The following is a 57671-nucleotide window of genomic DNA, read 5'->3' as shown; positions in this document are numbered from 1 at the left end:
GCTCCTACGAGATCATGTCCCGCTACCGGCGTGGCTACCACTCGCTGCACGTGGTGCCGGGCTACGGCCACCTCGATGTCTTCATGGGCAAGCACGCGCCCAGGGACGTCTTCCCCCTCATCCAGGCCGAGCTGAACCGGCCTGTCCGGGAGCACTCATGATGCTGGACGAACATCGGGAAATCCAGGACTCCGCCCCCGAGCTCTTCTTCCGCGAGACCATGTCGGGAGGGCTGTCACTGGGAGCCACGAACCCCCGCCAGGGCGCCGCCCGGGGCCGGCGCACGCCCTTCACCTTCCACGCCACCATCCTCGTGGACGACGTGGAGGCCTTCATCGAGAAACCGGAGCACTCGGCCCGGCTCCTGGCCCATGCCTCCTATTCGCCCTTGGGCCAGGAACTGCTCGTGAAGCGGGGGCGCTTCAACCTGTTCCGGCCCGGAGACGCACCGGGGATCCGGTTGATGACCTATGGCCTGCCCTTCGTGAGCGGAGAGCGCGCGTATTACCTGTCGGGCACCAAGACCGTCCATGACGACCATGGCTGGGACCTGTGGCGCGACACCACCCGGCTCTCCTGCCAGCTCCACGAGGGCGAGGACGAGCGCGGCCGGATCGTGGGCGCGGGAGTGCTCTCGCTGGGGCTCCGGGACGTGCTCGCGCTCGTGGCCTCCATGGGTTCCCGCCTCCCGGAGCCCATGGGCCTCCAGGCCCGGCTGCGCTTTGGCGAGTTCTTCCTCGGCTCCCTCTGGCGGCTCTACGCCCCCAAGGTGCTGGCCCTCTGGAACGAAGGCGCCCCTTCCACCCCTCCACCCCCGCGAATGGAATCCCCATGAATCCAAGACAACAACGACGAGAACATTTCGATGTCATCATCGTGGGGTCTGGCTTTGGCGGCTCGGTGATGGCCTGGCGCCTGGCCGAGGCGGGCCTGCGCGTCTGCGTCCTGGAGCGGGGCAAGGCCTATCCCCCCGGCTCGTTCCCGCGCAGCCCCTATGGCATGCGCCGCAACTTCTGGGACCCCCACCAGGGGCTCCATGGGCTCTTCAACATCTGGTCCTTCCCCGGGCTCGCGGGCGTGGTGTCGAGCGGACTCGGCGGGGGCTCGCTCATCTACGCCAACGTGCTGCTGCGCAAGGACGAGAAGACCTTCGTGCGCGAGTCTCCCCGCCACGGGGGCTACGAGTACTGGCCCGTCAACCGCGAGGAGCTGGAGTCGCACTACGACGCCGTGGAGAAGATGCTCGGCGCCCAGCGCTACCCGTTCGATCAGGAGCCCTACCGCCACACCGCCAAGACGATCGCGATGAAGCTCGCCGCCGAGCGCATGGGGCTGAAGGCCGACTGGGAGCTGCCCCCGCTCGCGGTGACGTTCGGCAACCCCGGACAGCCCTCCATCCCGGGCGAGCCCATCCACGAGCCGCATGGGAACCTGCACGGACGCACGCGCCTGACGTGCCGGCTGTGCGGCGAGTGCGACATCGGCTGCAACTACGGCAGCAAGAACACGCTCGACTACACGTACCTGTCGGCCGCCAGGCGGGCCGGGGCGGAGCTGCGCACGCGCTGCGAGGTGCGCTCCTTCTGGCATGAGCGCGACGGCTATGGCGTCGAGTACCTGGACCATTCCCAGGCCCAGGAGGGCGAGCCTCCCCAGGAGCCCCTGTCCAACCAGCCGGGCAGGGTCATCACGGCGGACAAGCTCGTGCTGTCGGCGGGCACCTTCGGCACCACGTATCTGCTGCTCAAGAGCCAGGCGTCGCTGCCGGGGCTCAGCACCCGGCTCGGCACGCAGTTCAGCGGCAATGGCGACCTGGTGTCCTTCGTCTCCAAGTGCGTCCAGCGGGGCAACCGTGGCTACGAGCCCCGCCTGCTCGATGGGGGCCATGGCCCGGTCATCACCAGCAGCCTGTACATTCGCGACGCGGCCCAGGGGGGCACCGGCCGTGGCTTCTACATCCAGGACGCCGGCTACCCGGAGTTCGTCAACTGGCTCCACGAGGGACTCAACCAGGTCGCCCTCACACGCCGCCTCGCCCGGCTGGGGATCCGGCTCGCCCAGGGCTGGCTGGGGTTGAACAAGGACACCGACGTGAGCGCGGAGATCGGCGATGCGATCGGCGACTGCGTGGGCTCCTCCAGCTCGCTGCCGCTGCTCGCCATGGGCCGGGATATGCCCACCGGGCACATGTCCCTCAACGAGGCGGGCATGCTGACGGTCGACTGGAAGATGCGCGACTCGTCTGACTACTTCCAGCGCGTGCGGCGCACCATGGCCCGGGTGGCCCGCGTGCTCGGGGGGAAGTTCATCCAGTACCCGCTCGGCATGCTCAGCCGCATCATCGTCGCGCATCCGCTCGGGGGCTGCCCCATGGGCCGCTCCGTGGCCGACGGCGTGGTGGACTCCCATGGCGAGGTCTTCAACCACCCCGGCCTCTACGTGGCGGATGGCTCGGTGCTGCCGGGCCCCACGGGCGTCAACCCGAGCCTCACCATCGCGGCGCTCGCCGATCGTTTCGCCGAGCACCTCATCGAGCACTCGCGCCACCCCACCCGCTCCCGCGTCTCCGGGCGCGAGCAGCCGGTGGCCCTCCACTGAAGGGAGGCGGCGCCCCGCGCGGGGGCCGCGGCTCATTCGTGTGCGTGCCGCGCCGCCTCCTCGGGGGAGGGTTGCTCGGAGCGCGATGGGTGCTCGGCGTCCTCGGGCCGCGCCTCGTGTGGCTCCAGGAGCCGCAGGGCGCGCTGCTCGAACAGCCCGGCGCCCTGTTCCCGCGCGATGTGCACGGCCCGCTGGAAGAACTCACGTGCCCGCTCCTCATCGCCCAGCTCCCGCCACGCCTGGGCGCCGACACGGTACACCTCCGACTCGTAGAAGCGCTCGCCCGTCGACTCCGCCCATCGCAGGGCCTCGTTCACCGCGCGCAGGGCTTCCTGGGGCCGCCTGCGCCGCAGGTGCACCTGCGCCAGCATGCCCACGAAGTAGGTCATTGACGCGTGCATACCCACGAGGCGCCACCGGCTCAACCCCTGGCGCATCTGCACCAGGCCCGCCTCGGGGAGGCCCAGTTCGGAGAGCGCCCAGGCACGCAGCATGCCGACCCACACCCATTCCGTCAGCAGGCGCACCTGGTGCGCGAGCTCGAGATGAGCCTCGGCCCGCGAGAGTGTCCCGCGCGCATCGCCGCGAACCTGACAGGCCATCGCGGCGTAGAGGAGCACGTAGGCGCGCGTCTGGGGATGACCGATGCGCTCGGAGAGCGTGAGTGCCTCCTGGCCCCAGCGCAGGGCCTTCTCGTGCTGGCCGCTCACCGAGTGGATGACGGCGCCGTGGGCGAGTGCCACCGCCGTGGGATCCACCCACTGCTGCACGGCCAGCCGCATGTGCTCTTCCAGGGAGGAATCCGAGCACGCCACGGCGCGCTCCACGTTGTCGAGCGACTCGTGCACCCGCCCCCAGGCGAAGAAGATGGTGGCCATCATGCGGTAGCCCTGGGCGAGCAGATCCTGGTGCCGCTGGCGGGAGCCCACCTCCACGAGCTGTTTGCCCAGGGCGTGGGCTTCGGGGAACTCGGCGCGGCTGTAGGAATAGGAGAACGGCCCCCAGTAGGACACCTCCAGGGCTGGCAGCGCGTCGCCCACGAGGGGAAACAGTTCGCGCACCCGGGCGTAGGTGCGCTTCACCTCGGGGGCTCTCAAGCCGCGCACCTGGGTCAGTGGAATGCCCAGGAAGGAGAGCAGCTGCAATTCCTGCTGGGTGCGTTGGGGGGTATCGGGTTGGGTGCCGAGCAGCGTGAGCGCCTGGTTCAGGTGGTTCACGGCCTCCTGGTTCGCCGAACGCATGAGGGCGCGCATCCCGGCGGTCCGCCAATGCACGATAGCGCGCGTGGGGACTCCGGCCTCGGTGTAGTGGTGGGCGAGCAGCTCCGGCTGGGTCTGCACCACCTTGGGGAACTGCTCTTCCAGTGCCTGGGCGATCCTCCGGTGGTGGTGACGCCGGGGGCCCCGGGGAAGGGACTGGTAGGCGGCCTCCTGGAAGAGGGCATGGCGGAACTGGTAGGCAATGCCCTCCTCCACGTCTTCACTCCGCTGGAGCAGGCCCGCGGCCACCAGGGCCTCCAGATCCTCGCGCAACGAGGACGGCTCACGCCGGGTCAGCGACGCCATCAACTTCCGGGTGAAGCCGCGGCCCACCACGGCACACAGTTGCACCAGCGTCTTGAGCCGCACCGGCAGCGCATCCAGCCGCGCCAGCAGCAACCCGTGCAGGGTGAGGGGCAGGGCGGGCACGCTGCCGCCGGCGGCCACCTGACGAGACAGCTCCTCCACGAAGAGAGGCACCCCCTCCGTCTTCTCCACCAACAGGCGGAGCATCTCCTCCGGCAGCTCCGTATTGGCCGCCTCGCGCGCCAAGCGGGCCGTGAGCGGCGCCGACAATCGCTCCAGCGTCACGTGGTGATAGGACGGCCCCTCGCTCCGGCCGTCCGCCTCCCGGGTGCTCGCGACGAAGAGCATCCGCGCGTGCCCCACCCGGCTCAGCACCGTGTTGAGCAGTTCCCGGGTGGAGGGATCCGCCCAGTGCAGGTCCTCCACCACGCCGAGCACGGGCCGCGCGTGGGTCAGGTGGAGCAGCAGTTCCGTGAGCGCCTCGCGGGTGCGCTCCTTTCGCTGCTCCGGCGACAGGGGAAAGCGCGGGGCGGCCCCCTCCGAGGGGAGCGAGAGGAAGGCGGCGAGGAGCTCGCGCTGCTCCTCGTCCAGGCCCCACTGCGTCAGGCGCGCGTCCAGCACGCGGCGGTTGTCCTGGGGCGAGCCCTCCGGCGCCAGCCTGAGCATCCCCTGCATCATCTCGATGATGGGGTGGAAGGCGCTCTGGGAGAACTGGCTCCAGCATTGGCAGCGCAGGAGGGTGCACGAGGATGGCGGTATTCGCTGGCGCAGTTCCAGGAGGAGCCGGGACTTGCCGAGACCCGCCTCACCCGAGAGCAACACGAAGGAGCCTCGGCCTTCCTGGGCCTCCTTCCAGAAGCCGAGCAGCCGCCGCAGCTCCTCCTCGCGGCCCACCATGGGGGTGAGCGCCCCGGCGGCCAGCGTGCGATCGAAGCGGAACACCGTCTCGCGCGCGCGCACCGCCCGCCAGAGAGGCATCGGGCGCGCCTTCGACAACCCCTCGAAGGAGTGTTCCCCCAGGGGGACGGCGTCGAACGCCTGTCGCACCAGGGTATGCGTGGTCTGGCTGAGGACGACGGTGCCGGGACGAGCCTGCCGGGCGAGCCACGCGGCGATGCGCGGCGCCTCGCCCTGGATGGTGGGCGCGCGGCCATGAAGCTGAGGAAGACTGTCATCCAACACCACCGTCTCCGTATGCAGGCCCACCTGGAGGACGAACCCGTTCGCGGAGAGTTCGAGCGCCGTCGCCACGGCGTGCTCGGCATCCTCCTCGTGAGCCACCGGGTAGCCGAAGCAGGCCAGCACTTCATCCCCCATGCAGCTGGTGATGGAGCCCCCATGTGCCTGGGTGATCTCCGAGCAGCGCTTGTGGAAGTTGGCCTCCAGCTCGCTCAGGTCCTCGGGATCGGACGTCTCGGAAACACCCTGCGCGCCCACCAGGAGGCAGGACATCAGCGTCACCGCCCGGCGCTGGGGCACCACCCCCCGGGGTTCCTCGCGCCAGGGACCCAGGCCCTCCTGTAGTTGGCGCAGCCGATCCAGGAGCTGCTGGGCGGAGGGCAGGCGCGCCTCGGGCGCCTTCGCCAGGAGCGAGGCCACCAGGGCCTCCAGCTCCTCGGGCACATCCGGACAGCAGGTGCGCACCGAGGGCACCGGCTCGGTCGAGGTGACGCGCTCGCGCAGCTCATCCAACGAGGCGCACGGATAGGGCGGATCCCCACACAACAGCTCGTACAGCAGGACGCCCGCGGACCAGAGATCGCTGCGCGCGTCCTGCGCGCCGCCCCGCCACTGCTCGGGGGACATATAGGCGGGCGTCCCGGCGATGGGCAGGAAGGCCGAGGCGGAATCGCCGGCCAGACGAGACCAGGCGAGCCCGAAGTCGAACAGCTTCACGCGTCCCTGGGGACTGATGAAGACATTGCTCGGCTTGAGGTCGCGGTGGAGGATGTGGCGCTCGTGCGCGTGCGCCAGACCGGCCGCCACCCCCTCCATCACCTCCAGGGCACGCCGCACGCCTGGCCGCCGCTCCCGCCGCAACAGGGATGTGAGCGATTCGCCCTCCAAGCACTCCATGATGAGGAAGGGAATCCGGGGCTCCCACGAAGCGCCCACCCATTCGGCCACATCGAAGACCCGGATGATGTTCTCGTGATCCAACCGCGCGATGGCCCGCGACTCCTGCCGCAACAGCTCCAGGGAACCAGCGGCCCCGGCATCCTCCCGGGGCCGGAAGAACTTGAGGGCCACCACGCGCTGCAGCTCCGCGTCGCGCGCGCGGAACACCTGACCCATGCCCCCCTGCCCCAGCTCTCCGAGGATCTCGAAGCGCCGCCCATCCGAGCCACCCAGCCGTTCCCCGACAGCCGGCTTGCGGAACAAGGCGGGCCCCTCGGCCACGGCCCGCAGGAGGGAATCATCGAAATCGGAATCCTCCAGTCCGGCGCCCTGACTTCGTGGCGCCTGGTTCGAGGCTGGATTGTCGGTGCTGTCCGGGGTCCCATCAGCCATGCCCTACCCCCAATCGGGTGTGCCCCCTCCTGTCGGCACGGAGTGCCGATGAGGAAAAGGTAGGGGTCCACCGGCCCACGGGCCAGCATGCCCGGGCGAAGGCAGGTCCACGGGAACCCAGGCGAGTCGGCATGGGACTGATAGGGTCGGCGACCCCATGAACGTCGAACACCTGCTGGTCCTCGCGGAGCCCTCGTCCTCCGCCGTGTCCTCTCTGCGGCGGCTGGCGCCGGGCCTGCGCCTCACCATCGGCCTCTCCGAGGAGCAGCTGGCCCCGGCCATCGAGCAGGCCCAGGTGTTGCTGCTGGGCGCGCAGAAGAAGGAAGTGCTGCGCGCGCTGCTGCCACGGGCCCGCTCCCTGCGGTGGATCCACGCGCTCTCCGCCGGGGTGGAGAACCTCCTCTTCGAGGAGCTCATCCAGAGTCCCCTCCCCCTCACCAACTCCAAGGGCGTCTACAGCGGTTCGCTCGGCGAGTTCGCCCTGGCCGCGATGTTGTTCTTCGCCAAGGATCTGCGCCGCCTGGTGCGCCAGCAGCACGAGGCGCGCTGGGAACAGTTCTCACCCGTGGAGCTGCGCGGAAAGACCCTGGGCATCCTCGGGTATGGGGACATCGGCCGCGCGGTGGCGGAACGGGCCAGGCCCTTCGGTATGCGCATCCTGGCCTGTCGGCGCCAGCCGTCGCGCAGCGCGGGGGACACGCTCGTGGACGAGCTGTTTCCCCTCGAGCGCAGGCACGAGATGATCGCCGCCTCGGACTACCTGCTGCTCGCCCTGCCCCACACGTCCGGAACGAATCGGCTGATGGGTGAGTCGGAGCTCGGCGCCATGAAGCCGGGTGCCGTGCTCATCAACATCGGCCGCGGCGGCACCGTGGACGAACAGGCGCTGGTGAAGGCCCTGGAAGAAGGACGCCTGCGCGGAGCCGCGCTGGATGTCTTCGAGACCGAGCCGCTGCCACCGGGACATGCCTTCTGGCGGCTCGACAACGTGCTGCTCTCACCGCACTGCGCCGATCAAACGCCCACCTGGCGCGAGGACGCCGTGGCGCTCTTCCTGAAGAACCTCGAGCGCTTCGAGAAGGGAGAGCCGCTGCTGAACATCGTCGACAAGGTGGCGGGCTACTGACGGGCGACACCTCGTCCGCCGCTCACTCCGCCAGCTGCTTCTCGGCGACGACCGTGTTCGTCCCGAGCGCCACCTGCACCTTGTCCAGCAGGCGCTTCAGCTCGCTCATCTCCTCGGGCGACAGGTGCTTCGCCACCTCCTCGTCCACGCGCTGCACCTCGTCCTCCAACACCTCCACCTCCGGCCAGCACGCGTTGGTCACCTGGAGCCGCACACAGCGGCGATCCGAGCCCGCCTCGCGCGTCACCAGCCCGTCCTCCTGGAGTCGATCCACCAGCCGGCTCGCGGCGGGAGCGTCGATGAGCAGTTGCTCCGCCAGCTGCGCCTGGGTGTGCACACCCCGCAGGGCGATGACCTTCAGGGCCACCAGTTGGTGCAACGACCGACGCGTCCGCGAACCCAATCGGCGGACCAACAGCCGGTGCGTACCCCGGCGCACAGAAGCAAGTTGCTCGCAGAGACTCATTTGACGTAGACAATGCTTGTGGTGGACAATAGTTGTCAACCGCCGCAACGCGCCGGTTCTTCCGGGAGTCACACCCGGGCCGCACGCACCGCGTCCACATCTTTCCGGGTGTCCTCCCCTGTATGACCTCCCGTCTCGCCCTTCTCGTCCTCGCGCTCACCGCGGCCCCGCCCCTGGCGGCGGCGCAGGAGCCGACGGCCGCGCCCCCGCCGTTCCAACCCCAGGTGAATGACCCGATGCTGGCTCCGGTGGAGCCCGCCGACCGGAGGGTGTCGACGTGGCAGGAGGCCCTGGCGCTGGTGCGCGAGCGCTCCACGGACCTGAGGACCGCCGAGGCCAACGTGCAGCGCGCCGAGGGCCGCTGGCGTCAGTCGCTGTCGCTGCTCCTGCCCAATGCGCGCCTGAGCGCGGGCGTCTCGACGGACCTGCTCCACCCGGGCGTCGCCGTGGGCCTCACCGGCGCGCCCGTCATCCCCCAGGGGGGTCAGCCCATCCCCACGGTGCCGCTGGCGAGCGCCACGGCGTCTCTCACCCAGTCCCTGGTGGACGTGAGCGCCTGGCGCGGGCTGCACTCCGCCGAGGCCGCCGAGAAGAGCGCCCGGGAGAGCCTGAAGGACGTGCAGCGGCGCCTCACCCTGGGGCTCGCCCGCGCGCTCGTGGCCACGGTGGCCGCCGAGCGCTCGGCCGAGCTCAATCGGGTCGGCCTGCTGAGGGCCCTCGAGCGGGCGGCGCTCACCGAGCGCTCCTTCCAGCTCGGCGTGGGCACGCAGCTCGACGTGGTGCGCGTGCAGCAGGACGTGGAGATCGCCCGGCAGGCCCTCATCTCCGGAGACGAGCAACTGCGCCGCACCCGCGAGGCGCTCGGCCTCGCGCTCGGCCTGCCCCAGGAGGTGGGTGTGGAGCCCACCTTCCAGCTCCAGGGACTGATCGAGCAGGCGGTCAGTGAGTGCGTCGCCCTGGAGAGCGCGGACAAGCGCTCGGACGTGGAGGCGGCGCGCGCCCAGCTGCACTCGGCCCGGGACAGCAGGCAGCAGGCAACCGCGGGCTACCTCCCCACCCTGGCGCTCAACAGCAACCTCAACGGCTACACGACATCCGACCCGGCACCGGCGACGCTGACCACCTGGAGCCTCGTCGCCGTGCTGTCCGTGCCCATCTGGGAGGGCGGCCTGCGGGGTGGGCTCGTGCGCGAGCGTCGGAGCGTGGAGCAGCAGTCGGCCGAGACGCTGGAGAACACGCGGCGCACCGTGGAGGTGGAGGTGGCGCGGGCCAAGCGCAACGTGGGTGTCTCGGAGTCGTTGGTGAAGACCTCGGCCGCGTCGCGGGAGCTGGCCGCGAAGACGGATCAACTCACCCGCCGCGCCTACGAGGTGGGCCGCGGGAGCAGTTTGGAATTGGTGCAGAGCGGAGCGGCGTTGCGGCAGGCGGAGCTGTCGCTGGCTCTGCGTGAGTTCGAGCTCGTCCAGGCGCGCCTGGACGCATTCTTGACGGAGGCCCGGTGCGACTGGTGAAGAAGGGACGCCCCCTGAAGGCGATGATGATGGGAGTCTGGGGAGCCGCGATGTTGGCGGGGACCGTGGGATGTGGTGGCAAGCCACCCGCCAAGCCGCCTCCGCCGCCGCGCGAGGTGGAGGTGGTGAGGCTGGCACCGGGCGAGGTGCGTGACACCGGGGAGTACCTGGGCACGCTCCTGTCGCGGCAGAGCGTCAACGTGCTGTCGCAGGTGCCCGGCTACGTGCGCAAGATCCACGTGCGTCCCGGCCAGAAGGTGGAGCAGGGAGACGCGCTGCTGGACGTGGACTCGCGCGAGGCGACGGCCGCGCTCGACAGCGCCCGGGCCCAGCGCGCCTCCACGGAGGTGAACCTCGAGCAGGCCCGCCGCACGCGCGCCCGCATCGAGTCGCTCTACAAGGAGGGCCTCGCCAGCGCCCAGGAGCTGGAGCAGGCGCGGGCGCAGGTGGACGCGCTGGAGGCCAGCACGCGCGCCGCGGCGGCCCAGGAGGCGCAGCGCGCGGTGCAGCTGCAGTACAACACCGTGCGCGCGCCCTTCGCCGGCACGGTGGGCGACGTGCTCGTGCGCCTGGGTGACTTCGTGGGCACCACCACCCCGCTCACCAGCGTGGCCCAGGCGGACGTGCTGGAGGTGAGCGTGGCGATCCCCTCCGAGCGCGCGCGCTCGCTGCGGCCCGAGACGCCGCTCGAGGTGCTCGACTCCAACGGGCAGGTGCTCATCTCCAGCCCCCTCTTCTTCGTGGCGCCCCAGGCGGACCCGCGCACGCAGCTGGTGGAGGTGAAGGCCGCCTTCCGCAACACCGTGGGCCTGCGCCCGAGCGAGCTGGTGCGCGCGCGTGTCATCTACTCCACGCGCAGCGCGCTGCAGCTGCCCGCGCTCGCCGTGCTGCGCCAGAGCGGCCAGCCCTTCGCGCTCGTGGTGTCGGAGAAGGAGGGGCAGACGGTGGTCAACCGCCGGCCCATCCAGCTCGGCGCGCTCGGCGCCATGGCCTATGTCGTGGAGGAAGGCCTCAAGCCGGGAGATCGTGTGGCCGTCAGCTCGCTGCAGGCGCTGCGCGACGGCTCCCCGGTGAAGGTCAAGGAGCCGGCGCCCGCGGCGCCGCCCGCCCAGGCCGAGAAGCAAGCCAACGGCGGCGGTGGTGCCGCTGGGGGCAGCCGCTAGTCACACCCGTGGAAGCCGGGCGCGCCCCCCAGGGACGCCGCGCCCGGCTTGCGCCGAGAGAATGAGGGCCTCACCGCCGTGTTCGTCGACTTCTTCATCCGCAGACCCGTCTTCGCCGCCGTCTGTTCCATCCTGCTGACGCTGGCGGGGGCGGTCGCCATTCCCACCCTGCCCATCTCCCAGTACCCGGACCTGGCACCGCCCCAGGTGACCGTCACGAGCACCTACGTGGGCGCGAGCGCCGAGGTGGTGGAGAGCGCCGTCACCATTCCGCTCGAGCAGGAGATCAACGGCGTGGAGGGCATGCGCTACATGTCCTCCACGAGCAGCAATGACGGCACCAGCGTCATCACCGTCACCTTCGAGCCCACGCGCAACATCGAGGTGGCGGCCGTCGACGTGCAGAACCGCGTGAGCCGCGCCTCCGCGCGTCTGCCCTCGCTGGTGAACCAGACGGGCATCGTCGTGAACAAGGCCTCCAGCCAGATGCTCCTGACGGTGGGCCTGTCCAGCCCCGACAACCGCTACGACGCGAAGTTCATGAGCAACTACGCGGACGTGAACCTCAAGGACGCCATCAAGCGGGTGCGGGGCGTGGGCGAGGTGCGTATCTTCGGCGAGCGCAAGTTCTCCATGCGCCTGTGGTTGGATCCCACCAAGCTCGCCAGCCGCGGCCTCACGCCGCAGGACGTGACGCGCGCCCTCCAGGAGCAGAACCTCCAGGTGGCCGCGGGCCAGGTGGGCCAGCCCCCCTCCACCACCGAGCAGCCCTATCAGATGGCCGTGCGCGCCCATGGCCGGCTCGTGGAGCCCGAGGAGTTCGGTGAGGTCGTCGTCCAGCGCAGCGCGGACGGCAAGCTCGTGCGGGTGAAGGATCTCGGCCGCGTGGAGATGGGCGCGGAGAACTACGGCACGCTGTTGCGCTTCAACAGCAAGCCGGGCGTGGGCCTGGCCATCTTCCAGTTGCCCACCGCCAACGCGCTCGACGTGCGCGACGGCGTGTACCGGGAGCTGGAGCGGCTGAGCAAGCAGTTCCCCCCGGGGCTCGAGTTCAAGACGGGCACGGACACCACGCTCGCGGTGCGCGCCTCCATCAACGAGGTGATCCACACGCTCATCGAGGCCATCGGGCTCGTCATCCTCGTCATCTTCCTGTTCCTGCACGGCTGGCGCAGCGTGCTCATCACCGCCATCACCCTGCCGGTGTCGCTGGTGGGCACCTTCGCCTTCGTCTACCTGATGGGCTTCTCCATCAACACGCTCACCCTGTTCGGCCTGACGCTGGCCACGGGTCTCGTGGTGGACGACGCCATCGTGGTGATCGAGAACATCGAGCGGCTCATGGCCGAGCGGGGCCTGTCGCCCTTCGAGGCGGCGCGCGAGGGCATGAAGGAAGTGGCGGGCGCGGTGGTGGCCATCTCCATCGTGCTGGTGGCGGTGTTCGTCCCGGTGGCCTTGTTCCCGGGCACCACGGGCGCCATCTACCGTCAGTTCGCGCTCACCATCGCCGCGTCCGTGGCGCTGTCCACCTTCTGCGCCCTCACCCTGACGCCCGCCCTGAGCGCGCGCCTGCTGCGCCACCACCACGGAGAGAAGTGGATCTTCTTCCGCATGGTGGACAAGGCGCTCGACTGGACGCGTGACACGTACAGCCGCGGCCTGCACGCCGTGCTGCGCTACCCCCTGCTCATCCTCGTCGCCTTCCTCCTGTGCATCGCGGCCACGGGGCTGCTCTTCCGCTCGGCGCCCACCGGCTTCATCCCGGACGAGGACCAGGGCTATCTCATCGTCTCCATCCAGGGCCCCGAGGGCATGTCGCTCGCCCAGACGGAGAAGGTGCTCATGGACGTGGAGAAGGTGCTCAAGGATCAGCCCGAGGTGATCACCATGTTCGCCATCGGTGGCTTCTCCATGCAGGGCAACGGCTCCAACTACGCCACCGTCTTCACCCTGCTCAAGCCGTGGGAGGATCGGCTGGGCAAGGAGCAGTCCGTGGCGGCCATCGTCGAGCGGCTGCGCGGGCCGTTCAGCCGCATCGGCGGGGCGCGTGTGCTGCCCTTCCAGCCTCCGGCCATCCGCGGCGTGGGCAGCGTGGGCGGCTTCCAGTACATCGTCCAGGACAACGCGGGCACGCGCACGCTGGACGATATCGCGGCGGCCACGCAGGAGCTCGTGATGAGTGGCAACGAGGAAGGCCGGCTGCGCGGCGTCTTCAGCTCCTTCAACGCCGACACGCCGCTGCTCGACGTGGAGGTGGACCGGCAGAAGGCCAAGGCGCTCGGCGTGCCCGTGGAGCAGATCTTCAGCACGATGCAGATCTACATGGGCAGCCAGTACGTCAACGACTTCAACTACGCCAACCGCACCTACCGCGTGTACATGCAGGCCGAGCAGCAGTTCCGCGACACGCCCGAGGACATCGGCTCGTTCTACGTGCGCAGTGACAGCGGCGCGATGATTCCCCTGGAGTCGCTGGTGAAGGTGGAGCCCACGGTGTCCGCGCAGGTCATCCGGCACTACAACCTGTTCCGCTCGGCGGAGATCAACGGCCAGGGCGCGCCGGGCGTCTCCTCTGGCCAGGCGCTCGAGGCGATGGAGGGGCTGGCCCTGGAGCGGCTGCCGCAGGGCATGAGCGCGGAGTGGACGGGCATCAGCCTCGAGCAGAAGGAGAGTGGAGGCCAGACGGCCATCATCTTCGGCCTGGGCATCCTGTTCGTGTTCCTGGTGCTCGCGGCGCAGTACGAGAGCTTCACCCTGCCCTTCGTCATCATCCTGTCGGTGCCACTGGCGATCATGGGCGCCATCGGGTTGCAGCTGTCGCGGGGCTACGCCAACGACGTGTTCTGCCAGGTGGGACTGGTGATGCTGGTGGGTCTGGCGAGCAAGAACGCCATCCTCATCGTGGAGTTCGCCGAGCAGCTGCGTGCGAGTGGCAAGAGCGCGGCGGAGGCGGTGGTAGAGGCGGCGGCGGTGCGCTTGCGGCCCATCCTGATGACGTCCATCGCGTTCCTGTTGGGCGTGGTGCCGCTGATGACGGCCACGGGCGCGGGCGCCGCCTCGCGCAACTCGCTGGGCACGGCGGTGTTCGGCGGAATGCTGGTGTCCACGGTGGTCAACTTCCTCTTCATCCCCGGCCTGTATGTGTTGATGCAGCGGCTGCGGGGGGAGACGAAGCCCGAGTCCCAGCCGCACCACGGGGAGCCCGCCCTCCCTGCGCCGTCGCCCTGAAGCACGGCCGACGGTTGGAGTTTCCCCGCCGCGTCCTCTCCTCATGGAGGGGACGCGGTTTGTTTTTGGAGGCCAGCACGGGCCCTTCGTGATGATGTTCGGGAATGCGCGCTGACTCGCCCAGAACCCGGTGGGTGGGCCTACCACTCGCCCTGGCCCTACTGTCCACCGGCTGCATACCGCTAACGTCACCACCCGGCCGGGGGATGAACCTGCGCTACACGCCGCGCGAGGCCGCCGCGTCCTCATTGGCCGAGGGGCCGGGCGTCGAGGTTCCGCACGCCCTCGCCGCAACAACTGAGTCCGACGCACCGGAGCGGCTGCACCGACGCCGCGCCTCCCGGGATGAGGTAACGGCGATGGGCCCCAACAGCGCGGAGCGGGACGCACGGCAGGAAACCCTCGCGGCCCAGCTGGCCTTTCGCCATGCCCTTCTCGACGTGTCGGGCTCCACCCACCGCATCTCCGGCGAATTCTCCAAACTCAAGGCCCATGAACGAAACATTGGTGGCGGAAATGGCGTCTTCGTCCGCTATGTCAATTACGGTGCCGAGCAGCTGCGGTGGATTGACGCCCAGCTCGCCGCCGCCACGAGGCTCGCCAACGCCGCCTCGCAGGTGGATGACCCGAACATGCAGCTCGCCCTGTTGCGCCTCGCTGGCCCACGGCTCGAGGCCGCCATGATGGGCTCGCTCCTGCTCGCCGTCTGGCTCGACTTCATCCACCTCAGCAACACCGCGCTCACCCAACACCTCTACAGCGTGGAGAGGATGTTCGCGGACATGTGGCGTTGGCAGGAGATGCTCGAGCCCGCCATGACGGCGCTCTCATCCCAGGAGCCCGGGCAAGTGGAGGCCGCGGCGCAAGATGTCCCCGCGCTGGTAGGCCATCTCACGGGCGAGTTCACCGCGACCCTCGAGACCATGCGCGAGGGGGCAGAGAACGTCGCGAAAATGATGGTGCTCAAGGAGGCCATCGAAGCGCTCACCCTGCTCTCGGCGTTGAAGTTCTCGCTGCCGTCGGTGCCTCCGTCCGCTCCCGCGCTGCTCGACATGGGCCTTTCGGTGGGCGGCAACGGCGTGATGATGAGCACGCGCCTGGTCGTGTCCGCCGAGTGGGTGGAGATGATGCGCCAGTTAGTGCGCGCGGGCGTCATTTCACTTCCCGCCGTCAGCGCGGCCGTGCGGATACAAGCCGGCCAGGTGATGCTGGCGCAGTCTCACGGCGAGCTGCCCAAGGGCGTGCGCGACGCACTCGGCGATGGGCCCGAAGTGCAAGGCATGCGAGTGACGGACAGAGCGGGAGCCGGCATGGCCGAGCCACCGGAGCACCACGTCCTGCCGCGAGAGCAGCGCGAATGGTTCGAGAAGCGCGGCTTCACCGGTGAAATGAGCATCGACCAGTTCTGCGTCAAGCTGGAGCAGGCAAGCCATCAGGCAATACACGGCGGTGGCAACTGGCGCCTGGGTCGCATGTGGCCCGGTGAATGGAATCGGATGATCATGAGCGAGTTGCGCGACGCCGAGATGTTGGCCGGACGGATGTTGACGCGAAGCGAGATCCTGGAAAGAGTCGCGTTTCACATGAAGCGCTACGATCTTCCGATGAACTTCACCCCCTGGAGGGGCCGATGACCAACGGACGATCCTGGCAGGGCAACTGGAAGGTCCGCTTGTATAAGCGAATCCGCGAGCGGGGTTACGACTCCCTCACCGCCTTCGCCGACGCCCGTCCCAGCGCATCGTTGGTGGCACTGGCCCAGGAACTCGGCGAGGATGACATCAATGCCGTGCAGGTGTTCAGCGGACTGGTGGCCGAGGCGGAACGGAGCCATCGGCTCACGCGGTTGGCGCGCGGACAGTTGGTGCGCGAGCTGTCCGAAGGTCTCCCCAACGGCTGGCCGGCCGTACTGGATGACGCCAACCGTTTCGCAGTCGCCAAGGCGCTCAGTTCGTGGATTGCCTACACCCCGGATACGCACCAGGACAGAGCAAGGCAGATCAGCGCAGCGCTCCTCGCCACGCCACCGCCCCCCGGCTGGCGCCCGCTCGGACCCGACGACGAGCTACTGTGCACGCTCCTGCCCGACGAGGAAGTCTAGCCTCGAGCTCGTATGTGTTGATGCAGCGGCTGCGGGGGGAGACGAAGCCCGAGCCCCAGCCGCACCACGGGGAGCCCGCCCTCCCCGCTCCGTCGCCCTGAAGCACGGCCGACGGTTGGAGTTTCCCCGCCGCGTCCTCTCCTCACGGAGGGGGCGCGGTTTGTTTTTGGAGGCCAGCACGGGCCCTTGGTGGCGACTTCTCCATGAATCTCCCTCATCTTCGAGCGGCCAACATGGAACGGAGCACGCCTGCCATGCCCCGGCTTCTGACGCGAGAAACCCAGGAGCGATTCCTTCGCTGGGGACAGGAACGTGGAAACCTCTTTCGCGCTCTAGGCGACGCTCCCATCGTGGAGAAAGTCCGGGCCTACAAGCAGCTCGAGAAGCGGATCATCGCCGAAGCACAGACTGCCTCCGAGACATTGGAGATGCGGAGGCGAATCACCGAGGACTTGCTCATGATCACCTGCTCGGGACCATGGAGAGGGTTCTCGCCGTACCTCCGGCGGATGGAGAAACTCGGTTATTCCTCGATGGACTGCCGCCTGCTGGTCTGCGGTTGGTCGGCGCGGGCCAGCAAGGACTCCTTGGCGGGAAAACGCAAGACCGCGGAACTTCTCGCCAGCATCGAGCGGCGAACACGTTCTCGGAAAATACCCCCCGAGCTACGGGAGCAGATCGAGGGTGTTCTCGCGCGAGCCCGGCAACTGGCGGGGCTTGATGACCCTCAGGTGGCTCACCCCCCAAGAGCGACAACTCCCCGGCGGAGACGCGCTCCGTGACCCTCGGTGGTTGGCCCGTGCATCCTCCGAGCCCCCCGGGTCTTGTCAGGCAGGCGGAGTCCGAAACGTCCGGGGCGCGCGTTCAGAATGCCACCAGGAGGAGCGCGCCATGTGCCGATACGGGATGTACGGACCCTACAAGCAGCACTACGCCTGCTTCTCATGCCACAAGAGCTTCAAGTGGCCTCGGGACGCGCATCGGCCCCCACCCTCGGGTACACCTGACGAGGTGACGTGCCCCCAGTGTGGCGAGCCCATGGCGTGCATGGGGAGGGACTTCCAGGCGCCGAAGCAGGGCGACACGCGCCAATGGCGCAAGGTGGAAGTGCTCTTCCAACACGGCTACGCGTACCACGCATGCGGATGCGATGGGCCCGGCTACCGGCCGAAAACCTTGAGCGAAGTACCCGCGTTTCTCGCCCGTCGACCGCCGCGCTCCGAGGGCGAGGCCCTGCTGCGACGCACCCTGGCGCGTGAGGCAGCCCCCCTGCGGTGGAAGCGGGAGCGGAGCCTCTCGGAGAACCACCGCGAGGGGTCCGATCACTGGCCGCGCCGCTCCGTGCTCCAGAAGGTACGTGCCCGGTAGGCATGGTTGACGCGGTAAACATCAACGGCCCAGGGAGTCCATGAAGATGGCACGACACCGATGGCGAAAACGCGAGATTCATCCGGCACGCCTGGCGATGCTCGAACGAGCCCTCCGGGGCGGTGACCCCAAACTGAATCCACAGCAGGCCGCAAAAGCGCTCGCACGGACCCGCGAAGGACTGCGGCTGCTGGCCCAGGTGGGCTCCTCGCCGGGTGCGCCCGAACCACGCCAGGCCGCGCTGTATGAGTTCTCGTTCACGAACCTCGCTTCGTGGCACCTCGTGCTCCTGCGCCGCGTGTTCGCCAACCCGCACGAGGCTCCCGACATCCGGGCCCAGGCCGCCGAGGCGCTGGGCTGCCATTACGCCGGATACAGGTACCGCTGGCAGCGCCGCTACCGACGCCTCGTGGAGGCGCTGGAGCGCGGACTCGAGGACCCGGCGCCCGAGGTGCGCTTCTGGAGCATCTACGCATTGACCTGCATGGAGGAAGCCCAGGTGCTGCCCAGGCTTCGGCTCATCGCGGCCACCGACACCGCCAGATGCCCGGGCATGTGGACGCTGCGGCAGGAGGCGCTGTGGGCCATCGGCAAATTCGAGGGTCAGGACCTCGACCCCACGACGCTGTGAACCCCACTCGTGACCGTGAGTGCTCCAGTACTCACTGACCCTTGAAGACGTGCTCCCGGTGGAATTTCAGGTAGCTGGCGTGAGGCCACCACTCCTGCCGCTGGGGTAGTCGCAAGGGACGATGGGGTTGGATCAACCCGCCCACGCCCTCGGGGAGTCCGCCACGAGCCACCAGGAGCCGGTGGTCGTCACTGAAGGAGATGAGCCCGCGATCGAAGAGCCAGTGCACGGTGCCGGTCAGGGCGAGGCCGTTGCGCACCGAGTCCGGTCCGTGCCGGGCCACCGGCTGGATGTGCGCGGCCTGCACCTCGGGGCGTCCCCCGCCGTTGATGAGCCGCAGCCCCGACACGGCGCAGGTGTTGTCATAGGCCTCGCGCACGTGGCGGCGGAAGGCCTCGTCCCGGAAGGGCCGCGACACCACCTGGGTGAGGATCGGCCGCTCCGCGTAGGTGATGGCGGGCTCCGCGACCCCCGGGGCAAGCCGCTCCCAGGGTTCGAGTTCCCGCGTGAAGCCCGCGCGCAGGATGGCCTCGAACTCGGCCTCGTCGAGGTTGCGGACCGCGCGGCCGAAGGCGCCCTTGTTGGTGCTGCCGTCCGGCTTGCGCAAGGCGCCCTCGTAGTACAGGTCTCCTTCCCGGAAGGGCACCGGGCGATCGAACTCGAGATAGTCCTCGACGTAGGCGTAGTAGTGGTCGGCTCTGGCCTCGTCCCGCTCCACGCGCTGGAGCCGGGCCACGGCGAAGTAGGCCTGACGACCCGTGGTGCTCCGGGGCCCCTGGGTGCGGCGAGGCTCGTAGTAGAGGATCAGGTCGCCGACGGCGGCCTCGGCCTGGCGCAGGTACATCTTCGGAAAGTGGTAACGGACCTCGGGCTGGTCGTCGTACGCGGAACTCTCCGAGGTCGTGAAGATCGCCTTCGCCATGAGCCTTTCACCGGGGCACGTCCGCGCACCAGGTTAGCGCCACGACCTGGCGGGATGCACACCGGGAGGCCTTGGGAACGGACCTGGTGGGTCTCCCCCGCTCTCGGGACGAATCCGCCCCTGCTCGGATTCCCTTGCCCCTTGGCTAATGGTCATTATATTCAATCTAATTGATAGCTAACTAATTCAATCAATCTTGAGGATGCCATGGCGAAAGGTCGTCTGCCCCCGGGTCCGCCCGAGGGAGCTGATCTGGAGCGGTTGCTGCTCGCGGGAGGTGAAATCGGCGATCGCCTGCGGCTCGTCTCGCTCCTCACGCGGAGGATCGAGCAGCGCCTGGGCGAGCACCTGGGCGTCAACCTGACGGATCTCTCCGCCATGGAGCATCTGATCTCCAACGGGCCGTTGACCCCCAGCGACCTGGCCTCGCGCCTGGAGGTGACGACCGCGGCCAGCACGCACATCGTCGATCGACTGGAGCGGGCCGGACACGTCTCGCGCGAACGGGACGCCACGGACCGCCGCAAGGTGCTCGTCGTCCCGGTCGAGGCGTCCGTCGCCCGGGTCATCCAGCAATTGACGCCGATGCTCGAGAGCCTGGACGCGGTCGTGGCCGGGCTGAGCGAGGCCGACCGCGCCGTGGTCGAGCGGTTCCTCGGCCAGATCATCGACGTCTATGTCACCGCGCTCGAGCGCCCCGCCGGCACCTGAGCGCCCGCCGTACGCATTCCCCACCCGCGGCACGAAAAGGAACCCACCCCATGGCCGAACGAACCGTCCTCATCTGCGGAGCCAGCATCGCCGGTCCGGCGCTCGCGTTCTGGTTGAAACGCCACGGTCTGCGCCCGGTCATCGTCGAGCGGGCCCCGGAACTGCGCACCGGGGGTCAGTCCGTGGACGTGCGCGGCGCGGGGCAGGAGGTCGTGCGCCGGATGAACCTCGAGCAGGCGATCCGCGCCCGGACGACCCATGAGGCGGGCCTCGCCTTCGTGGACTCGGAGGGGCGGGTGAAGGCGCGCATCAGCTCCGAGTCGCTGGACGGCAAGGGACCGACAGCCGAGCTGGAGATCCTGCGCGGCGAGTTCGCCCAGGTCCTCTACGACGCCACACGGGAGGACACCGAGTACCTTTTCGGCGATCGGGTGGCCTCCCTCACCGAGACCGGCGATCGGGTCCGGGTGGGCTTCCTCCACGGCCCCGAGCGCGAGTTCGATCTCGTCATCGCCGCGGATGGAATCGGCTCGAAGACGCGGCAGCTCGTGTTCGGGGACGAGGCGAGGATCCGCTCGCTGGGCCTCTACATCGCCTACTTCACGATTCCCCGGGAGCCGTCGGATGACAACTGGGCGCGCTGGTACAACGCCCCGGGCAGCCGCAGCCTGGTCCTGCGGCCGGACAACGTCGGCACGACCCGGGCCTTGATGACGTTCCTCAGTCCGCCCCGCGGCTATGAACGGCTCGGACAGGACGAGCAGAAGGACGTGCTCCGGCGGGTGTTCGCCGATGCCGGGTGGCAGGTGCCCCGGGCCCTGGCGGGCCTCGCCGGGACGACGGACTTCTACTTCGAGGCGATTGGCCAGGTGCGCATGCCCCGCTGGTCGCGAGGGCGGGTGGCGCTGGTGGGCGATGCCGCCTATTGCGCCTCGCCCATCAGCGGCATGGGGACGAGCCTGGCGCTGGTGGGCGCCTACGTCCTCGCGGGAGAGCTCTCCCGGCATGCGGACCATGCCGAGGCGTTCGCGGCCTACGAGCGGGTGATGCGCCCCTACGTCGCGCGGGCCCAGGATGTCCCCTCGATGGCACCGAGGATCGCCAATCCGAAGACCCGGACCGGCATCGCCCTGAGCCACACCGTGCTGCGCTTCGCCACCGCGCCCGGAGTGCGCCAGCTCCTCGGCCGGCTCCTGACGCCCCCCGCCGAGGCCATCACCCTGCCAGACTACGGCGTGTCCTGAGGACACGGGCAGCCGCGGCGAGCATCCGCGGTGGATTTGACGGGCACACTCGAATCTCCGTTTGATTCCAGCGCGACGACTCGCCCCCCTCGTCGCCACTGGAGGTGTGTCGTGTCCACCCGTCCTGTCGGTCCGCGTCCACCTGGCGCACGGCCACGCCCCGTGATGGGCGGCTGGTTTCTTCTCTTGCTCTTCCTTCAGTCCGCCTGCGTCACGGGTGCCCCCGGGGCCCACCTCACGACGAGTGACGGCTACGAGTCATGCATGATGTGGGTCGTGCCTGAGCCAACGAGCAAGGCCTTGGCTGCCGGCATGACCCTCCTCCTGATGGGCTACGTGGGCCTCGAGACGATGTACGGGCTGATAGACCGGGCCGTATCGAGCTCGTGTTCAGAAGCCACGCGAGAGAACGACTCCGCTCAGGGGAAGGTCACCTGCCTCAAGGTGACGGTGCGAGCCCTCCCCTCTTCCCAAAGTTCGAGGTCACAGGGGCAGCGCAATCGCGCGGGAGCCCGTTGGGCACCGACCACGACCACACCCGAGCCCCTCGGCGCGAGCGGCTCCTCCTGCCACACCAACAGTTCGAGTTGGCTTCTCGAGCCATCCGTCAACACGGCGCCCACTGCACGCCAGGGAGCGGAAGCGCCGCTCGAGAAATGGACCCGGACCGCCACACTCTCCGCATGGCGATAGCTCTTGGCCTTCGTGATGAGGAGCGCGCTTCCGGGGTCCTGGCGGAAGTCTCCAGAGATATCCGTCAATCGCCTGTCCCTATCTCGCTCCAGCCATGCGGTCCCCATGAGTCCACGTGGAGCCGCTCGCTCCACCAGAAGACGCGCCTTGTCTTGCTGGCATTGACGCACTTCGGCCCTCGCTTCAGCGACCTGCCGCCAGGCTCCCTCCGGAGGGCGCTCATGACGGAACACTTCCACCCTTCGCGCCCCCTGGGCGAGATGGCCCACCAGCCAGAACTCCGCCCGGGCCGGCTCCGAGTCCCCCACGAAGCGCACCGTGAGCTTGACGCGCTCACCCACCAGGAGATCCGCTCGGGGAAGCACCATGACACTCCGGCCTTCTCTTCCCTGAGCCCAGTCAGCCAATCGTTCTTCCGGTGCAACTTTCACGGTGCCCCATGCGATGGGGGAGTCGAAAACCAACGTGGTCGGCTGGTCCGGGCTGACGCACACCTCGGGCACGGCTCGGGTGGATGCTTCCCCCAGGTCCACCCGAGAGGACATGACACAGCCGGGAACCCGCTCCGGTTCAGCGGCTCGCACACGATCCGAGAGCAAGAGCAGACCCAGGAGGACGCCGCGGGTCATTCCTCTTCCCCGAAGCTCTTCGTCGGCGCCACATAGAAACGCTCATGGAGCCGCCAATGGCCTGGGGTACTGCCTGGCGCCGGGCAATAGCCCGCTCCCGAGTGCTCACAAAAGTCGGCTTCCGAGTAGAGATAGGCTTGAGCGCAGAGCGGGTGGCGCCGCCCCTGCGGCGTCCGGGCCTCATCGAAGCGGGCGAAGATCCGGTCCTTTCCAAACCTGTTCTCTCCAAACTTCAATGTCCCGGTGAACACCGTGCCTCGAGGCATCTCATTCCAGGTCTCGTCCAACACCACGGTGAAGGGGCCCTCCTTGACCTCGACACTTTTTCCAATCACCCCGTCCCTCCCCAACTGCACGGCCGTGACATTCATGCGCTCCAGTCCAAACAGCTCGTGGGTGTCTTGCCAGCCAGCAGGGCACTCGATGACGGGGGGAGGCGAGGGGCGCACCTGGGGCGCCGTCGCGCCCGTGCAGCCTTCGAGTGCCGCACCGGCCAGGGCGCCCAGGGCGGCCGTCTTCCAGCAGGAACGCCCCGCCCCACCGCGGGGAGGATTGGACTGCCAGGAGGGTGTCTGATGCACATCGGCGGAATGGGACATGGGTGTCTGGGATGACGCGGGGGGTTGTGCCCTGTCAGGCGCCGCGTCCGGTTGAGCTTGGGATGGCTCCCCCGCCCGCGCCATTTCATGGACAAACACAGCCTGTTCCGTTTCCCACCCCTGGGTGGACGTGACAGGTGGGGCGAAGGCTCGATGCCAGAGCGCCACGGCGCAGACCGCGAGCACGAGCCCCAGGAGCACCCACCTCCACGTCCATCGAGGTGTCTCCTTCCCGCCCGGCACGCCCTGCCCCCCAGTGGGCTCCGCCACCGAGCGTACCCGCGAGGCCATCTCCCCGGCCGGAAGAGCCCCTGGCCCGGCTCGCGCTTCCCACGCCCCCCGCCCCCGCCGGCGCCCGGGCGCCCGCTCCGGAAACCCGCTCTCCTCTCCCTCCGGGTCCGAGCCGCCCTCCCCCTCCAGCCGTGGCGGCCCGGGGTCGATCAACGGCTGGTCCCAGCTCACCTCCCCCTCGGAGCCCGCGAGCAGCTCCTCCAACGCCACGAGGAGCGCCTCGTGGGTTTGAAACCGTGCCCGGGGCTCCTTCTCCAACATGCGCAGACACAGCCGGCCGACCGCCTCGGGAACCCGGGGGTTGAGCACATGAGGCGCCAGGGGCGTCTCCAGACGGATGCGGTCATTCAACCCCGGCGTGTTCCGGGAGCCGAAGGGCAGCGTGTCCGTGAGCAGCCAGTACAGCAGCACCCCCGCCGCCCACAGCTCGTCGGACAGGCCATACGTGTACGTCAGCGCTCCGGTCTCGCCCCGGGCGAAGCGCACGGCCTCGGGGCTGCGGTACTCCGGCGTTCCCGGCGGCAGCAGGCCCGGCACCGTCCGCGTCAGGTCTCCCCGCACGGCGCTGAAGCCGAAGTCGATCAACACCGGCTCGCCATCGGGCTCCCGGATGAGGATGTTGGACGCCTTGATGTCCCGGTGCAGCACCCCGAGCTCGAAGATGTCCTCCAGCGCCATCACCACCTTGTGGAAGACGGTCAGCACGGCGCGCACCGGGGGATTGAGGCGCCGTGCCCAGTCCTCCAGCGACAGGCCGGGGACGAACTCCATGACGATGCACGGGTAGCCCACCTCCGCGTCCGGCCACCGGTCGAACGACTTGAAGCGCACCACGTTGTCCAGGGACAGCCGCAACATGGCCGCGAGCTCGCGCCGGGACCAGCCGCCCTCCTCCAGGGTGTCGAGCACCTTGATGGCGTAGAAGCGCCCGCCCCGCTCCGCCTTGTAGACGTGGCCCGAGCCTCCCCGGCCCAGCTTCTCGATGATTCGATAGGCGCCCACCATGGCGCCGGGTTCGGGCAGGCAGATGACCAGGACGTAGACCTCCGAAGTCACCGACTCTAGCAGAACCCAACCGCGCCAGTGGGACCGGTGGAGACGACGGCTGCTGTCCTCTCCCCGTCTCCGCTACGAGACGCGTGCCGAGCGCCGCAGCCACACGCAGCCGAGCGCCAGCAGGGCGGGATACCACAGCGCGCGCTTGGGCATGCCCGTGGTGGGGACCATGCGGTACGCGTGCAGCAGGATCGGTGGGTGGGTCCAGGCCTCGGCCCGGAGGCAGCGCCAGTACTGCGCGAAGGTTTCCGGAGAGTCCGGCCCGGGGCACATCCCCTTGTCGACGAACAGCGCGTTGAGCAGCTCGTTGGAGCGGTAGATGCTCACCAGGTGGGGCATGGCGGCCACCATCAGGGCGAGCGCCAGCACTGCCACCCTCACCGGCGTGGCCACGAGGGGGCGGAGCAGGGACTCGGCCGTCCCGGCATACGCGTACAGCAGCACGAGCAGGGCCGCGGGCAGCCAGGGAATCACCAGGCGCGAGCCCCATGCCCACCAGCCGAAGGGGGCCCACCAGCGCGACAGCAGGACGCACATCATGCCCACCAGCGCGGCCACGCCCACCAGGGGAAGCGCCGAGACCGCTGCTGCTTCGCCGCGCCACACCCGCCGCGTCACCGCGATCGCGAGCGCGGCCAGCAGCACCACCAGGAAGGGCCAGAAGAAGAGGAGCCCCGCGTTGGGTGCCACCCACAACGCGACCAGTTGCTCCAGTTGGACCAGCACGGAGGGACCCCACCCCGCTTCCATCAGGTAGCGCGCGTTGTAGGGGGTGCCGAAGCGGAAGAGGTTGAACGCGGCCGACAGCGCCCCGCTGAGCACCACGGCGGCGGCGCTGCCCACCAGACGTCCGCGCTCGGCGCGCAGCAGCTCGCGCCACGGCTGGCCCGGCACCTGGTGCACCACCACGCACGAGGCCCCCAACAGGGCGATGAAGGGGAACGCCGTCTCCTTGGTGAGCCCGAGGACGAACGCCAGCGTGGCCACGAGTCCCGGACTCCGGCGGCTCACCCAGGCCGCGGCGAAGGCCGCCGCCGCGAAGGTGGCCCCCATCTCCCCGAACGAGCGCGTGGCGTAGTGGAAGAGCAGTCCGCTGGCCAGCACGAGCACCGCCGCCACCGCCACCGGGCGCGAGCGCGCGCTCAAGGTCCGCCACGTCATGGCGAGCAGCGCGAAGAAGGAGACGAGGCTCAGGTAGCAGAGCACCTGCCCCGCCGCCTGCGTCGAGCCCCCGGCCAGACGCGTCAGGAGCGCGGGCACGTATTGCAACAGGGGCCACTTGCCGGCCTCGGCGCAGCCCGCCCAGCGCCCCGCGGCCAGACACTCACGCACCCCGTCGGCGCACCGGAGCAGATCCTCCGTGTCTCCGTCGAGGAAGAGCTGCCTCGCCATGATCCGGGCCAGGGACACCACGCCGACGAGCCCCAGCACCCAGCCGGCCCAGAGCCTCGGCGTCAGGAGGAGGGAAAGGGCGGCGGAGCGTGACACGGAGGAAGGTGGCGGGAGGGGAGTCGGAGTGGACATGAAGGCGCGCTCCCCCGTGCTCATACCGCCTCGCGAGAGCGGATTGAAGAAGTGCTTCAGGGCCGCAGCAACCAGGCCACGGCCAGACCCAGGTAGGTCCCCACCGCGTAGCCCATGAGTCCCGTGGTGAGCCCGGACACCACGAGCTCGCGGTTGCGCAGCGCGCGCGCCACCGGACCGATGAAGGGCGGACCGAAGATGGTGGCCGTGGAGGTGATGAGCGCGGTGTCCGCGTCGATGCGGAAGAGCGCGGCGAGCGCGAAGTGCAGCCCCACCGACACCCCCACCACCGCCGCGCAGAAGGCGAAGACGAACAGACTCGCCTCCCCCAAGCGGCTCGCGTCCGCGAGCGTGCCCACCGCCACGCAGAAGACGAGCAGCGCGTAGTCCCCCAGCGCATAGGCGGGCAGGTGGCGCACCGCCGGGTGGAAGGACGCGGCCAGGCTCAACGAGGTCAGCACCAGCAACACCAGCGGCGGCTCCAATCCCCCCATCACCACCTGGGACGCCCCCACCGACAGGCCCACGAGCACCGCCGCCAGCAGCAGGGCCAGCACCATGCCCCCCACCTGGCGCCTCGAGAAGAGCGCCACTCGCGCCTGCTCCGGCGCGTCGTCCCAGCCCGTGGCCCTGGGAAAAGGCGGCAGGAAGCTCAGGGCGATCCGCTGCGCCACCGTCACGAGGAAGAGCAGGTACACGGCCCCCACGACGATGTCCGCGGTGTTCAAGAGGATGAGCGTCTCCTCGCGCACCCGGAGCGCCAGCCCGATGGCGTTCATGTTGGCCGTGCCCCCCGTGTAGACGCCCACGAGCATGCCGGACATCTTCCACCACTCGTCCGAGCGCTCCCGGACCATGAAGCCCACGAGCGCCGCGCCCGCCATGGCCGACCCACACGCGAGGACGAACGACAGCAACGTGGAGCGCGCCAGCCGCCACCACCGGCGCACGTCCGTGGAGAACAGCAGCAGGGGGATGGCGAGTGGCACGGCGGCCTCGCTCACCGACAGGCTCAGCCGCTCCGACAGCACCACGCCCGGCACGTTGCCCAGCAGGATGCCAAAGGCGTAGCAGATGACCACCGGCCCCACCCACGCCACCTGTTTGACGTGGCGCGCGGCGAGCAGGGCCAGTGCCGGAAAGCCCACCAGGGCCAGGACTTGGAGCGAGCCAATCATTCCGCCGAGTACACCCCGTCCATGAACTGCAAGAGGAAGCCCTCGGCCTGGGCGCGGTCCGGAATGGAGCCCAGCATGCCGTACATGGCGGCGCTGCCATCCGGGGCGGGAGCGCCGGAGGCGAGCAGCGCGGCACACGCGCGCAGGTCCGCGAGGAAGGGCTGCACCACCGCCGCATGAGCGGGCGTCACCATCAGGTGCAGCGCGGGCGGCGACATCTGCCGGTCCAGCTTCCAGCCACGCGCCTCCATGGCATCCCCCAGGGCGTAGACATCCAGCGTGTCCGAGGAGAACGCGAAGATGCTCAGCGACGGCTCCCCCAGCAGCTTCAATCCAGGCACCGCGGCGATGCCCTCACGCAGCGCTCGGGAGGTGTCGAGCACCTGGCGCGACAGCCGCAGGTAGCCCTCCTCGCCGAGGTACTTGAGCACCGCCCAGGCCGCGGCGATGGCGCCTCCGGGGCGCGTGCCCGCCATGGAGGGCGAGGCGTAGAGACCGCCGCTCCACCCGGCGAAGGTGAAGAACTGGTACCGGCGCAACTCGGGCGTGCGGTAGAGGACGACGGACGCGCCCTTGGCCGCGTAGCCGTACTTGTGCAGGTCCGCCGAGATGCTGGTGACCCCGGGCACCGCGAAGTCGAACTCGGGGATGGCATGGCCGAGCCGCCGCGCGAAGGGCAGCAGGAAGCCACCGAGGCACGCATCCACGTGGAAGAGCACGCCTTTCTCCTGCGCCAGGGCGGCCAGCTCGGAGATGGGGTCCACCACCCCGTGCGGATAGGAGGGCGCCGAGCCGACGACGAGCACCGTGCGCGGACCGATGGCGGCGCGCATGGCGTCCACGTCCGCGCGCAGATCCGCCCCGACGGGGATGTTCAACGCCTTGACCCCGAAGTAGTGCGCCGCCTTCTGGAAGGCGGGGTGTACCGAGGCGGGCAACACCATCTCCGGCTCGGTGATGCCGCGCTCGGCCCGGGCGAAGTCACGCGCCGTCTTGATGGCCATGAGGATGGACTCGGTGCCACCGGACGTCATGGTGCCGGCGGCCGTGTCTCCGTGAAACAGCTCCGCCGCGATCGTCAGCACCTCGGCCTCGAAGCGCCTCAGACTGGGAAAGGCCAGGGGGCTCAGGCCATTCTCGGACATGAACTCGGTATAGGCCTCGGCGGCCACCCGGCGGAGCTCCTCGCCCGCGTTGTAGACGAGGCTCCACGTGCGGCCCTCCTGCCAGCGGGCATCGTCGGTGCGCATCTCGCGCATCCGCGCGAGCACGTCCTGGTGGCTCATTCCCTGGGAAGCCAGATGGGCACTCTTCGACATCACTGCTCCGGAAGTGGGGAGGTGTTGAAAACACCACTATAGGTGAAATTCTGGAGCCACTGCGCGGAGGGCCTCGAGTCTCTTCGGCACGAGAGGCCTTGACTCGAGGCGGCGAAGCGATGCAGCGCCTCCGCGCCCCGCCTCTGCGCATTGTTCGTGGATCCTGAAAGGTGAAGACAATCTCCCTCGTCTTCTCCGGGCCACCGCGTCCCTTTATGCATGTGTGGCCCGGGTGATGCGGACCGGGCCCACACGGCGAGAACCCACTCCCGGGGACGCACATGAAGACACCTGAGACACCCGACACACCGGACGCCGGCGCCGAGCCAAAGGCAGGCCTCCCTCTCTCCCGGCGCGAGTTCACCGCGGGCTCCCTCGCCGTGGCGGTCTCGGCCGGTGGAGTGTCGGCGCTCGGCACGGCCTGCACCGCTCCCGACAGGCCGGTGAGCGACCCGAGGACGACCACCCGGCTCCTCGTCAATGGCACGACGACCGAGCTCGAGCTCGATCCGCGCTCGTCCCTGCTGGATGTCCTCCGCGAGCGGCTCCAACTGACCGGCGCCAAGAAGGGCTGTGATCATGGCCAGTGTGGGGCCTGCACCGTCCACCTCGGGGGCCGCCGTGTCGCGTCCTGCCTCACCGTCGCCGTCCAGGCCGATGAGCAGGAAATCACGACGATCGAGGGGCTGTCGCCGAAGGACGGGCCGCTGCACCCCATGCAGCAGGCCTTCATCGATCACGATGCCCTGCAGTGTGGCTATTGCACGCCCGGTCAGATCATGGCGGCGGTGGCCTGTGTCCGCGAGGGCCACGTCACGTCTCCGGAGCAGATCCGCGAGTACATGAGCGGCAACCTGTGCCGCTGCGGTGCGTACGCGGGAATCCTCGCCGCGATCCAGCAGGCCGCCCCGAAGATGGGAGGGAGCTGAGCCATGCAACGCTTCACGTATGTCCGGCCCTCGACTCCCGCGGAAGCCATCCGGGCCATGGCCGACGGCGGGCCCGGCACCCGGTTCCTGGCCGGCGGCACCACGCTCTTCGATCTCATGAAGCTGGGCGCGGAGGCTCCCCGCACCCTCATCGACGTGTCCCGCCTGGACACGCTCGCGCGCGTCGATACCTCCGGGTCGCATGAGCTGATCTTCGGAGCGCTGGCCCGGATGAGCGACGTCGCCGCCGATCACCGGCTGCGCGAGGACTATCCCGCGCTGTCGGAGTCCCTGGACAAGGCCGCCTCGCAGCAGTTGCGCAACATGGCACGGGTCGGTCCGAATCTGTTGCAGCGCACCCGCTGCGCCTATTTCCGCGGCGGAGAAGTGTTTCCCTGCAACAAGCGCGCGCCCGGCAGCGGCTGCGCGGCACGCGAGGGCCTGGATCGGGGCCACGCGCTCCTGGGCGCGAGCGACGCTTGCGCTGCTGTGTACCCAGGAGACTGGGCCATCGCCCTGCTGGCCTTCGACGCGGTGGTGGACACCCTGAGCCCGCGAGGCGAGCGCTCCATCCCGCTGCGGGAGCTGCATCGGGAGCCGGGCTCCACGCCGGACCTCGAAACGGTCCTCGCCCCCGACGAATTGCTCGTCCGCATCCGTGTGCCGACGTCCCAGGCGGGCCGTGCGTCGACCTATCACAAGATCCGCGACCGGGAGTCCTATGCATTCGCGCTCACGTCGGCGGCCGTCGCCGTCCGGCTCGAGGGCGGCGTGGTCACCGAGGCGCGGGTCGCCCTGGGCGGCGTGGCGACCCGGCCCTGGCGGTCACCGGAGGCCGAGAGCGTGTTGCTCGGCCAGTTCCTGACCGAGGACGTCGCACGACGCGCGGGTCAGGCCGCGTTCGCGGCCGCGAAACCAGGCCGCCAGAACGCGTTCAAGGTCGAGCTGGGGGCGCGCACGGTCACGGACGCGTTGTTGATCGCACGAAGAAGGGCGGAACAGTCATGAGTGCTCACACCAGCCATCCAGACATTCCCCGCGTCGACGCGCGCGACAAGGTTCGCGGCGCGACCCGGTATGCCGCCGACCATGTCATTCCCGGACTCGCCCACGCGTGGCTCGCGGTGGCCACGATTGGCCGCGGTCGCCTCACGAGTCTCGATACGGAAGCGGCCCTCGCCGTTCCAGGAGTGCGCCGGGTCCTGACCCACCTCGACACGGTGGGCCTGCGGTCCGCCGGGTTCTTGATGAACGGCGGGTACAGTGTCCAGAGTCTTCAGCCGCTGCTGGACACGGCGATCGCCCATCGCGGGCAACCCATCGCGCTGGTGGTGGCCGACACGCTCGAGGCGGCACGAGAGGGCGCGGCGCTCGTCCGCGCCACGTACGAGCAGGAACCCCACAGCGTGACGATGGACGCGCCCGGTGCGGAAATCCTCCCCCAGGCGGACTCTCCCCTCCCCAAACCCGCCTACGCGGACAAGGTCGTGGGCGATGCGGACGGAGCGCTATCGACGGCCGCGGTGCGTGTGGACACGACGTTCCGGGGACCCCCCCAGCACCAGAACCCCATGGAGCTGTTGGCCACCGTGGCGGAATGGTCCGACGGAGCCCTCACGGTCTGTGATCCGACACAGAACGCCGAGGCGGTCCGGCACGGGCTGGCCAGGGTGTTCGGCTTGTCACCCGACAAGATCAAGGTGTTCTCTCCCACGCTGGGCGGAGGCTTCGGTCAGAAGAACGCGATGCAGGCGCATACGCCGCTGGTCGCCCTGGCCGCGCGCGAACTCGGCCGGCCGGTCAAGCTGGTGCTCACCCGGGCGCAGATCTACGACATCGCCAGCTTCCGCCCCGCCAGCCGCCACACGGTGCGGCTGGGCGCTGACGTGTCGGGGCGCATGGTGGCCGCCGTGCACGAGGCCGATCATCAGACCTCGCGCCATGACCTCTTCCCCTTGTCCTACGCGGAGGTGACCTCACGGCTGTATGGCATCGCGAACTTCCGCGGCCACGAGCGATTGATCCGCAATGACATCCAGACACCGGGCTACGCGCGCGCCCCCTTCGAGCACATCGCCGCGTGTGCCTTCGAAACCGCCGTCGACGAGCTGGCGTACGAGCTGGGACAGGATCCGGTCGCGTTCCGCATCGCCAACGACACGTCGGTGGACGCACTGTCCGGCCAACCCTTGTCGTCCCGGCATGTCGTGGAGTGCTTGAATCGGGGCGCCGCGCGGTTCGGCTGGGAGAAGCGATCCCCCGCGCCGGGCTCGATGACTCTGGCCGACGGCACACTCGTCGGGTGGGGCGTCGCCATCGGGGCCTACAAGGCGGCGACCGCGCCGGCCATCGCGCGGCTGCGTGTGACCGATGCGGGTGCAATCCACGTGAGCGTTGGTGGACATGAAATGGGCCAGGGGATCCGCACGGCCATCGCGGCCACCGTCGCGGCGGAACTCGGTGTCCCGCCCGAGACGGTGAACGTCTCCGTCGGGAATACCGGAGGCGTTCCCCAGCACCTCACCGCGGGCTCCTGGGGCACCGCCACGGTCCTGCCCACCGTGCACCAGGCGGCCTCGAACCTGATGAAGGAGCTGCGACAGCTCGAGGGGAACGGACCCGCTGGCCGCACGCCCCAGCAGCTCCTGCGGGATGCCGGCAAGCCGTTCCTCGAGGTCGAGGCACGTCACCGCGCGCCCGGCCAGCCCGAGGCGATCTTCGACCGCTTGTCCCAGGGACTTCCCTCGGCCGTCGGCCCGGTCTACCCCGACTACGTCTCCTTCAGCTACTGCGCCCACTTCGTCGAGGTGCGGATCGAGCCGCGCACCCGGCGGATCCGCGTGCCGCGCGTCGTGAGCGTGCTGGACTGTGGCCGGGTCATCAGCCCTCGCACGGCGCGCAGCCAGGTCTTCGGTGGGGTCATCTGGGGCCTCGGCGCGGCGCTGCGCGAGGAGAGCGAGGTGGATCCCCGGTACGGAGGCTTCCTCAACGCCGACCTCGCGGAGTACGCGATTCCCGTCCACGCGGACATCGGGTCGCTCGAAGCGGAGTTCATCGACGAGCCGGATCCGCTCATCAACGAGCTGGGCGTCAAGGGGCTGGGTGAGGTGGTGATGGTCGGGGTGGCCCCCGCGATCGTCAACGCCATCCATCACGCGACCGGGCGTCGCATCCGTCACCTGCCCATCCGTATCGAAGACGTGCTGTAAGTGTCGTTGCCCCCGGCGCCCATGAGTCCTACTCTCTCCAGGCTTTCCATGCCTTCCTGGAGAACACCATGAATCGTCTCCCCGCCCTCCTCATGGCAACGGGCCTCGCGCTCGGAGCGATGACGCCCGCCCGAGCCGCCGAGCCGCCCCCCGAGTTCGGCACCGATTGGGATGACCCCCGCACCGCGGCCCCCGCGGTGGAGAAGCCCGCGACGACCTCGTGCACGGTGAAGATCGTCGACGAGAAGTTCGATGACTTCACCCCCTACACCAGCACCTTCACGCCGCCCGCGGACTGCCCCGGGCCCTGGAACAAGGTGGTGCTGCGCATGGAAGGCAAGGTCCAGGGCGTCCAGTACGACCGGCTCGGGCACCTGGAGGTGGGCGGGGTCACCATCTTCAAGACGTCCACACCCGAGCCCTCCCGGGACGGCATCGCCTGGTCGGTGGAGAAGGACGTCACCGCCTACGCCCCGCTGCTCTCCCGGCCCCAGTCCATCTGGATGTTGATTGGCAACGTGGTCAACGAGACCTACACCGGCGTGCTGGACGTGCAGGTGTACCTGACCTTCTACCAGGCGAAGGGCCGCTACAAGCCGGCCGACACCGCGAGCGACGTGCTGCCCCTGACCAACCCGCGCCGCGAGGGCAGCGCGCTCGTGGGAGAGGTGACGGTGCCCGCCAACACCGAGCGGCTCGTCGCCGAGGTGTACGCGACCGGCTCGGGCGGAGGCTGCGAGGAGTTCTGGTACTTCACCGTGCCTCCCGTCGTGCCGTACTCCTGCCCCGCCGACTCGGGCCCGTACCGCGAGGTGCAGATCGAGGTGGATGGCAAGGTGGCTGGTATCGCCATGCCCTTCCCGCATGTCTACACGGGCGGCTGGTCCAACCCCTTCCTGTGGTACGTGCTGCCGGCGCCGCGCGCCTTCGACATCCGCCCCATCCGCTATGACCTGACCCCGTTCGTCGGACGGCTGACCGACGGCCAGCCGCACCAGCTCGCGGTGCGGGTGCTGGGTGTTCCCGAGGGCCGCCCGGGCTGGGACCTGCCCACCCACGTGTTCGTCTGGCGCGACCCGCGGAGCAAGCGGGTCACCGGCGAGCTGACCGAGCATTGGCTCGGCGCGCAGACCAACGACTCGACGCACGCGCTGGTGGACGGCTGGAACCAACTGGACACGCGGGGCAGCCATCGCCTGCGCGTCTCCGGCTACCTGTGGACCTCGCACGGCCCGGTGGTGACGACCGTCGAGCAGTCGGTGTCCAACGAGAGCCTGCACCGCTGGATGGGAGACCAGGAGAACCCCGATGCGCTCACCGCGACCTGGAGCGACTCCAGCACCGTCACGGTCTTCGACCGCGGCCTCATCCCCATCGTGAGCCGCTCCGACAAGCTCTTCACGCTCGATGGACGCATCGGCCTGTCGCCGGAGAACCGGCTCACCACGACCATCTCCCTGCACGATGAGGAGGACGCGCGCACCACCCGGTGGCCGCTCACGCTGGAGCACCGGAAGCTGAGCGATCTCTATACCGGCGAGGCCGCCTACAACTATGGAGTACCGCGCGCGCAGCGCAACGCGGTGGGCACCTCCACCCATCGCTATCGGCTGACCGGGGAGCGCGGCGACTGCTACGACCGCTCCATCTCCACGCGTAACGGCACCGTTACCGAGGACGTCCAGCACTGCGATTGATGGACGCGGGATGACGGGGCATTTGAAGCGAAGGGCGAGGTGAATGGACCGTTTCGATGCGATGCGCGTCTTCACGCGCATCGTCGAGTTGGGCAGCTTCACGAAGGCGGCGACGGACCTGGGGTTGCCGCGCGCGACCGTCACGCTCGCGGTGCAGCAACTGGAGTCCAGGCTCGGCGCCCGGCTGCTGCACCGCACGACGCGCGAGGTGAGCGCCACCCCCGAGGGACAGCTCTACTACCAGCGCTGTACACGCGTCCTCGCGGAGGTGGAGGACGCGGAGGCGGAGCTGGCGCAGGGCGCGGGCAAGCTACGGGGCAAGGTGCGGATCCACATGGTCGCGGGAATGGCGGCGCACGTCGTCATCCCGGCGCTGCCCGACTTCCACGAGCGCTATCCACGGATCGACGTGGAGGTCGGCACCGGGGATCGCGCCGTCGACCTCACGCGGGAGGGCGTGGACTGCGCATTGCGTGCCGGTGTCGTGGATACGCCGCACCTGGTCGTGCGGCGGCTGGTGCCGATGCCACAAGCCACCTGCGCGAGCACCCTCTACCTGGCCCGGAGGGGCGAGCCCCGCTCGCTCGAGGCCCTGGAACAGCACTGGGCCGTCAACTACGTGGAGGCCTCCACCGGCAAGCCCTACCCGCTGGACTTCGTCGTGCGCGGCGAGCTGAAACAGGTGACGATGAACGGCGTCCTGACGGTGATGGACTCGGAGGCGTACATCTCCGGGTGCCTGGCGCACTTCGGGCTCATCCAGGTGCCGGCCTATCGCCTCAAGACCCACATGGCGAACGGACAATTGCGCGAAGTGCTCGCGAACGCCCGCCCGCCGCCCCTACCGCTCTCACTGTTGCACCCCTACCAGCGGAAGGTGCCACCGCGCGTGCGGATCTTCATGGATTGGATCGCCGCCCTCTGCGCGAGGCGGTTCGGCGCGGCCGCCGGGGATGCACCCGCCGAGGACTGACATGGGTTGTTGACGAAACGTCACATGGCGCATGCGCCGGATGGGCCACCGTCCCTCGCTTTCGCCTCAGAACGCGAGGGACACGACATGCGTGGATGGAAGCTTCCAGTCAGTGGTGCGTTGGCGATGTGTTTCCTGGTGGCCGCGGGGTGCGGCTCCGAGCGGTTCGACGAAAGCGGCGCGGAGACGGAGTTCCCCTCCCTCTCCCAGGGGCTGACGAGCACGTCGTTCCAGGACGGGGTGTCTCCCTCGTCGAGCTACGCGGGGACCCGCGACACGATGATCGAGGAGGAAGACGCCAACGCCAACCACGGCTCGGCCACCAGCCTCTCGGCGAGCGGTGACACTCCCGCTGGCAGCGGTAACGAGAACTACATCCTGCTGCGCTGGGATGTCTCCAGCATCCCGGCGAATGCCGTCATCCGCTCGGCCTCCATCGTCGTGACGGTGTCCGACAAGGCGGATCAGAGCTACGACTTCTACGAGCTGACGCGCGATTGGAACGAGAGCCAGGTCACGTGGGAGCAGGCGGACTCCAGCCAGGACTGGACGTCGAATGGCGCGGATGGAGCAGGTGACCGGAACACCACCTCGCTGGGCGCCATCAGGGCCTCCGCCACGGGGACCTACACCGTGACGCTGAACGAGCAAGGGCTCGAGGTGGTGCGCAGGTGGGTGGCCACCCCGTCCAGCAACCACGGGGTCATCCTCGCCAACAAGGACAACGACAACCGGCTGGAGATCCGCTCGAGCGAGTACTCGACCAAGAGCGCCCGCCCGAAGCTGACGGTGTCCTGGGAGGTGTCCAGCGGGGATGGAGGAACGAATGGAGGGAGCGGCTCCGACGGTGGCACGGACGGAGGGGCCCCGGTCGCGGGGACGTACAAGGGCACCTGCGACGGCTCGGGCGGGGTGTGGCTCGACTCCACCCACTTCCTGAACTTCAACGACGAGTCCCAGACCGCGCGCGTCTTCTCCCAGGGCTCGGGCACCACCGCGGTCCAGAGCAAGGAACTGAGCAGCGCGCTGGGTCTCTCGTCCTCGGACGAGGCGGACTTCGAGGACGCCGCGCGCGTGGGCAACCGCGTCTACGTGACCACCTCCCATGCGCGGAACAAGGACGGGAAGCTCGAGACGTCGCGCTACAAGTTCTTCGCCCTCGACGTCTCGGGCACGGCCCCCACCGCCTCGTTGCAGGTCGCGGGGACGTCGTCGAACCTGCTGCGGGACATGCTGGAGGCATCCAACTGGACCGTCCCCAACACCTCGGTCATCTCGCTGCTCAAGGAGCGCTCGCGGCTGTCGGAGGCCACGGTGCCGGAGCTCGCTCCGAAGGTGAATGGCACCAACATCGAGGGGCTGGCGGCACTTCCCACCGGGGAGCTGGTGCTGGGCTTCCGCAATCCACGCTCCGGCACGAGCGCGGTGATGGTCACGCTGACCAATCCCGACGCGGTGGTGACGGGTGCCACGGCCCGGTTCGGTCAGGCCATCCTCGTGAACCTGGGAGGCCAGGGCATCCGGGGCATGGCGTGGTCCGAGGCCCACCAGGCGATGCTGCTGCTCAGCGGGCCCTCTGACGAGAGCAGCGGGCCCTTCGCGCTCTGGCGGTGGAGCGGCGTCGCGGGCAGTGCTCCGGTGAAGGTGATGGACCTGAGCGCGCCCTCGAACTCCGCACCGGAAACGGTGATTCCGTCCCCCGCCAGCAAGTACGTGCGAATCCTGTTCGACATGGGCTCGCACCTGATCGGCGGGACGGAGTGCAAGGACACGTCATCCTCCACTCAGTCGTTCAGCGATCTGATCGTTCAGGTGGACTGAACGCAGGCCTCCGCACGCGGGCTGGCGCGCCCTCCGAGCCATTGCCTCCGAGATTCTTGCGCGAATCGAAAGACTGACTTCAGGGTGGCGTGCGTTTTTCCGTGGGGGGCAGGAAACTAGATCACTTCCTGTCAACGCGTCCCACGGAGAACCGACATGCCCCTCCAGACCCCGAGCAATACAAACAAAGTCGTCATCATTACCGGTGCCTCGCAGGGCATCGGTGCCAGCCTCGTCAGGGGCTATCGTGAAAAGGGTTGGCGCGTCGTCGCCAACTCGCGTTCGATCAAGCCCGGCACCTTCGGTGATGATCCGCAGATCCTGACGGTGGAGGGGGACGTCGGTGACGCGCGGACCGCCAGGAAGCTCGTCGCCGCGGCCGTCGAGAAGTTCGGACGCGTCGACAGCCTGGTCAACAATGCCGGCATCTTCATCGCCAAACCCTTCACCGACTACACGGCCGAGGACTTCACCAAGAAGCTCGGCGTCAACGTCGCGGGCTTCTTCTACGTCACCCAGGCCGCGATCGCGCGATTCCTGGAGCAGGGCCATGGTGGCCACGTGGTGAGCTTGACCACTTCGCTGGTGGATCAGCCGCTCGCCGGCGTTCCCTCGGTGCTCGCCTCGCTGACCAAGGGCGGCATCGATGCGGCCACCCGCAGCCTCGCGATCGAATACGCGCCACGGGGCATCCGCGCGAACGCGGTCTCGCCCGGCATCATCCAGACGCCGATGCACGCCCCCGAGACCCACGCGGCGCTCGCCAGGCTCCATCCGCTGGGCCGCATGGGGACGATCGACGAGATCGTCCAGGCCGTTCTCTATCTCGAGGACGCGAGCTTCGTCACCGGAGAGACCCTGCACGTCGACGGCGGTCAGCATGCCGGTCACTGGTAACCCAGCACGAAGAGGAGAACTTCCATGCCTTACATCAACGTCAAGTTCACCAAGGGCAGCGCGACTCCGGAACAGAAGGCCCGGATCATCGAGGGCATGAGCAATGTCCTGCGGGATGTGATCGACAAGGCGCCCTCGGCGACCTTCGTCGTCATCGACGAGGTCGAGCACGAGAACTGGGGGGTCGGAGGCCTGCCGGTGCTCGAGTACTGGAAGCGGACGGGAAAGACCGCCTCCGCGAGCGAAGAGTCCTGACCGTCCACGATTTCGCGCGGACGCGCTGCCGGCGGGTCCAGCGCAGGCAGGTGCGGCCGTCCCCGTCACGTAGCCCCCACGGAGCATCGCGCTGGTGCGAGGTCAACCTCTTTGCCACCATGCGCGGGCTCGGCCTGGAGCCCCAGTGTCCGAGCGCAGGGGGAGTTCCATGAACGGGAGATTGGAAGGCAAGGCAGCGCTCGTGACGGGTTCCGGCTCTGGCATCGGTCGCGCGACGGCGCTGCTGTTCGCACGCGAGGGGGCACGGGTCATCGTCTCCGACGTCAACGTCCCCGGAGCAGAGGAGACCGTGGCGGCCATCCGGAAGAAGGGGGGCGAGGCGCGCTTCATCCGCTGTGACGTCTCGAAGTCCAGCGAGGTGGAGGCACTCATTCGCGGCACGGTGGAGGCGTTCGGGCGGCTGGACTGCGCCGTGAACAACGCGGGCATCTCCGGGGTCATGGGCCCCACCGGGGACTATCCCGAGGAGGCCTGGGATCGGATCATCGCCACCAACCTCACGGGGGTGTGGCTGTGTATGAAGCAGGAGATCCAGCAGATGCTGAAGCAGGGGGGAGGTAGCATCGCCAACACCGCCTCGGTGGCGGGACTGGTGGGCTTCCCGATGGCGCCGGCGTACACGGCCGCCAAGCACGGCGTCGTGGGTCTCACGAAGACGGCCGCGTTGGAGTACGCGAAGGCGAACATCCGCATCAACGCGGTGTGTCCCGGGCTCGTCCGTACGCCCATGATCACGGACACCACCAGCAAGAATCCGCAGATAGAGCAGGCGCTGATCGCGGATGAGCCGGTGGGCCGCATGGCGGACCCGGAGGAGATCGCCGAGGCCCTGGTGTGGCTGTGCTCGGGCGCGGCCTCCTTCATCACGGGCGCCGCGCTCCCGGTGGATGGAGGAGTCGTCGCGCGCTAGTCCTCCAACGTGCCAATGCCTTGCATGCGCGGGTGAGTGGGCCCGCCACCACGAGCCGCGCTCCCAGCAGCCAGGGAGCGCGGTTTGCTTTTGAGACCCAACCTGAGCAGGATTACAATCTTTCCATGAATACTCTCGTGGATCGCACTGCCGTGGTGACAGGCGCGGCCAGCGGTATTGGCAAGTGTCACCTCGCGCTCGTGGACATCAATGGAGAGGCGCTGGAGCGCGTCCGCGCCGAGCTGGCCCTCCCCAATCGAAAAGTCTCTCTTCACGTCGCCAATGTCGCCGATCGCCCCCGCATGCTCGCCCTGCCCGAGGAGGTGCTCGCCGCGCACGGGCACGTGCACCTGCTCGTCAACAACGCGGGGGTGTCGGTGGCGGGCCGGTTCGAGGACGTGTCGCTCGAGGACATGGAGATGGCACGGCTGTCACCAGAGCTGTCTCAAGAGGTGACCGCGAGGCTGTCCCAGCGCATGCCCTTCTGAGCAGCTCGGGGTCACGGGTCGGACCCGCGCCTTCATCGGCATCGGGGCGGTGCTCTTCGCGACGGTGGAGGTGAATACCCCCTCCTGTAACCTCACTGGGCTCGAACAGCCGTGTTCGGGGCATTCGCGCTCGCCGTGAACCCGCAGGGACTCCGCGTGGCCCATCACTCACACGGAGTGGATCGCGAACGAATGCCCTTGAACCAGCGGTGATGCCGCAAGGTGTCGCAAGGCCTCTTCGCCGCGTGCCCCCCTCGGTCAATTGTGGAAAATACACCTTTGGCCTACTGCGTTATCAGGCAAAAACCGGAAAACAGACATTTTGTTTTTGTCGCCATCAGGAAACATTCTGGAGGCCATGTACGATAATCTTTAATCCTCGCTTCGCCTCGAACCGGCTTCCGCGCCCCCGACCATAGGAGTCAAGTCATGCCCGGCAACAACATTGGTAACCGGCAGGGTCTGTCCTCGATGATGGCCCGGGCGCGGGCGGCGGTCCGGACGAACGCGACGCCGACCAGGCCCCACCACCCGGACGCGCCGGCGCATGAGGGGGCGCGCAGCCTGGACGCCGGCAACAATGCCTCGAGCACGGCCCCCATCCGCCACCATCACGAGAACACGAAGGCGGAGTTGCCCCATGAGAAGCATCGGCTGAAGCGTCGCGACGAGGGGCTGGCGCCAGGTGCGCACCAGGTCAACTCACCCCAGGTGATGGCGTCCAACAACTTCCCGGACGTCAGGGTGAACGGCGAAATCGCTGGGGCCGTGGTCAAGGCGACGGAGCTCGGCCACGGCGGCCTCTCCCTCAACAGCAGCAGCGTGGACCCTTCCGTCCCCGCGAGCTACAGGTCTGACCTGACAGAGCGGCTTGGGGTCAGCCCGGACTCGTACAACGGCGCGGCGAACACCAAGGCCGAGTATGGCGTCGAGAGGCAGTCGTATATCCACAAATTCAAGGGCGCCAAGGGCGACCCCGGCTACAACAACGTGGTGTTGAACGAGCGCAAGAAGGGCTACGCGTACGTCAACGAAAAGCGGGACGGTCAGCTCGCCCTGGAGGCCGCTGGCGAGCTGGCGTACACCGCCGCCGCGGCGCGGACGGAGAACCGCCACGAGGGCAAGTACGGCAAGACCGATTGGAAGGCGGGCGTCGAGGGGCCCTTCGCCAAGATGGGAGGGGAAGCCGAGCTCAGGGCGAGCACGAAGAAGGGCCAGGAGGCCCTCGCCGCACATGCCAAGCTCGAGGTGTCCACCGGCCTCTTCAACGCCAGCGCGGCGGTCAATCACAAGTTCGGCAGGCACCTCGACGTGGGCGCGCATGCCTTCGCGCAGGCGAGCGCCTCCGCCGCCGCCGAGGCCTCGGTCGTCGCTGACAGGAATCAAGGGACCTATATGGCCAAGGTCACGAACGCCAACATCGCGGGCGTTCAAGCGGGTGTCGGTACCTCGCTCAAGGTTGGACCCTTCCAGGGAGACTTCACGATCGCGAAGTTGGGAGGCGTGGGTTACGTCTTCAACGCGGGGGGTGGCGTGAATCGAGGGGTCGCCAGCACGGTGTTGGATCTCGGCGGGGCGTTTGGTCCCGGAGGACGGATCCGGGCGGGCGTCAGCGTCGACACCGTGGAAGCACTGGACCCGATCCGCGATCTGCGCAACCGGAAGACCAATCCGAACTACAGCCAGAAGGTCCGCGACTACTCCAGGGCGCCGACCCTGGAGGAGCGCGGGCAGTACCAGAGGCAGATCGCCGCCGAGAACCAGCTCTTCGAGGCCGCGTGGGCCGGCAACGAGAAGCTCAAGAAGGACAAGGCCCCGACGATTCAGCTCAAGAACGAGCTCCCCGAAGTGGCGACCGGCAGCCTGGGCATCGATGTCAGCAAGATCGGCACGTGAGCGAAGCCGGGGGCGGAGTGCCGCGGAAGCCCTCATGAGCAAGTGAACGCAGGAGCCGTGATGTCATCTCTCGGGGAATTGTTGGCGCGAGGCAACACGAAGCAGATCTCGGACGAGGCGACGCGGCGGCTGAACAAGGATCCCAAGGATGGGGAAGCCCTGCTCGCGCTCGCCAGGGTGGCGCTGCTGGAGGGCAATGACTCCCGGGTCATGGCCCTGTTGCAGCAGGCCGCGCCCCTGGCCGACAAGCAGGAGTTGGCGCTGGTGCGGGGTGCCCTGTCGCTCAAGCGCCAGGACTGGAAGAAGGCCCGGGAAATCTATCAGCCGTTCGCCACCCAGGAGCCCGTCCGGTACAGCGGTCTGTTCGGCCTGGGAGTGTCCCTGCTCGAGCTGGGGCAGGCCAAGGAGGCCCGTGAGGTGCTGGAGCGCGTCGTGGCGCAGGCGCCCCCCGACCCCTCGTTCCATCTCGAGCTGGGCCGCGCGTACATGCTCCTGAGCCAGCCCCGGTCCGCGGTGCATCAGTTCGTGCTCTGCCTGCGTCTGGACCCGAAGCAGGATCGCGCCTGGTTCTTCCTCGCGAACATGATGGGGAGTCGGGGCCGGCAGCGCCGCGCCGAGTCCATGGTGATCCTGGGCCTGTCTCATACGCCCGAGTCCCCACTGCTCCTCGGACTGGTGAAACAGGATGCGGCCTCGGCCGACGCCGCCCCACCCTCCGCTCCAGCCAAGGGCGTTCCGGCCAGGGGTCTGGCTCCCGCCCGGACTTCCGCTCCGGCCCAGCCTCCCCTTCCGGTGGACGTCAACTCGGAGGAGTACCCGGTCGCCCTGGGCACGCAGATCACGGCGCTCATCGAGCGCGGCCAGGCTCGCGAGGCGCTCAGGCGCGTGCGCGAGGCCCAGGCGCAGGGGGTGCGCACGCTGGGCCTCAAGCTGATTGAGGGCTGGGCGTGCGAAGCCCAGGTCCCGCCGGACGTGAAGGGCGCCATCCGCGTGTATGAAGAAGCGTGCGAGGCGTTTCCCACGCACTGGATGCCGAGGAACGCCCTGGGCGTGCTCCTGATGCGACAGGGCCTGCGCTACGGACCGGACTCCACCTATACGAAAGACGCCATCAAGGCGCTCGAGGAGGCCGTACGGTGCGCCCCGGAGGAGGCCGAGCCGCGCTTCAACCTGGCGCAGGTCTACTTCCAGGGGACGCGGTTCGCCGAGGCCGCCACCGTGGCCCGGCGGCTCGTGGAGGAAGTGAAGACCTCCGACCCCGTCATCCACGGGCATGCCTCGAAGTTGCTCGAGGTGCTCGAGCACAAGCTCAACAAAGACAAGACGAAGTAGAGCGCGCCGCTTCAACCCCAGCGGGACCACCGAGCCCGGAAGAGCTCAGGGGCTCTCGATGGAGGGATTGCCTGGCCATCCGCGCACCGCGTCGCGGGTCACGGCCTCCTCTCCGAGCAGGGACACCACGAGGTGCTCCGCGCACCAGGTGAAGTCCCGCTGGAGCGCCTCGGGCGTGGTGTCGAGCAGGTATTGGGAGTAGCGCTCCAGATCGGTGAGCGGCCAGCCCCGGCCCCGGGTGGAGAGCACCGCGTGCGCCAGGGCGGAGGAGGTCCCGAGTGACAGCGCGCGCTCCTGGTTCACCTTGCGGCGTGCCGCATTCAGCTCCACCTCCGTCCACTTTCCCCGTGACAGGTCCTCCAGCGTCTGGCGCACGGCGGCGAGCGCGGATGCGAGCCGCGCGTTCTCCACCGCGCCCTGGACCTCCAACATGGCGGCACCTCCCTCGAGCACCATGCTCTGGCCATGCATGCCGTAGCTGGGGCACCCAGCGCGGCGCGCACCTGCTGATGCAGACGTCGGCTCGCCAGCTGCGCCATCAGCTCGTAGCTCGCCTCGGTGGCGGCATCCGCGGGTGGCAACGGGCAGCCCCAGGACACCCACGTCTGGGTCGCTCCCGGGTGAGCCGTCAGCAGGAGCCGCGCCGCACGCGCGGGGCCCGTGACGGGCGGCGGCGTGAGGGAGGGCTCGCCCTTGGGCCCCGTCCATCCCGACAGCCAGGTGCGCACCTGCTTCTCCGCCTCGTCCAGGTCCAGCTCGCCCACGATGGCCACCACCGCGTTGGCCGGCCGGTAGGTGCGCGCCAGCCAGTCCTCGATCTCCCTCTCGCCCACCTTCTGGAGATCCGCGGCGAGCGCCGAACGTCCATAGGCGTGCTCGGGGTAGAGCGCCGCCTCGAAGGCCCGCGCGGCGCGCGCCTCGGGCCGGTTCTCGGTCTTCGCGAGGTACGGAAGCACGTCCCGCCGGAAGTCGATCACGTAGTCGGCTTCGGTCCCCAGCGAGGACAGCTGCTCGGCCATCATGGCGAGCATCGTTCTCCAACCGCAGGGTGCGGAAGCCCGCCACGGACGGCATCGGCGTGAGCGGGACCTGGCCCAGCACCTCCTCCTCGAGAGCCAGTGCCGTGGGCAACCCGCTGGCCGGGGCCGCTCGGGAGACGCCTCGCGACGGACGCACCATCACCTTGCGCGCGCGCTCGCGCCGCAGGTAGTCGTAGCCGAAGCGGGAGATGCGCGTGGCGTCCACCTTGGCCACCCCCGCCAGCGCGCGCGAGTAGGCCCGCGCATCGAGCGAGAAGTGGGTGAGGGCCGCGCGGCTCAGGGCGCGCTCCAGCACGTCCTCGGCCTCGAGCGCCATGCCCGTGAGGACGGACAGCCGATAGTCGAGCCCGTTGCGCGCCGCGATCCCTCCGTCCCAGAAATGGGTCAGCTGGTTGAGCACCCGCTCCGCCGACGAGTCCGGGTGCTCGCCGTTGTACAGCACCACCCGCACCACGAGCAGCGAGGCATGCTGGCCGGGGATGAGCGAGGCGTCGAGCCCCGCGATGTCCCCATCCTCCCGCACGGCCTGGGAGAGCACGCCGGGCGCGGCGCGCTCGATGAACTCCTGGAGCGTGCTGTCGTCGTCATAGCCGCGCGGCAGCGTCCAACCCAGGTACAGCTCGGGCGTGGGCACGGCGGCCTCGATCTCCACGAGGTCCGTGCGCGGGTTGAGGGGCACCGGGGGCGGCGCATCCGGCAGCCGCTTGTCCAGGGTGATGTTCATGAGCCCCGCGCCGAGCAGCCGCGCCGGCAGGTGCTGGGCGATGAGCTGATCCACCGTGGTGGGGTCCACGTCGCCCACGATCACCAGGGTGGTGTTCTCCGGCCGGTACTGTCCGCGCGTGAAGGCCTGGGCGTCCGCCAGGGTGAGCGCCGAGAGGCTCGCGTGATCGCCGATGAGGGGCCGCGAGTAGGCATGGTCCTCGGGAAAGGAAGGCGCGCTGGATGGCCGAGAAGACCTGGCCCACGAAGCGCGTCTCGTTGTGCTCGCGCAGTTCGTTGCGCACCACCTGCCGCTCCACGTCGAACAGCTCGGGGGTGAGGCCCTGGAGCGGATTGGACAGCCGCTCGCCCTCGATACGCAGCGGTTCGCCGAGCGACTCACGTGGGGCGAGCGCGTGGTACACGGTGGTGTCGAACGAGGTGAAGGCGTTGAGGCCACTCGCGCCCGCCGTCTCCAGCTGGCTCCAGCGGCTGGGCCGCTGCTCCGCGTGCGCGCGGAAGCGGCGCGCATCGGGAACTCTCCTCCAAAAGGCGGGTTCACTTGGAGTCACAGTAGCATCCACCCACGTACCAGGCACATGTTCGCTCCCCACCCTTCCTCAAGACAGTGAGAGGCTTGCTCAGGCCTGGGGGGCCGCCAGGAACTCCCGCTCATAGATGGCGTTCACCTTGTCCAGGACCTTGCGTCCCTGGCCGGTGAACTGGAGTTCCGTCACCCGGCCATTCGTCAGGAAGGCGCCCGACAACTCCGCGCGTGTGTCCACCGCCGCTTCGTACAAACGCGAGGCGCCCCGGCTGGGATGCGGGAAGAAGAGCTTCATGAGGGGCCTCAGATAGAAGGGAAGCCCTGATTGATTTCCACTCCTCAGGGTGTTGTTGCCTCCCGGGTCCACGCTCAGCAGCCGGATCCCCTCGGCGGCGGCCAGCGAGGCTCCCTCCCGGGTCCACAGGGAGAGCGCCAGCTTGGAGGCCGCATACGGGCCGAACAGCTTCTTGAACGACGCCGGGCGCTCCAGCGTGTCGGGATCGAACCGTTTGACGAACTTGAAGGCATTGGTGGAGGTATTGACGACGGTCTTCAGACTCCCCCGGCGCAGCTGCTCCTTCAGCTCCCTGAAGACGATGTAGGGCACCACCGTCTGCAATTCGTAATGCAGCTCGCGCCCCTGCTTGGAGAAGCCGAGCTCCGCGAAGCTGCCGCCCGCGTTGTTGAACAACAGATCGATCCTCTCCTCCCCCGCCTTGATCTGCTCCAGCGCGTGCCGCAGGCTGCCAAAGTCCGTGAGGTCGGCCTTGTAGACGCGAAGCCGCTTCGTGCCCAGGCTCTCCCGGATCAGCGCATCGTCCTCGGGGAACCCCGAGCGGATCAGGGCGATGATCTCCCAGCCCTCGGAGAGCATCCTGCGGGTCAGCTCGAGCCCGATCCCGGAGCTGGCACCCGTGATGAGCGCGGTTCGAGCCTGTCCTCTCGTCTCCATCATGAGCTCCTCGCTTTCGATGAAGCGGATGGTTCATCCGCTTTGGCGGGAATATAAACGAGTAGAAACGGATACGCAATCCGTTCGGATGAGACATCCGATTGGGCGGAATCCGGTAGGATGGACCCATGACGAAACGCGAGGAGCAGACCCAGGACGAACCGCTGCGCGCGGATGCGGCGCGCAACCGCGAGCGAGTGTTGGCGGTGGCCCGCGAGCTTCTCGCCCGTGGCGACGCTTCACTGCAGATGAACCAGATCGCCCGGGCGGCCGGGGTGGGCGTGGGCACGGTGTACCGCCACTTCCCCACCCGCCAGGATCTGCTGGAGGAGCTCGTGAACGAGCACGTCCTGGCCCTGCTCGACCAGGCGCGCGCGGCCGAGGAGTCCGGCGAGCCGGGACCCGGTCTGCGGCGCTTCCTGGGCGCGGCCCTGGACCTGCTGCTGGCCGACGTCGGGCTCGCGGAGGTCCTCAACGCGCCCCGGGATGCGAACACCCGGACGGCGCGGCTCAAGGCCGAGCTCGTCGGGGCGACGACCCGGTTGCTGGAGCAGGCCCGACGGGCCGGGAGCGTACGGGCCGAGCTGGGCGTCGACGACCTCCAGCGGCTGATGTGCGGCATCGAGCACGCGGTGCGCATCGGCGGAGGGCGGCGGGAACTGGCCGAGCGCTACCTGGACGTCCTGCTGGACGGCCTGCGCCCGCCACCGTCGGGCCGCGCGCGCGGGGGCAGTGGCAGGTGAGCCGGAGGGGCTCGCTCACCTCCGCGACCGCTTCGCCTCCTGGCCTCCTATCTACCCACCTCGCCACCCGCCAATGTGCCCCCATTTTTCCCTGGGCCTCTTCCCGAGGCATTTGGTCTAATGTTCGAACAAACTCCTTCTCGCCCTTTTCTCACGTGCCACCTTCCGGACATGCAGAAGCCCTGACGGGCAATCAGAGCCTCATCAAGCGAATCAACAGTGCAGCGATACTCCGGTTGGTGAGACAGGAGGCGGGCCTGTCGCGGGCGGACCTCGCCAAGCGCAGCGGGCTGACGAAGTCCACCGTCAGCCTGCTGGTGCAGGACTTGATCGACGAGGGCTGGTTGTGCGAGTCCGAGGCGTCCGCCTCCAACGCCGTGGGCCGGCGCCCGACGCCCCTGCAGCTCGACCCCTCTCGCCTGGCGCTCATGGGGGCCGAGATCGGCGTGGACTACCTGAACGTGGTCGCGTGCAACCTCCAGGGGGAACTGCTCGGCTCTCGGCAGCAACCGTATTCGCCCTCGGACCTGGGCTCCACGCTCACGGCGCTTGCCAGGCTTATCGCTCAACAGGACGCTGCGCTGGGCGCCCAGGGCTGGCGCGTCCTGGGGATCAGCGTCGGAGTTCCAGGAACCGTGGATGTGCACGGTCATCGGGTAGGCGTGGTGCCAAACCTCGGTTGGCACCACCAGGACATCGAGCAGCCGCTGTGTGCGGCGTTGAAGAGAGCCGGCGTACGCCAATCGCCGGTGAAGGTGCTGAACGAAGCCAACGCCGCGGCGTTGTCCGAGTACGTCTTTGGCACTGGCGCCCAGACGAACTCACTCGTCTACCTGAGCATGGGCATTGGCGTAGGCGGGGGGATCGTTCTCGGCGATCGGCTCCACCTCGGTCATGACGGCACGGCAGGGGAAGTCGGCCATACGGTGCTGCAACTCGACGGACCACCGTGCCGGTGCGGTAGCCGCGGCTGCGCCGAAACCTTCATCTCACAACGGGCAGTCAGTCTTGACATCACGGGCACCCCAGACCCCGTGCTGCCAATCGGCGAACTGGCGCGTCGGGTGGCCGGGGGCGATGCGACGGCAGTGGTGGCCGCGCGTCGTGCAGGGCGCTATCTGGGCATGCTGATGCAGAACATCTGCAACATGCTCGACCCTGCAGTCCTCGTGCTTGGCGGCCCCATGGTACAGCTCGGCCCGGTCTTTCTCGATGCGGCCCGCGAGTGCTTCGCAGGGCTGCAGGCGCGGTATGCCTTCCACACCACCGAAGTACGGCACTGCCGCTTCGGCATCAATGCTTGCGCTGTGGGCGCCGCGGGTGCGGTGCTGCATGAAGCCCTGATGGCCTGACGTCATTCCCCCGCGGGTCGTCCAGGCCTCGGGCGAGCGCCGATGTGCTTTCACCATCGGCGGTGCACCAAGGAAATACAACCGCAGGTTGAATCGAGCACCACCACTGCCTCGGCGCGCTGCGTCAGCACCATCGGCACTCCTGAGGCGAACAGTCGTGAGACGTCCCCCCGCATTGGAGAGCAGCCAGCCCATCTGTTTAATGGTGCACTCCAGCTCCCCTCCCCCGGCCCGTGCGTGCCCACGGTCGATGGTTGCCACGGCCACGCAGGCAATGAATGACGCGCTATGTCGAATTCGCTAGCGACGGCACTCATGATGCGAGGAGGGAGCCCTCTGATGATTCCCATTATTCTCCTGATTGACGGGACTGGCGTTCGGCTCTATGGTTTGTTCATCCATCAAACCAATTCGGCGGGATCAACGCGAAGGCGCCAGGGGGCGCGCCAGAGGAGACGCACATGAGATTGAACCGCAGGGCCACCCTGTTGTGGCTCGCCGTCATGGCAGCCGTGCCGAGGGTCGCAAACGCAGAGAGCCTGGTGGTGGGCGTCTCCTGGTCCAACTTCCAGGAAGAGCGCTGGAAGCGCGACGAGGCCGCGCTCAAGGCGGCCTTGCAGAAGCTTGGTGCGAAGTACATCAGCGCCGACGCGCAGGGTTCCAACGAAAAGCAGCTGTCGGACGTGGAGGGCCTGATTTCGCGCGGCGCCAACACGCTGATCGTGCTTGCTTATGACTCCGACGCCATTCTGCCCGCTGTGCAGAGGGCTCGTCAGGAGAACATTCCGGTGGTGGCGTACGACCGCCTCATCCAGGACCCCGGGGTGCTGTATGTCACGTTCGACAACGTCGAAGTGGGCCGCATCCAGGCCCGCGAGGTGCTGAAGGTCAAGCCACAGGGGAACTACGCATTCATCAAGGGCTCGCCGACCGATCCCAACTCGGACTTCCTGCATCGTGGCCAGCTCGAGGTCCTGCAAAGCGCCATCCAGGCCGGAAAAATCAAGGTGGTGGGCGAGCAGTACACCGAAGGCTGGTCGCCGGAAGTCGCTCAGCGCAACATGGAGCAGATCCTCACGCGCAATTCCAACAAGGTCGACGCGGTGGTGGCCTCGAATGACGGTGCTGCTGGAGGCGCGGTCGCGGCCCTGAAGGCGCAGAACCTGACCGGAGTCCCGGTGTCCGGCCAGGACGCCGACATCGCAGCGCTGAACCGGATTGCCCGCGGCGAGCAGACGGTCACCGTGTTCAAGGACACCCGCGTGCTGGGCGAGGCGGCGGCCAATTTCGCGGTCGCGATGGCCAAGGGCACGAAGCCGTCGGCCATCCAGGGCGCGACCCTCTGGAACGGCGGTACCAGGAAGTTGCCTATTCCAGCGGTCTTCCTGAAACCGGTACCTGTCACGGCGGATAACCTCGACCACGTCCTCAACTCGGGTTGGGCCACCAGGCAGCAGGTGTGCGCGGGCGCGAGCGGCGCGAAGGCGCCGAAAGCCTGCAAGTAAGAAACCGCTCGGCCTCGCAGCGGCGACGAGCGCTGCGAGGCCGTCCCTCCCAGAACACGCCCTCGCGATGCAAATCCTTCTCCGCAAGACGGGCTTTGACCCGCGCTTCAGTTCAATGGTCCTGGTGCTGCTCATGGTCTGGGCCGTCCTGGCGGCTCTGACCGAAGGCACCTTCCTCACGCCGCGCAATCTCTACAACCTGTCAATCCAAACATGTGTGACCGGCATCATGGCCTGCGGCATGGTGTTCCTGATCGTAGCCCGGCAGATCGACCTGTCCGTGGGTTCGCTGCTCGCCTTTACCGGCATGTTGATTGCTTACAGCCAGGTGCAGTGGTTTCCTCCGGAAGCCAACTGGGGCTGGCTGCTGAGCATCGCGCTCGGCGTGGCGGCGGGCGTCGCCGTCGGGACCTTTCAGGGGTGGTGGGTCGCCTATCGCCAGGTGCCTGCCTTCGTCGTCACGTTGGCCGGCTACCTGATGTATCGCGGTGCGGCCTTCCTCGTCGCTGACGGGCAGACCATCGCGCCGCTGCATACCAACTACCAGGTCCTCGGTGGCGGCCTGTCCGGTTCGATCGGCGTGAGTTGGAGTTCGGCATTGGGCGTGCTCACCTGCATCGCCGTTGTCTGGCATCGCTGGCACGCGCGTCGCACGAGCGCCCGCTACGGCGCCGAACAGCCCCCGCTGTGGGCCGACGTGCTGCGGGTGGTGTTGCAATGCGGCGCGATTGGAGCGTTCGTCGCGGTGATGAACAGCTATGTCGGCTTCGATGAACAGCAGAACCGGGTAGGAAAAGGGATCGCGGTGCCGGTCCTCATCTTCATCGCCGTCGTGTTCGTGATGGGCTTCATCGCCGAGCGCACCCGTTTCGGACGCTACGTGTTCGCACTGGGCGGCAATCCGGAAGCCGCGTTGCTCTCGGGCATACCGACGTTCCGCGTGATGCTCTACCTCTTCATGCTCATGGGTGCGCTCGCCGCACTGGCAGCGATGATCACGACGGCGCGCCTGAATTCGGGGGCGAATTCGATGGGGCAGATGGCGGAGCTGTACGTGATTGCCGCGGCGGTGATCGGCGGCACCTCGCTCGCGGGCGGCGTGGGCTCGATCGCGGGTTGCGTGGTGGGGGCGCTGCTGATCCAGAGCCTGGACAACGGCATGGTGCTCATGGATGTCTCCAGCGCGAAGCGGCAGATCTTCATCGGCCTGGTGCTCATTGCCGCGGTGTGGTTCGACGTGGTCTACAACCGACGGAGCAATCGATGATTGGCCATGATGGTCGCCGGCCCCTGGTCGAAGTTCGCCAGGTCACGAAGCATTTCGGCGGCGTCATGGCCGTCGATGGAGTGAATTGCGACCTCTACGCGGGAGAGGTGGTGGGCCTGCTCGGCCACAACGGGGCCGGCAAGTCGACGCTCATCAAGATGCTGTCCGGCGTGTACCCCCCGGACAGTGGCGAAATCCTCGTCAATGGCCGGCCGATGCGTTTCGGGAGTCCGCGAGAGGCGCGTGCCGCGGGCATCGAAACCATCCACCAGACCCTGGCGCTCGCCGACAACCTCGATGCCGCGGCCAACCTCTTCCTCGGCCGCGAGCTGATGACACCGTGGAGGACCCTGAACACGCCCCGGATGAAGCACGAGGCGCGACAAATCATTCAGCGGCTGAATCCCCATTTCACCGAACTGCACAAGCCGGTGCGCGCGATGTCCGGTGGGCAGCGGCAAACGGTGGCGATCGCGCGAGCGCTCTACTTCAATGCGCGGATTCTGATCATGGACGAACCGTGCGCGGCCCTCGGCCCGGCGGAGACACGCATGGTGATGGATACGATTCGTCGCCTGAAAGCCGATGGTATCGGCATCTTCCTCATCAGCCACGACATGCCGGACGTCTTCGAGGTTTGCGACCGCGTGACCGTGATGAAGAACGGCAAGGTGGTGAGCACCGAGCGTGTGGCGGACCTGACGCAAGACGACGTTCTGAGCATGATCATTCTCGGTCGCCCGCCGCAGCGGCAGCACGCCAGCACGCTCCCCCAGGTGACGCCCACTTCCTCCGCAGCCTCCATTGGGCCCGCATGGGCCGACCGTGCTCGTTGACCGGGCAGAGGGCAAAGCATGTTCATCGGCATAGACCTCGGTACCTCTGAAGTGAAGGTGCTGCTGCTGGACCGTGACCAACGGATCGTGGCCACCTCTCGCGAGCCTCTCGCTGTCTCGCGACCGCATCCGCTGTGGTCGGAGCAGGCCCCCCAGGAATGGTGGGACGCGACGTGCCGCGCCCTGGATGGGCTGGCCGCTGCCCAACCGGAGGCCCTGCGCGCTGTCGAAGCCATTGGGTTGTCGGGCCAGATGCACGGCGCAGTGGTGGTTGATGCGCACGACCGGGTGCTGAGGCCGGCCATCCTGTGGAACGACGGACGCAGCGGCGCCGAATGCGAGGAGTTGATGCGCAAAGCGCCGTGCCTTACCGAGCTCGCGGGCAACCTGGCTATGCCAGGGTTCACGGCGCCGAAGTTGCTGTGGCTGAGGCGCCATGAACCCGAGGCATTCGCGCAAATCGCCACCGTCTTGCTGCCAAAGGACTGGCTGCGCCTACAACTGACAGGCGAGAAGGTGAGCGAGATGTCGGACGCCGCGGGGACACTGTGGCTCGACGTTGCCCGTCGCGACTGGTCCGATGAGCTCCTCGCGGCCTGCGACCTGCGCCGGCAGCAGATGCCCACGCTGGTCGAGGGGAGCGAGCCGAGCGGGCGGCTCCTTCCGCAATGGTCCCGTCGTTGGGGCATCCCGCGGACCGTGGTGGTGGCGGGAGGCGCCGGAGACAATGCGGCGAGCGCGGTGGGCATTGGCTCCGTGGAGCCGGGCCAGGGCTTCTTGTCGCTCGGCACTTCGGGCGTGCTCTTCGTCTGCAATGACCGCTTCCGGCCCAACCCGCAGTCGGCCGTCCACGCATTCTGCCATGCGCTCCCGCGGCGCTGGCACCAGATGAGCGTGATGTTGTCGGCCGCCAGTTGCCTCACCTGGGCGGCGAGGCTCACCGGACACGCCGACGTGTCGGCATTCCTCGCACACATCGATTCGCTCACCCCCGACGCGATGCACCATGCGCCGCTCTTCCTTCCGTACCTGTCCGGCGAGCGCACGCCTCACAACGACCCGAATGCCAGTGGCGTGCTGTTTGGTCTGTTGAACGAACACGCAGCGGCGTCGGTGGCGTATGCGGTGATGGAGGGAGTGAGCTTTGGCCTGCGCGATGGCCTGCTCGCCCTGCAGCAGGGTGGCACCGCGGTGGAGCGCTTGTCCTTGGTGGGCGGCGGTGCACGCAGCGAACGCTGGGCGCAACTGCTGGCAGACGTGCTCGACCTCGAGCTTGTGACCCATGAAGGCAGCGAGGCAGGTGCGGCCCTCGGTGCAGCCCGTCTGGCCTGGCTCTCCGTGGGGGGCGACGAGGCAGCGGTGTGCCGCCCTCCCCCCGTGGCGCAACGATGGCGGCCTCGCGCGCCCGAGCATCGGCAGTACCTGATGCAACGCTACGAGCGCTTCCGCGCGCTGTACCCCGCGCTCAAGCGCCTGAACCCCCGTTGATTTCATCCCGCTGAAAGCAGGAGACCTACTGATGAGCAGCAGCTATTTCGCCGATATCAAGCCAATCCGTTATGAGGGGCCCCAAAGCGACAACCCGCTGGCCTTCCGCTGGTACGACAAGGACCGCATCGTGCTTGGCAAGCGCATGGAAGACCATTTGCGGTTCGCCGTGTGTTACTGGCACAGCTTCGTGTGGACAGGGCTGGACCCTTTCGGGGGCGAAACCTTCTTGCGGCCCTGGTTCACCGGCGGGAGCCCCATGGAGCTCGCGGTGCGCAAGGCCGAGGCCGCGTTCGACTTTCTCAGTCGGCTCGGCGTCCCGTACTACTGCTTCCATGACCGCGATGTCGCGCCAGAGGGCGCCACGCCGCGTGAAAGCCTGTCCAACTTCCGTCACCTGGTGGAACACCTTGCCGCACACCAGCAACGCACCGGTGTCAAGTTGCTGTGGGGCACGGCGAACCTCTTCAGCCATCGTCGCTACATGGCGGGGGCCGCCACCAATCCCGACCCGGAGGTGTTCGCCATGGCCGCCACGCAGGTCAAGGCGGCGATCGATGCAACCCTGCAACTGGGCGGCGAGAACTACGTCCTGTGGGGTGGTCGCGAGGGCTACGAAACGCTGCTCAACACGGATCTGCGACAGGAGCTCGACCAGCTCGGGCGTTTCTTGAACCTGGTCGTGGACTACAAGCACCGTATCGGCTTCAAGGGCACGATCCTTCTCGAACCCAAGCCGCGCGAGCCCACCAAGCACCAGTACGACTTCGATGTGGCAACGGTCTACGGCTTCCTGAAGCGCTACGGACTGGAGAAGGAGGTGAAGGTCAACATCGAGGCCAACCATGCGACCTTGTCCGGCCACAGCTTCGAGCACGAGCTCGCCCTGGCACAGGCGCTCGGCATCTTCGGCAGTCTGGACATGAACCGGGGCGATCCACAGCTGGGCTGGGACACCGACCAGTTCCCGAACAACCTGCCCGAAACCGCCATTGCGCTCTACTCGGTGCTGCAGGGTGGCGGCTTTACGACCGGCGGGTTGAACTTCGACGCCAAGGTACGGCGCCAGTCGATCGATCCGACCGACCTGTTCCACGGCCACGTCGGAGCAATGGACCTCTGCGCCCGGGCGCTCCTGGTCGCAGCGCGCATGATCGAGGATGACCGGCTCGCCAAAGCCGTTCGTGAGCGTTACGCCGGCTGGCGGACATCTTTCGGGCGAGACGCGCTCGAGGGTCGCCTCTCACTGGAAGCGATCTCCGAGCGCGTGTTGAGCCGTAATGAAGACGTGACTCCGGTTTCCGGACGGCAGGAGGCGCTGGAAAACCTGGTCAACCGTTACATCTGATTGCACCGATCCAACTGAACCTCACCAGTCACAGAGGAGAGAGACGACATGCTGACCAAACTGCGTGCCGCTGCGGCGACAGGGCTGCTGGGCGCCGCCGCGGGCGGCTGTGCCACGACCCAACGGGCGACGCCCGCTGATCCCCAGTTCCTGAATCAGCCGCTGATTTCGAGCATCTACACCGCCGATCCCTCGGCCCACGTCTTCGACGGCCGCATCTACCTCTACCCGTCCCATGACATCGAGGCGGGAGTGCCCGAGGATGACCTCGGCAGCCATTTCGCCATGCGCGACTACCATGTCTTCTCGATGGAGCGCGTCGGGGCGGAAGTCACCGACCATGGCGTGGGGTTGCGGCTCGAGGACATTCCCTGGGCCGGCCGCCAGCTCTGGGCTCCCGATGCCGCATACAAGGGCGGCAAATACTTCCTGTACTTCCCGGCCAAGGACAAACAGGACATCTTCCGCATCGGCGTAGCGGTCTCTGACCGGGCAGAGGGGCCGTTCAAGGCCGAGCCGGAGCCGATCAATGGCAGCTTCAGCATCGACCCGGTGGTGTTCACCGATGCCGACGGGCAGTCCTACATGATTTTCGGCGGCATCTGGGGCGGCCAACTGCAGCGTTGGGCGACCGGAACCTACGAGCAGAACGGCTCGGTGACCGACCTGAAGCAGCCGGACAAGCCCGCGCTGATGCCCAAGATCGCGCGCATGAACGCCGACATGCTGACGTTCGCCGAGGCTCCACGTGACCTCTCCATCGTCGACGAAGCCGGCAAGCCACTGCTCGGCGGCGATTCCGACCGGCGCTTTTTCGAGGGCTCCTGGATGCACAAGTACCAGGGCCGCTACTACCTGAGCTACTCCACGGGCGACACCCACCGGCTGGTGTACGCGGTCGCCGACAACCCGTACGGACCCTTCACCTATCAGGGTGTGCTCCTGGAGCCGGTGCAGGGCTGGACCAACCACCACTCGATTGTCGAGCACGATGGCAAGTGGTGGCTGTTCTACCACGACACCCAGCTCTCGGGTAAGACGCACCTGCGGAACGTCAAGGTGAATGAGCTGGACTACAATCCTGACGGTTCGATCCGAACGATCAAGCCGATGCGCTGACGACGCCGAGAACAATCAACAACAGACGTCATGAGGAGGCAAAAATGACACTCACGCGGTTGAAGAGGTTTGCGCTGTCGTACGCTCTGACTGTTGTATTCGTCCTGGCTTCTGCTGGAAGCGCGCAGGCGCAGAGCGTGTGCAACAATCAAACGGGCACCCACAACGGGTACTTCTATACGATGTGGAAGGACTCCGGGTCGGGCTGCCTGAACCTGGGCAGCGATGGCAACTACAGCATCACCTGGAGCCTCGGCTCGAGCGGCAACATGGTGGTTGGGAAGGGCTGGGCCACGGGCTCGACCAACCGGGTGATCGGCTACAACGCCGGAGTCTTCAACCCCGGCTCGAACGGCTATCTGACGCTCTATGGCTGGTCGACGAACCCGCTGATCGAGTACTACGTCGTCGATAACTGGGGCAGCTTCACTCCGCCCGGCGGCGCCGCGATCCTGGGCACCGTCACCACCGACGGCGGCACCTACAACATCTACCGGACCCAGCGGGTCAACGCCCCCTCCATCGAGGGCACCCGAACCTTCTACCAGTACTGGAGCGTGCGGACCTCCAAGCGCCCCACCGGCACCAACAACACCATCACCTTCGCCAATCACGTCAACGCCTGGCAGCACCTGGGCATGAACCTCGGAACCATGAACTATCAGGTCCTGGCGACCGAGGGCTTCGGCAGCAACGGCAGCTCCAACGTCACTGTCTGGCAGCAGTAGAGCCGTGACGTAGAGCGGTGATGAAGCGGCTGGCCGGTCACGTGCGTGGAGGCCCACCGAGCCCTGACCTCGGCGGCGCGGACGTGACCGCCGGCCCAATCGCCCTTCCTCCTGCCTCCACTGCGCTGACGGCTCGTGCTACCGTGCCCACCTTCTCCCTGGTACCCACGGAATCAGGGCCGGCAGACCCCTCAACAGTCGAGAAGGAGTTCATCGATGTCCGCCCAGCAGACGAACCCGAGCGAGAACCGGCCCGAGGTGCAGTTCAATCCCTACGCGCCCGGGTATGACGTGAATCCCCATCCCGCGCTCGAGAAGCTGCGGGCGGTGGCGCCCATCTTCTACTGGGAGCAGGGGCGCTGCTGGGTCGTCAGCCGGTATGAGGATGGCCTCACCGTGCTCCGCGATGACAAGCGTTTCTCACCCAACCGGGACGATTGGGAGTTCGCCTCGGTGCTGGGCTCCGACGCGCTCATTCCCGAGATGGAGGAGCTGAACAAGAACGGGCTGTTCGCCCTGGGCGAGCGCAACCATGCCCGTGTGCGCAGGCTCGTCAGCCCGGCGTTCACCCCGCGCGCCACCGAGCGGCTGCGTCCGGAGATCCAGGCCATCGTCGATGAGATCCTCGACTCCATGGCGGCGAAGGGCCGGCTGAACATGGTCCATGAGTTCTCGGAGCGCATCCCGGCGCGGGTCATCGGCTCCATGCTGAAGATCCCCAAGGGGAATGAGGAGCTGTTCCTGGACTTCACCAACGCGGTGGCCAAGAGCGTCTTCGCCGGTGCGCTCGCGCCCGAGGAGCTGGCGCCCCTGCGCCGGCAGATCCGCGAGGGGATCGTCCTGGTGACGGAGACGATCGAGGACCGGCGCCGCAACCCACAGGAGAACGACATCCTGACGACGCTCATCCAGACGGAGGAGCAGGGAGACAAGCTCAACAAGCAGGAGCTGCTCGCGCTGGTGTCCTCGCTCATCGTGGGAGGCTTCGAGACCACCGTCCACCTGTTCTCCTTCTGCGTGTACAACCTGTTGCAGCACCCCGAGGTGTTCGCCGAGCTGAGGACCAGGCCCGAGCTGACCAAGAACCTGGTCGAGGAGGTCCTGCGCTTCGACAACTTCGTGAAGATGGGGCCCGCCCGCTACGCCCTGGAGGACATGGAGCTGGGGGGAATGCCCATCAAG

The 57671-nt window shown here is 68.2% G+C and carries 45 protein-coding genes and 1 pseudogene (2 of these 46 only partly in view); 35 read left to right on the top strand and 11 right to left on the bottom strand.

Annotated elements, in window-relative coordinates; all coding sequences use genetic code 11:
- The 3 genes in view from CYFUS_RS21010 to CYFUS_RS21000 are tightly spaced (each overlapping or abutting the next) and all read left to right on the top strand, a layout consistent with a single transcriptional unit that may run on beyond the window.
- A protein-coding gene (locus CYFUS_RS21010; protein WP_095986850.1) for an esterase crosses the window boundary here: on the top strand, nucleotides 1-161 show its final stretch. The gene continues 904 nt to the left of window position 1, outside the view; 161 of the gene's 1065 nt are visible here — the last part of the coding sequence; the start codon falls outside the window, past its left edge; it ends in the stop codon at nucleotides 159-161.
- A complete protein-coding gene (locus CYFUS_RS21005) occupies nucleotides 158-835 on the top strand; it encodes a hypothetical protein (protein ID WP_095986849.1) in 678 nt (225 codons plus the stop codon). Before CYFUS_RS21010 ends, CYFUS_RS21005 begins: the two co-directional genes overlap by 4 nt.
- Complete coding sequence (locus tag CYFUS_RS21000) at nucleotides 832-2598, top strand: GMC oxidoreductase (protein ID WP_095986848.1); 1767 nt, start codon at nucleotides 832-834, stop codon at nucleotides 2596-2598. The genes CYFUS_RS21005 and CYFUS_RS21000 overlap by 4 nt, the downstream gene beginning before the upstream one ends.
- 32 nt (nucleotides 2599-2630) lie before the next feature.
- On the opposite strand, the gene CYFUS_RS20995 is transcribed toward CYFUS_RS21000, so the two are convergent.
- Nucleotides 2631-6674, bottom strand: coding sequence for a protein kinase domain-containing protein (locus tag CYFUS_RS20995; protein WP_095986847.1), 4044 nt, complete (start codon nucleotides 6672-6674; stop codon nucleotides 2631-2633).
- Nucleotides 6675-6831: 157 nt separating this feature from the next.
- On the opposite strand from CYFUS_RS20995, the gene CYFUS_RS20990 reads away from it, so the two are divergent.
- Nucleotides 6832-7800: a D-2-hydroxyacid dehydrogenase gene (locus CYFUS_RS20990; RefSeq protein WP_095986846.1), complete on the top strand. Its 969-nt coding sequence runs from the start codon at nucleotides 6832-6834 to the stop codon at nucleotides 7798-7800.
- A gap of 22 nt (nucleotides 7801-7822) precedes the next feature.
- Here the strand turns inward: CYFUS_RS20990 and CYFUS_RS20985 are convergent, their stop codons facing one another.
- Nucleotides 7823-8179 (bottom strand): MarR family winged helix-turn-helix transcriptional regulator, encoded by a 357-nt coding sequence (locus CYFUS_RS20985; protein WP_232537686.1) that lies wholly within the window; start codon nucleotides 8177-8179, stop codon nucleotides 7823-7825.
- Between the two features lie 209 nt (nucleotides 8180-8388).
- Between CYFUS_RS20985 and CYFUS_RS20980 the strand changes: the two genes are divergently transcribed.
- The 7 genes from CYFUS_RS20980 to CYFUS_RS20945 all read left to right on the top strand — a co-directional run bounded on the left by CYFUS_RS20980 (nucleotide 8389) and on the right by CYFUS_RS20945 (nucleotide 18268).
- Entirely contained in the window at nucleotides 8389-9777 is a 1389-nt protein-coding gene (locus CYFUS_RS20980) for a TolC family protein (protein WP_095986844.1), read from the top strand.
- Entirely contained in the window at nucleotides 9765-10940 is a 1176-nt protein-coding gene (locus tag CYFUS_RS20975; protein ID WP_095986843.1) for an efflux RND transporter periplasmic adaptor subunit, read from the top strand. The genes CYFUS_RS20980 and CYFUS_RS20975 overlap by 13 nt, the downstream gene beginning before the upstream one ends.
- 78 nt (nucleotides 10941-11018) lie before the next feature.
- Nucleotides 11019-14168, top strand: a complete 3150-nt coding sequence (locus CYFUS_RS20970; protein ID WP_095992143.1) for an efflux RND transporter permease subunit — start codon at nucleotides 11019-11021, stop codon at nucleotides 14166-14168.
- Between the two features lie 206 nt (nucleotides 14169-14374).
- Nucleotides 14375-15802, top strand: coding sequence for a DUF2380 domain-containing protein (locus CYFUS_RS20965; protein WP_332468406.1), 1428 nt, complete (start codon nucleotides 14375-14377; stop codon nucleotides 15800-15802).
- Entirely contained in the window at nucleotides 15799-16269 is a 471-nt protein-coding gene (locus tag CYFUS_RS20960) for an NUDIX hydrolase (RefSeq protein WP_095986841.1), read from the top strand. Before CYFUS_RS20965 ends, CYFUS_RS20960 begins: the two co-directional genes overlap by 4 nt.
- Nucleotides 16270-17160: 891 nt before the next feature.
- A complete protein-coding gene (locus CYFUS_RS20950) occupies nucleotides 17161-17637 on the top strand; it encodes a hypothetical protein (protein ID WP_198316664.1) in 477 nt (158 codons plus the stop codon).
- A gap of 46 nt (nucleotides 17638-17683) precedes the next feature.
- Nucleotides 17684-18268, top strand: coding sequence for a HEAT repeat domain-containing protein (locus CYFUS_RS20945; protein WP_157758550.1), 585 nt, complete (start codon nucleotides 17684-17686; stop codon nucleotides 18266-18268).
- Between the two features lie 31 nt (nucleotides 18269-18299).
- On the opposite strand, the gene CYFUS_RS20940 is transcribed toward CYFUS_RS20945, so the two are convergent.
- Nucleotides 18300-19190 (bottom strand): HNH endonuclease, encoded by an 891-nt coding sequence (locus tag CYFUS_RS20940; RefSeq protein ID WP_095986838.1) that lies wholly within the window; start codon nucleotides 19188-19190, stop codon nucleotides 18300-18302.
- Between the two features lie 207 nt (nucleotides 19191-19397).
- Here CYFUS_RS20940 and CYFUS_RS20935 point away from each other — a divergent pair, with 207 nt between their 5' ends.
- Nucleotides 19398-19901, top strand: coding sequence for a MarR family winged helix-turn-helix transcriptional regulator (locus CYFUS_RS20935; protein WP_232537685.1), 504 nt, complete (start codon nucleotides 19398-19400; stop codon nucleotides 19899-19901).
- A gap of 50 nt (nucleotides 19902-19951) precedes the next feature.
- Complete coding sequence (locus tag CYFUS_RS20930) at nucleotides 19952-21145, top strand: FAD-dependent monooxygenase (protein ID WP_095986837.1); 1194 nt, start codon at nucleotides 19952-19954, stop codon at nucleotides 21143-21145.
- Between the two features lie 419 nt (nucleotides 21146-21564).
- Here the strand turns inward: CYFUS_RS20930 and CYFUS_RS54585 are convergent, their stop codons facing one another.
- From CYFUS_RS54585 to CYFUS_RS20905, 5 genes are all read right to left on the bottom strand, one after another.
- Nucleotides 21565-22467 (bottom strand): DUF2381 family protein, encoded by a 903-nt coding sequence (locus CYFUS_RS54585; RefSeq protein WP_095986836.1) that lies wholly within the window; start codon nucleotides 22465-22467, stop codon nucleotides 21565-21567.
- On the bottom strand, nucleotides 22464-24413 hold the full coding sequence (locus CYFUS_RS20920; RefSeq protein WP_095986835.1) for a serine/threonine protein kinase: 1950 nt from the start codon (nucleotides 24411-24413) through the stop codon (nucleotides 22464-22466). The genes CYFUS_RS54585 and CYFUS_RS20920 overlap by 4 nt, the downstream gene beginning before the upstream one ends.
- Before the next feature lie 72 nt (nucleotides 24414-24485).
- Nucleotides 24486-25937 (bottom strand): hypothetical protein, encoded by a 1452-nt coding sequence (locus tag CYFUS_RS20915; protein WP_157758549.1) that lies wholly within the window; start codon nucleotides 25935-25937, stop codon nucleotides 24486-24488.
- A gap of 56 nt (nucleotides 25938-25993) precedes the next feature.
- Nucleotides 25994-27115, bottom strand: coding sequence for a DUF819 family protein (locus CYFUS_RS20910; RefSeq protein ID WP_095986833.1), 1122 nt, complete (start codon nucleotides 27113-27115; stop codon nucleotides 25994-25996).
- On the bottom strand, nucleotides 27112-28434 hold the full coding sequence (locus CYFUS_RS20905; RefSeq protein ID WP_095986832.1) for a pyridoxal phosphate-dependent decarboxylase family protein: 1323 nt from the start codon (nucleotides 28432-28434) through the stop codon (nucleotides 27112-27114). The genes CYFUS_RS20910 and CYFUS_RS20905 overlap by 4 nt, the downstream gene beginning before the upstream one ends.
- A 281-nt stretch (nucleotides 28435-28715) precedes the next feature.
- Here CYFUS_RS20905 and CYFUS_RS20900 point away from each other — a divergent pair, with 281 nt between their 5' ends.
- The 12 genes from CYFUS_RS20900 to CYFUS_RS20845 all read left to right on the top strand — a co-directional run bounded on the left by CYFUS_RS20900 (nucleotide 28716) and on the right by CYFUS_RS20845 (nucleotide 42862).
- Nucleotides 28716-29363 carry a (2Fe-2S)-binding protein gene (locus tag CYFUS_RS20900; RefSeq protein WP_095986831.1) on the top strand — a complete coding sequence of 216 codons (648 nt, stop codon included), beginning with the start codon at nucleotides 28716-28718 and terminating at the stop codon, nucleotides 29361-29363.
- 3 nt (nucleotides 29364-29366) lie between these two features.
- Nucleotides 29367-30371 (top strand): FAD binding domain-containing protein, encoded by a 1005-nt coding sequence (locus CYFUS_RS20895; protein WP_095986830.1) that lies wholly within the window; start codon nucleotides 29367-29369, stop codon nucleotides 30369-30371.
- Nucleotides 30368-32572, top strand: a complete 2205-nt coding sequence (locus tag CYFUS_RS20890) for a xanthine dehydrogenase family protein molybdopterin-binding subunit (protein ID WP_095986829.1) — start codon at nucleotides 30368-30370, stop codon at nucleotides 32570-32572. The genes CYFUS_RS20895 and CYFUS_RS20890 overlap by 4 nt, the downstream gene beginning before the upstream one ends.
- A gap of 68 nt (nucleotides 32573-32640) precedes the next feature.
- Nucleotides 32641-34269 carry a peptide-N4-asparagine amidase gene (locus CYFUS_RS20885; protein WP_095986828.1) on the top strand — a complete coding sequence of 543 codons (1629 nt, stop codon included), beginning with the start codon at nucleotides 32641-32643 and terminating at the stop codon, nucleotides 34267-34269.
- A 43-nt stretch (nucleotides 34270-34312) separates the two neighbouring features.
- Nucleotides 34313-35242, top strand: coding sequence for a LysR family transcriptional regulator (locus CYFUS_RS20880; protein ID WP_095986827.1), 930 nt, complete (start codon nucleotides 34313-34315; stop codon nucleotides 35240-35242).
- 87 nt (nucleotides 35243-35329) lie between these two features.
- Nucleotides 35330-37063 carry a DUF3616 domain-containing protein gene (locus tag CYFUS_RS20875; RefSeq protein WP_095992141.1) on the top strand — a complete coding sequence of 578 codons (1734 nt, stop codon included), beginning with the start codon at nucleotides 35330-35332 and terminating at the stop codon, nucleotides 37061-37063.
- A gap of 156 nt (nucleotides 37064-37219) precedes the next feature.
- On the top strand, nucleotides 37220-37960 hold the full coding sequence (locus CYFUS_RS20870; protein ID WP_095986826.1) for an SDR family NAD(P)-dependent oxidoreductase: 741 nt from the start codon (nucleotides 37220-37222) through the stop codon (nucleotides 37958-37960).
- Between the two features lie 24 nt (nucleotides 37961-37984).
- Nucleotides 37985-38215 (top strand): tautomerase family protein, encoded by a 231-nt coding sequence (locus CYFUS_RS20865; protein WP_095986825.1) that lies wholly within the window; start codon nucleotides 37985-37987, stop codon nucleotides 38213-38215.
- 169 nt (nucleotides 38216-38384) lie between these two features.
- Nucleotides 38385-39146, top strand: a complete 762-nt coding sequence (locus CYFUS_RS20860; RefSeq protein ID WP_095986824.1) for an SDR family oxidoreductase — start codon at nucleotides 38385-38387, stop codon at nucleotides 39144-39146.
- 125 nt (nucleotides 39147-39271) lie between these two features.
- The gene (locus CYFUS_RS20855) at nucleotides 39272-39634 is read left to right on the top strand and encodes an SDR family NAD(P)-dependent oxidoreductase (RefSeq protein WP_095986823.1); all 363 of its coding nucleotides are present in this window, start codon (nucleotides 39272-39274) and stop codon (nucleotides 39632-39634) included.
- 429 nt (nucleotides 39635-40063) lie between these two features.
- Complete coding sequence (locus CYFUS_RS20850) at nucleotides 40064-41530, top strand: hypothetical protein (RefSeq protein WP_095986822.1); 1467 nt, start codon at nucleotides 40064-40066, stop codon at nucleotides 41528-41530.
- Between the two features lie 60 nt (nucleotides 41531-41590).
- The gene (locus CYFUS_RS20845; protein ID WP_095986821.1) at nucleotides 41591-42862 is read left to right on the top strand and encodes a tetratricopeptide repeat protein; all 1272 of its coding nucleotides are present in this window, start codon (nucleotides 41591-41593) and stop codon (nucleotides 42860-42862) included.
- A 320-nt stretch (nucleotides 42863-43182) separates the two neighbouring features.
- On the opposite strand, the gene CYFUS_RS54580 is transcribed toward CYFUS_RS20845, so the two are convergent.
- The 3 genes and pseudogenes from CYFUS_RS54580 to CYFUS_RS20835 form a co-directional block, all read right to left on the bottom strand.
- A complete protein-coding gene (locus CYFUS_RS54580; protein WP_420042711.1) occupies nucleotides 43183-43881 on the bottom strand; it encodes a M16 family metallopeptidase in 699 nt (232 codons plus the stop codon).
- Nucleotides 43882-44281: 400 nt separating this feature from the next.
- Nucleotides 44282-45136: pseudogene (locus CYFUS_RS54575) on the bottom strand (M16 family metallopeptidase); the annotation flags it as partial.
- Between the two features lie 109 nt (nucleotides 45137-45245).
- Nucleotides 45246-46106, bottom strand: a complete 861-nt coding sequence (locus CYFUS_RS20835; protein WP_232537684.1) for an SDR family NAD(P)-dependent oxidoreductase — start codon at nucleotides 46104-46106, stop codon at nucleotides 45246-45248.
- 125 nt (nucleotides 46107-46231) lie between these two features.
- On the opposite strand from CYFUS_RS20835, the gene CYFUS_RS20830 reads away from it, so the two are divergent.
- From CYFUS_RS20830 to CYFUS_RS20785, 10 genes are all read left to right on the top strand, one after another.
- A complete protein-coding gene (locus tag CYFUS_RS20830; RefSeq protein ID WP_095986819.1) occupies nucleotides 46232-46846 on the top strand; it encodes a TetR/AcrR family transcriptional regulator in 615 nt (204 codons plus the stop codon).
- Nucleotides 46843-48198: an ROK family transcriptional regulator gene (locus CYFUS_RS20825; RefSeq protein WP_269770253.1), complete on the top strand. Its 1356-nt coding sequence runs from the start codon at nucleotides 46843-46845 to the stop codon at nucleotides 48196-48198. Before CYFUS_RS20830 ends, CYFUS_RS20825 begins: the two co-directional genes overlap by 4 nt.
- Nucleotides 48199-48659: 461 nt before the next feature.
- Nucleotides 48660-49703: a D-xylose ABC transporter substrate-binding protein gene (gene xylF / locus CYFUS_RS20820; RefSeq protein WP_198316659.1), complete on the top strand. Its 1044-nt coding sequence runs from the start codon at nucleotides 48660-48662 to the stop codon at nucleotides 49701-49703.
- Nucleotides 49704-49770: 67 nt separating this feature from the next.
- Nucleotides 49771-50970 (top strand): sugar ABC transporter permease, encoded by a 1200-nt coding sequence (locus CYFUS_RS20815; RefSeq protein ID WP_095986817.1) that lies wholly within the window; start codon nucleotides 49771-49773, stop codon nucleotides 50968-50970.
- Complete coding sequence (locus CYFUS_RS20810; protein WP_095986816.1) at nucleotides 50967-51806, top strand: ATP-binding cassette domain-containing protein; 840 nt, start codon at nucleotides 50967-50969, stop codon at nucleotides 51804-51806. The genes CYFUS_RS20815 and CYFUS_RS20810 overlap by 4 nt, the downstream gene beginning before the upstream one ends.
- A gap of 18 nt (nucleotides 51807-51824) precedes the next feature.
- Nucleotides 51825-53294, top strand: coding sequence for a xylulokinase (gene xylB, locus CYFUS_RS20805; RefSeq protein ID WP_095986815.1), 1470 nt, complete (start codon nucleotides 51825-51827; stop codon nucleotides 53292-53294).
- A 31-nt stretch (nucleotides 53295-53325) separates the two neighbouring features.
- Complete coding sequence (gene xylA / locus CYFUS_RS20800; RefSeq protein WP_095986814.1) at nucleotides 53326-54642, top strand: xylose isomerase; 1317 nt, start codon at nucleotides 53326-53328, stop codon at nucleotides 54640-54642.
- A gap of 48 nt (nucleotides 54643-54690) precedes the next feature.
- Nucleotides 54691-55761: a glycoside hydrolase family 43 protein gene (locus CYFUS_RS20795; protein WP_095986813.1), complete on the top strand. Its 1071-nt coding sequence runs from the start codon at nucleotides 54691-54693 to the stop codon at nucleotides 55759-55761.
- Nucleotides 55762-55805: 44 nt separating this feature from the next.
- A complete protein-coding gene (locus tag CYFUS_RS20790) occupies nucleotides 55806-56489 on the top strand; it encodes a glycoside hydrolase family 11 protein (RefSeq protein WP_157758548.1) in 684 nt (227 codons plus the stop codon).
- Between the two features lie 216 nt (nucleotides 56490-56705).
- Nucleotides 56706-57671, top strand: partial view of a cytochrome P450 gene (locus CYFUS_RS20785; protein WP_095986811.1) — the 5' portion only. Its footprint extends 294 nt past the window's final position; the window shows 966 of its 1260 coding nt (coding positions 1-966); it begins with the start codon at nucleotides 56706-56708; its stop codon lies off the right edge, out of view.

It is taken from the genome of Cystobacter fuscus, assembly GCF_002305875.1.
GTDB lineage: Bacteria > Myxococcota > Myxococcia > Myxococcales > Myxococcaceae > Cystobacter > Cystobacter fuscus_A.
The sequence above is the reverse complement of the archived record's forward strand: the minus strand, read 5'-3'. Positions and strand labels throughout refer to the sequence as shown.

What these genes read in the sequence shown, in the direction of transcription:
- CYFUS_RS21005 (WP_095986849.1), top strand. Translation starts at nt 158, where the DNA reads ATGATGCTGGACGAACATCGGGAAATCCAGGACTCCGCCCCCGAGCTC.
- CYFUS_RS21000 (WP_095986848.1), top strand. Translation starts at nt 832, where the DNA reads ATGAATCCAAGACAACAACGACGAGAACATTTCGATGTCATCATCGTG.
- CYFUS_RS20995 (WP_095986847.1), bottom strand. Translation starts at nt 6,674, where the DNA reads ATGGCTGATGGGACCCCGGACAGCACCGACAATCCAGCCTCGAACCAG.
- CYFUS_RS20990 (WP_095986846.1), top strand. Translation starts at nt 6,832, where the DNA reads ATGAACGTCGAACACCTGCTGGTCCTCGCGGAGCCCTCGTCCTCCGCC.
- CYFUS_RS20980 (WP_095986844.1), top strand. Translation starts at nt 8,389, where the DNA reads ATGACCTCCCGTCTCGCCCTTCTCGTCCTCGCGCTCACCGCGGCCCCG.
- CYFUS_RS20965 (WP_332468406.1), top strand. Translation starts at nt 14,375, where the DNA reads ATGAACCTGCGCTACACGCCGCGCGAGGCCGCCGCGTCCTCATTGGCC.
- CYFUS_RS20960 (WP_095986841.1), top strand. Translation starts at nt 15,799, where the DNA reads ATGACCAACGGACGATCCTGGCAGGGCAACTGGAAGGTCCGCTTGTAT.
- CYFUS_RS20950 (WP_198316664.1), top strand. Translation starts at nt 17,161, where the DNA reads ATGTGCCGATACGGGATGTACGGACCCTACAAGCAGCACTACGCCTGC.
- CYFUS_RS20945 (WP_157758550.1), top strand. Translation starts at nt 17,684, where the DNA reads ATGGCACGACACCGATGGCGAAAACGCGAGATTCATCCGGCACGCCTG.
- CYFUS_RS20940 (WP_095986838.1), bottom strand. Translation starts at nt 19,190, where the DNA reads ATGGCGAAGGCGATCTTCACGACCTCGGAGAGTTCCGCGTACGACGAC.
- CYFUS_RS20935 (WP_232537685.1), top strand. Translation starts at nt 19,398, where the DNA reads ATGGCGAAAGGTCGTCTGCCCCCGGGTCCGCCCGAGGGAGCTGATCTG.
- CYFUS_RS20930 (WP_095986837.1), top strand. Translation starts at nt 19,952, where the DNA reads ATGGCCGAACGAACCGTCCTCATCTGCGGAGCCAGCATCGCCGGTCCG.
- CYFUS_RS54585 (WP_095986836.1), bottom strand. Translation starts at nt 22,467, where the DNA reads ATGACCCGCGGCGTCCTCCTGGGTCTGCTCTTGCTCTCGGATCGTGTG.
- CYFUS_RS20915 (WP_157758549.1), bottom strand. Translation starts at nt 25,937, where the DNA reads ATGTCCACTCCGACTCCCCTCCCGCCACCTTCCTCCGTGTCACGCTCC.
- CYFUS_RS20910 (WP_095986833.1), bottom strand. Translation starts at nt 27,115, where the DNA reads ATGATTGGCTCGCTCCAAGTCCTGGCCCTGGTGGGCTTTCCGGCACTG.
- CYFUS_RS20905 (WP_095986832.1), bottom strand. Translation starts at nt 28,434, where the DNA reads ATGTCGAAGAGTGCCCATCTGGCTTCCCAGGGAATGAGCCACCAGGAC.
- CYFUS_RS20900 (WP_095986831.1), top strand. Translation starts at nt 28,716, where the DNA reads ATGAAGACACCTGAGACACCCGACACACCGGACGCCGGCGCCGAGCCA.
- CYFUS_RS20895 (WP_095986830.1), top strand. Translation starts at nt 29,367, where the DNA reads ATGCAACGCTTCACGTATGTCCGGCCCTCGACTCCCGCGGAAGCCATC.
- CYFUS_RS20890 (WP_095986829.1), top strand. Translation starts at nt 30,368, where the DNA reads ATGAGTGCTCACACCAGCCATCCAGACATTCCCCGCGTCGACGCGCGC.
- CYFUS_RS20885 (WP_095986828.1), top strand. Translation starts at nt 32,641, where the DNA reads ATGAATCGTCTCCCCGCCCTCCTCATGGCAACGGGCCTCGCGCTCGGA.
- CYFUS_RS20880 (WP_095986827.1), top strand. Translation starts at nt 34,313, where the DNA reads ATGGACCGTTTCGATGCGATGCGCGTCTTCACGCGCATCGTCGAGTTG.
- CYFUS_RS20875 (WP_095992141.1), top strand. Translation starts at nt 35,330, where the DNA reads ATGCGTGGATGGAAGCTTCCAGTCAGTGGTGCGTTGGCGATGTGTTTC.
- CYFUS_RS20870 (WP_095986826.1), top strand. Translation starts at nt 37,220, where the DNA reads ATGCCCCTCCAGACCCCGAGCAATACAAACAAAGTCGTCATCATTACC.
- CYFUS_RS20865 (WP_095986825.1), top strand. Translation starts at nt 37,985, where the DNA reads ATGCCTTACATCAACGTCAAGTTCACCAAGGGCAGCGCGACTCCGGAA.
- CYFUS_RS20860 (WP_095986824.1), top strand. Translation starts at nt 38,385, where the DNA reads ATGAACGGGAGATTGGAAGGCAAGGCAGCGCTCGTGACGGGTTCCGGC.
- CYFUS_RS20855 (WP_095986823.1), top strand. Translation starts at nt 39,272, where the DNA reads ATGAATACTCTCGTGGATCGCACTGCCGTGGTGACAGGCGCGGCCAGC.
- CYFUS_RS20850 (WP_095986822.1), top strand. Translation starts at nt 40,064, where the DNA reads ATGCCCGGCAACAACATTGGTAACCGGCAGGGTCTGTCCTCGATGATG.
- CYFUS_RS20845 (WP_095986821.1), top strand. Translation starts at nt 41,591, where the DNA reads ATGTCATCTCTCGGGGAATTGTTGGCGCGAGGCAACACGAAGCAGATC.
- CYFUS_RS54580 (WP_420042711.1), bottom strand. Translation starts at nt 43,881, where the DNA reads ATGGCCGAGCAGCTGTCCTCGCTGGGGACCGAAGCCGACTACGTGATC.
- CYFUS_RS20835 (WP_232537684.1), bottom strand. Translation starts at nt 46,106, where the DNA reads ATGATGGAGACGAGAGGACAGGCTCGAACCGCGCTCATCACGGGTGCC.
- CYFUS_RS20830 (WP_095986819.1), top strand. Translation starts at nt 46,232, where the DNA reads ATGACGAAACGCGAGGAGCAGACCCAGGACGAACCGCTGCGCGCGGAT.
- xylF (WP_198316659.1), top strand. Translation starts at nt 48,660, where the DNA reads ATGAGATTGAACCGCAGGGCCACCCTGTTGTGGCTCGCCGTCATGGCA.
- CYFUS_RS20815 (WP_095986817.1), top strand. Translation starts at nt 49,771, where the DNA reads ATGCAAATCCTTCTCCGCAAGACGGGCTTTGACCCGCGCTTCAGTTCA.
- CYFUS_RS20810 (WP_095986816.1), top strand. Translation starts at nt 50,967, where the DNA reads ATGATTGGCCATGATGGTCGCCGGCCCCTGGTCGAAGTTCGCCAGGTC.
- xylB (WP_095986815.1), top strand. Translation starts at nt 51,825, where the DNA reads ATGTTCATCGGCATAGACCTCGGTACCTCTGAAGTGAAGGTGCTGCTG.
- xylA (WP_095986814.1), top strand. Translation starts at nt 53,326, where the DNA reads ATGAGCAGCAGCTATTTCGCCGATATCAAGCCAATCCGTTATGAGGGG.
- CYFUS_RS20795 (WP_095986813.1), top strand. Translation starts at nt 54,691, where the DNA reads ATGCTGACCAAACTGCGTGCCGCTGCGGCGACAGGGCTGCTGGGCGCC.
- CYFUS_RS20790 (WP_157758548.1), top strand. Translation starts at nt 55,806, where the DNA reads ATGACACTCACGCGGTTGAAGAGGTTTGCGCTGTCGTACGCTCTGACT.